The organism is Bacillus sp. sid0103 (assembly GCF_019219025.1).
This window is the reverse complement of record NZ_JAHUWN010000026.1, coordinates 1-57,671: the sequence shown is the minus strand read 5'-3', so window position 1 is coordinate 57,671 and position 57,671 is coordinate 1. Positions and strand designations below refer to the sequence as shown.

The window sequence follows — 57,671 nt, the reverse complement described above, 5'->3', positions numbered from 1 at the left end:
AGGGGTTTATATGCTATTGTAAACATAAAGGGCTGCTTGCCCTTTTTTTGCTTCAAAAATGGCTTTGGTTTTAGAATGAGAGGTGAAATATAATGGATTTCATATCTGTTATCGGATATATAGCTGCTATTCTAACAACCGTTTCTTTTCTTCCACAGGCGATTAAAACCATCAAAGATAAAAACACGGATGGAATTTCCTTAGGCATGTACAGCATGTTCACAAGTGGAGTTTTGTTATGGCTGGTGTATGGGTTTTTTGTGAAAGATATACCTATAATTATTGCAAACTCGATAACCTTTATCTTAGCGGTAACGATATTAGCTTTAACGATAAAATATAGTACAAAAGTTAATCAAAAATGAGAAAAGACGATTCCAAAGCAGAATCGTCTTTTTTATTGCCAGTCGGTTACTGTAAAATAATTACTGGAATCGCTTTCGAAGTCGTAAACACTAGATTGTTAAGTAAATCTTTTTTTGATATTTTAAAGATAATACTTTTTTCTTAGTATAATAGCAAAGAAAAAATGACATAGAAAAAGAGAGAAATCAAATTGAGGACCCATATAACAACCTATGTATATAAATGGATGCTCATCTCTAGTTTGATCGTCCTTACCGAACTAGTAGATTTATTTAAAGCATCTTCCTATTGATAAGATTAAGATTGATAAATCATTTGTCGATGATATCATCTACCATTCGAATCAGGGGATCATGGTGAAAACGATTATTGATATGGGTTTGAATTTAAACTTTGCTGTTATTGCAGAGGGAATCGAAACAGATGAACAACTTCATTTTTTAAAGGAAAATGAATGTAAAATTGGTCAGGGGTATTTATTTAGCAAACCAATTTCTGCTGAACAGATGGATGTATATCTTTTATCTAGAAATGAAAAGAGGAGTGGTATCCCCGTTTGATTAGAGTACCACTTTCGTTTATTCGGGGGATTGTTAGGTGGTCTCGATCTAACATCAATTTCCCCATTTCATGGCTACTTTTAAGGTACAGCAGCCTTCTGGATGTTGAGGGTTGGTTTGGGAGATAAGCTCAAAGTTGACTCCTGAAGGCGTAAAATTTGTGACCACAGGTACTTTTAATCCAATCGTCTTGATTAACTGATCTACATCGGCTTTTTTTCCTTGTTGGGCTGAACTCATCACTTTTTTAGCGAATTCTATATTCCCTAAACGATCAAGCAAAATACGGCCTTGATCCATCAAAAATCGAAACGATTTGACTGAGTCTTCAAATATTTTTACATCTACGGGTGGATAACTCCTTGGATACGACTGAAGCACGAACTGAGGCGGGTAAGCAGGTAATGGAGTATAGATTGGATATTGATATGGGTAGTAATACATGGTTACTCTCCTTCCAAATTTAAAACGCAGGCCAGAATAGGATATGATATTTTTCCGACGATGGTTCCATGAAAGTCTACACAAAAAATGCATGGATTAGAAAATCCATGCGCTTTTTGTTCTTAATGGATATAAATATCCCCACTGGACACATCAAGGTCTATTTTGTATTTACCAGAGCCATGGACCCCTTCGATGCTTTTTTTCTTCATGTTTTTTGAAGTCAATGGAAAATCACACGTTATCTCCCCGCTAGATACATCTCCATCTAGGCTGAAATCAGCATTGTTAGGCAGGTCTAGCCCCACATCTCCTGAACTCACTTCCATATCAATCGAGTCTGTCAATTGATCAACTTGAAAATTTACCTCCCCAGAGGACACCTCTGCTTGAATGGCACCAGTATATTCTGTGACATCCAAACTGCCAGAACTTACATCAAATGAGCCGGTTTCTGTCTTTAAGGAATGAATCTCAACATTCCCTGACGCTACAGTTTGTTTAAAATCGTTTACGATCATGTTTTTGAGGTTCATGTTGCCTGAACCAATATCAAGAGTTAATTTGTTTAGTTTTGCTGGATTATTTTTGGAGGTACCTGAAAAAATTACGTTCCCCGAACCCAAACTGATGCTCATGTTGCGGTGAAAATCTTCCGGAATATAGATTTTCATTTTCTTCTTTTCTGAGAATGGGGACCAGTCAAACCAACCAAACCCCTTACGCTTGATAGAGACCTCGATGGTGTCCCCATGATTCCTAACCGTTAGCTTCTCTTTGCCGTTATAGACTGCTTTAATATTTTTCCGGTCTTCTGGAATAATTGTGGTACTAACACTAGAAACATCCACTTCAATCCGGTCAATATCGTTTGTCATTGTTTCTTGTGCATTTTTACTCCCTGATTTACTAAACCAATCGAAGGGATAAGTCTGATTGTAAATAATATATAATCCAGTGATGACCAATAACAGAATGACAATTCTTTTCATTTTTTTCTCCCCCTATTCTTACATCTTAGTTAAGAATAAGAAAACCTTCCACTTTCCTCAATGAGCCAGAGATTTATTTATCTCTAAGACTTGAGGCGTATTTGGGATCGAGTTTTTTAGGGACAAAAAAAGTGACTCAAACTGCAGTCACTTTAATGGAAGTCTTTTGCCTTCTTCAAATATAATAGTTTCTTTTTTTGCTTGGACCTGAGCAAGGATTCCTCAAACGCACCTGACCCAAATAAAACACCAATGAGTATGAAGATAAAACCAATAATTTGCGATGCCGTAATACGTTCTTCTAGAAAAACAACAGCCCCGATAAGTGAGAAGAGAGGATTTAGGTTGATAAAAATAGCTGATTCTGCTACGCCTATTTTGCCTATTGCATAATTGTAAATCATATGTCCTAAAGCAGTAGCAATAATTGCTGATGCAAGGAAAATTGCCCAAACACCAACAGAGCCGTGGACAATTTCCTTCAATCCACCCGGTTCTTTAAATGGGCTAATAATAAATAAAATGATGGAACCGATTACTAGCATATAACCTGTCATCAGGCGCGGGTCCATTGTATGTGAGACCTTTTTTATTAAAATGAAACTAAATGCTTGTGCAAAAATTGCAAGGAAAACATATAGGTCACCTATAGAGACTGCATTCATCCCGCCATTTCCTTCGACAACAATAAAGGTAACCCCCGTTAACCCCATAATGATACCCAATAAACGAATGAAAGTTACCTTAGTCCCTATAAATAAAAAGGCGACAATCGTCGTTAGCAATGGACCAAGTCCTAAAATAAGGCCTCCATTTGAGGCAGACGTTTTTAATAACCCAAGCGATAAAAAGAAATGGTGACAAACGACATTAAAAAAGCATGCGAAAAAAATATAGCGAAACTCATTTCTAGTTGGAAGCCTTACTTTCTTTAAAAAGCCAAGAATAATAAAAACACAAATGCCCGCTGTGAAAACCCTTAGGGCTGTAATCGTTATCGGCATAAAGTGTGTAACGATGATTTTAGTTGCTATGACATTTAGTCCCCACGTCACCATTACAAACACTAATAGCATGTATATCTGATATTTTTGAACTTTTGCCAACTGCGTCACTTCTTTCTGCTTCATAAAAATAGATTGCCATTATTATACATCTTCAGAGGGCATTTGACATGTATATTTTTCGTTTTTCGAAAGATTTTTAGATTGCATGAATTAAAAATAAAAGAAACTGTGGTATCCTTGGTTATGGAGGTGGATGCAATGACATTAAAAAAAATAACCCCGAAAGAACTTCACGAAAGACTGCAAGCTGAAGAAAAAACAGTCCTTCTAGATGTTCGGGATAAAGAGAAATACAATCAATTTCATATAGAAGAAAGTCTTAACATTCCGAAGACAAATATTTTTGAACTTGAGGGGTTAGCAGAATCGAAACAACTAGCCTTACCGAAAGACCAAGAAATGATTGTAACCTGTACTACAGGGAATTCGGCAACGAAATGTGCACAGATTCTGGATGCGCATCATTATAATGTGAAGGTTCTAGAGGGAGGACTTACTGCTTGGAAGGCATATTTAAGTTCGCTGCGAGACGAATAGGGAGATCCTTAACATGCTGGAAAAGTTAAATAAACAACTTGAAAGAATCATGCCATTAATTACACCGGTTGGGGTATTGACAGGAGTAATTTTCAGTATTTATCTCAAGGAATTTTCTTATTTAGTGCCATGGATTTTTGCATTTATGACCTTCTCAGGGAGTTTAAGTTCCAATTTCCATTCGTTAAAAGAGGCAATCGTACATCCTTTTCCTATTTTTATCGCGATGTTAATCCTCCATATTCTTATGCCGATTTGGGCTTGGAGTGTTGGACATATCGTTTTTTCTGGTGATATTTATACGATTACCGGGCTTGTTTTAGGAATGGTGATACCAACAGGGGTCACAAGCTTCATATGGGTAGCCATATACAAAGGAAATATCCCGTTGGTCTTATCGATTATCTTAATAGATACTTTGCTTTCACCTATTATCGTTCCCTACTCGATATCGTTTTTTATGGGTGAAAGAATTGAAATGGACTTTTTCAATATTATGAAAGGTCTATTGGAAATGGTCGTCCTCCCTTCGCTGATTGGTATGTTTTTAAACCAAGCAACAAAGGGGAAAATTAAAGATCAATTAGGAACACGACTTGCTCCTTTTTCGAAAATTGGTATGGGATTTGTTGTCATGCTAAATGGAGCAGTTGTGGCACCATACTTACAGAATATTAATCTTAAATTAGTAAGTATTACTATGACTGTCTTTATGATTGCATTGACTGGATACTTGTTTTCGTTTTTAATTGGGAAATTATTTAATGGTGGACGCGATAACGTCATTTCACTGACTTTCACGGGTGGAATGAGAAATATCAGTGCAGGAGCAGTGATCGCCATTTCCTACTTTCCTGCTGCAGTCGCGGTGCCAGTGGTTATCGGCATGCTGTTTCAACAAACCCTTGCCTCGTTAAATGGCCATTTTCTTAATAGATATTATAATAAGAAAGTGGAAAATCAAGATTCTGTCGCCTTATAGTGGAAATATAACAAAACATCCTCACGACCGAATTGGCGAGAGGATGTTTTGTTATTAATATGCTTCAAGACTGATATGTTTAAATTTACTAACCTGAAACAACCCTTTATCTGTTAGTTTCAGTTCGGGTATGACCGGAAGAGCAAGGAAAGATAAGGTTAAAAACGGGTTAAAGAGATTATTTGCTCCTAAATTGCTAAGTGCTTGATTGATCTCATTAAGACTTGCATAAACCTCTTGAAACGGCCGCTCCGACATTAACCCTGCAATGGACAGCTCCAAGGAAGCAATCACTTCTCCATGATTGACTACAACTAGACCACCTTGCATCTCCGTCATCGCTTGTGCGGCAGTGACCATATCATCATCCGTAGCACCAGCAATAATAAGGTTATGGGAATCATGGGCAATGGTGGTTGCAATTGCACCTGATTTTAGACCTAAACCTTTCACAATTCCTAAACCAATTTGATTTTTCAGGTGATGGCGTTCAATGACGGCCAACTTTAATTGGTCATTAATAATCGAAGTTTGAAAGAATCCACTTTCATTCGTGTCAACCTTTTCAATTATATGTCGGGTCACCAGACTATTGGGAATAATTTCAATGATATTTGCGTTGTTAGTTTTTAAAGGAATGTGAAAATGATTTTCTGTTAGTTCATGGAAACGAACAGAATTTCTTAATCGCTCGGTTTCAACGAAAGTTTGGTTGGATAACTCCATTGTAAGTTGACCATTTTCGATAACCACCTTTCCATCTTTAAAAACTTTGGTAATAGTCAGTTTTTTAATGTCATCAAACAGGAAAATATCTGCTTTGTATCCGGGTGCAATCGCCCCCTTACCTTCGAGCCCAAAGCATTCTGCTGCATTGATAGTTGCCATTTGAATGGCGGTAATTGTAGAGAGACCTGAGGCAATGGCAAGTCTCACGTTGTGATCAATGCTGCCGTCATGAATCAAGTCATCTAAATGTTTATCGTCGGTAACAAATAAGCATCTTCTGGCATTGCGCTCATTGACGATTGGAATCAATTGTTGTAAATCCTTTGCAACCGTCCCTTCGCGAATCATTACATACATTCCTCTTCTGAGACGCTCTTTTGCCTCTGAAGCTGTTGTGCTTTCATGATCGGTGCGAATCCCAGCCGCCATATAAACATTGATATCATTCGGTGATAACCCTGCAGCATGGCCGTCAATTTTTTTGCCGGCTTGTTGGGCTGTTAAGATTTTTTCAAGCATGTCAGGTTCAGCTTGTAAGACTGCTGGAAAATTCATGACTTCAGCTAGCCCTAACACACGTGGCTGTTGATAAAACGGTTTGAGGTCATCGGCAGTGAGGGTTGCACCAGAATTTTCAAATTCGGTCGCTGGAACACATGAAGGAAGCATAAAGAAAAAGTCAAACGGTAGATTTTCCGAGGAATCAAGCATGTATTGTATTCCATCCGTTCCTAATACGTTGGCAATTTCATGAGGGTCGGCAATAACCGTGGTCACCCCGTGCGGCAGAAGAACCCTTGCAAATTCCTTTGGTGTGACCATCGAGGATTCAATGTGAACATGACCATCGATGAAAGCGGGGGAAATATATTGACCCTTCGCATCAATCGTCTTTTTCCCCTCATATTCTCCGATCCCTGCAATGTATCCATCAACGATTGCAATGTCTCCTGCAACAATTTCGCCAGAAAAGACATCGATAATTTTGCCATTTTTAATAACAGTATCTGCTGGCTTTCGTTTAGAGGCTACAGAGATTCTCCTCTTTAATTGATTTTCCTCCATAGGACAACATCCTCTTCTGTCAGATTAATATTCCACTTTATCCTGTGCAATCTCCCATGTTCTAAACGGCAAGTCACCATCAGTCGGAAAAATTTTTATCATCGGTATTTTTCGATATTCAACAGGTAGGGATAGTTGGTCATATATAAATTGATCATCGAAGCCGATCTTTGCCGCATCTTGTTTAGTGCAGGCATAATAAACAGCCTTGGGGCGAGCCCAGTAAATCGCGCCGATACACATCGGACAAGGTTCACAGCTGGTATAGATTTCACAGTCGATCAGCTGAAAGTCGTTTAAATTCCGGCAGGCATCTCGAATGGCTTGCACTTCCGCGTGTGCAGTAGGATCGTTGGTCCCCGTTACTTGGTTCCGGCCAACACCAATGATTTTTCCATCCTTGACTACGACCGCTCCAAAGGGTCCGCCTTGTTTAGTCAAAACATTATTTAGCGCCAGCTCAATTGCTTTATCCATAAAGTGTGGATCTGACATATAACCCCTCCATTCTATTTTTCAATTAGTCTATTAGGATTGATTACACATGTGATGAATTTCCGGTTGGAGTTAGCCTGGAGGACCAGAAATTGATGACAGAGAAGTAACTTAACATACATTATTCATCATGATGCTTACAAATGCTCCATTATTGTAAGGTTATCTGCCAACATTTTTTTATACTCTGTTTAACTTGCCTGTTGATTTCCGCTCCAGGCGCTTCGCTTTCCGCGGGCGGTCCGGGGAGCCTCCTCGTCGCTGCGCTCCTGCGGGGTCTCCCCTGCCCCGTCCTCCCGCAGGAGTCTTCGCGCCTTCCACTCCAATCAACAGGGTGCCAAAATCAACAATAAGTTTTAAAATTGCCTTTTTTAAAAAAAGGGATGAAGTCCCCTACAGACTAATCTATTTCTGTAAAAAGGAAGAAATCAATCGTTTCATTTTCTATGTAAGATTATATGACACCTGTGTAGATACTAGTTCCTATTTTAGATATTATGGTGAAAAAAGATGACATGGCACATTGTTACACATGTTTGTCTTTCTACATAAATCAACCCAGTCAGAAGAAATTTGAAAAAGAACATGGGTGTATTTTGGGAGGTCTACCATATATATATAGTTATATAACTAGGAAAGAATAGGGGGTCATAGATGGAAGGGATTCATGAAATCTTAAATGCCTTATATTCTGATTCACATCATGAAGGAGATGTCCTCGCTACGATTATTCATGTAGAAGGATCCGCTTATCAAAAAGAGGGTACGACCATGTTGTTTCGGAGTGACGGGACACAGATTGGTATGTTAAGTGCGGGCTGTCTAGAAACAGACTTATCCTATCGAGTTCAGGAAGCCCGGAATGGTGGGACTGTTCAAACCGTTATTTATGATCTGCGTGAGGAGGGAGATTTGTCATGGGGACAGGGGGCAGGTTGTAACGGGGCCATCCACGTGCTGCTCGAACCTGTCGACGCCTTTCTTCATGATCATCTAGGTAAGTTGAAGTGCCATTTGGATAATGGGAAACGAGTCACGATGATAAAAAAAATGACCAATGAGTTTTCTGTTTCTGACTATTTATTTGTGTCAGATGATAAACATCATTTTGGTAAATGGCATGGCAGTGTATCAAGGGAGATAAAATGTCTCTTAAACGATATTCATCAATCCTTCCCAAAAAGCGGGATAAAATATGTTACGGAATTATCCTCTACTGTTTATGTCCATTCATATGAACCAAAACCTAGATTAGTTGTATTTGGCGCTGGTGCTGATGCAGTGCCATTGGTAAAGATTGCCTCGCTGGCAGGCTTTTCAGTGACTGTTTTAGATTGGAGCTCTGCATTTTGCAATGAGGATCACTTTCCTGATGCTGACCGATTGCTGGTCGGTTATCCGAGCGAAACGATTCCATTGCTTCAACTAACCCGTGCTGATTCAGTCTTAATACTTACTCACCAATTTCAAAAGAATCAGGAAATATTGAAATATATAAAAGGGGAGGACCTAAGGTATTTAGGAGTTCTTAGTCCCAGAAGAAGGACACAACGGCTTCTTGAGGGGGAGACTGTAATTTCAGACATTAACAGTCCCGCTGGTCTATCGATTGGAGCTGAAGGACCAGAGGAGATTGCAATCAGTATTGTCGCTGAATTAATACAACAGCAGCGCAATAAAAAGCAGCAAAAGGTGATGACACGTGAAGGATAACCATGGTGTCATCGCAGTCTATCTTGCGGCGGGTAAGAGTCAGCGGATGGGGATTAACAAGTTGGCACTCCCTCTGGGGGAGAAAACCATTGGTAATGCCGTCTTAGAAAAGGCGGTAAGTTCTGAATTAAGCTATACGATTGTGGTGACAAGGGAAGCAGATCGGCTTAACTGGATTGATGACACTCTTTGGCGAATCCCACTCCGGAAAAATTGGGAAGCGGTGATATGTCAAGATGCGGATAAAGGGCAGGCACATTCCTTGAATCGTGGTTTGTCGACAGCTATCGAAATGGAACCAAAAGGGATCATGGTTCTTCTTGCTGATCAACCACTTCTGTCAGTAAGGATCATCAATGATTTGATTTTCCGATACCTAAAGGGTATCCAGCAACATATCGATATTCCGTTTCTGGCTGCAAGTTTTCAGGGGATTCCAAGGCCGCCCATTATTTTTTCACCAAAGATGGTTCCTGAGTTACTAAAACTCAAGGGGGACGAAGGGGCACGACAGTTGTTCAATAAGACCCCAATGACTGGAAAACTAGTGGACTATGAAAGTGAATGGGACTTTTTTGATGTGGATACGAAAGAAGATTATGAATGTCTGAAAGGGTGTGGGCACGAGTGCTGAAAAAGCAGAGGAAATCTCTGTCGCTGTACAGGATATGGCGGGATTATTCGCTCGGTTCAACGATCCGTGTCTAGGATAAAAGAAAGAGAGGGTGAAGTAGCCTGCAGCTTACGATAGAGAAATTAAATCAATTGAACAAAGAAGAGTTTGTGAAGAAAGTAGGATGGGTGTTTGAGCATTCCCCATGGGTGGGCTCGCTGGTATGGGAAAGTCTGCCGTTAAATTCTCGCGAGGAACTTTTACAAACAATGGTTACAGTTGTAAAAAATGCAGAGGAAGCTTTGCAATTGGCACTGCTCCGAGCCCATCCGGATCTTGGAACCAGATTAAAAATATCGGAGGTTTCCGAAAAAGAGCAAGCGGGAGCAGGTCTTGACCGGCTATCAAAGGATGAGCATAAGGAGTTTCTATCACTGAATCAAAAGTATGTCGAGCAATTTGGCTTTCCTTTTATCATGGCGGTTAAGGGTCAAACCAAAGCGACTATCCTGGCTGCGATGCAACAGCGTGTTGGTAATACCTATGAACTAGAATTCCAGACAGCCTTAAATGAGGTCTATAAAATTGCCGGGTTTCGCTTAAATGATGTTATCTAAGAAGTTGTCCCTTTGGCAAGCTAATGAGACAACCTAACTATTTATAAAGGGGGATGATGGTATGCAAAGAACGATGCGCTATGGAAAAGCAGATGTTTGGGTTTATCGCACTTATGCAGTACCGCTTACGGGAGTTCGGTCGATTCCTGAATCAACCTTCAAAGGGCGCAGTAATATTCTTTTTGGAATGAATGTAAAGGTTGCGGTTGAAGGGGATGCCTTCCTATCGTCATTTAAAGATGGAGATAATAGATTAATAGTGGCTACCGATTCGATGAAAAATTTTATTCTAAAACATGCTGGTGATTATAAAGGTTCAACCCAAGAAGGATTCTTAGAATTTGTCGCCCGTCGTTTCCTTGAAACATATTCCCATATGAGTGCTGTTGATATTTCTAGTGAACAAATCCCATTTGATGAACTTCCAGTGCCAACGAACAATGGCTTTGAAGCAAGTCCATTCGTGTTTCGTTATTCATTAAATGAACAATCCATGGCTTCAGTTGAAGTGAAACGCTCTGAGGAAGAGATCCTCACATCTGATCATCTCTGTAGTTTGAAGGGGCTTAAACTGCTAAAGGTGCGAGGAAGTTCCTTTTACGGGTTTGTACGGGATGAATATACCACACTGCCGGAATCCTATGACCGCCCGCTCTTTATCTTTTTAAATATAGGGTGGCGTTATAACGATTTCGAGGATGCTAAGGGCGGTACGAATGATGGGTATGTCGCAGCAGAGCAAATAAGGGATATTGCTTATACCGTTTTTCATGAAGAGAATTCTCCTTCCATCCAAAATCTTATCTATCGTATTGGCCTTCGCATATTAGAGCGATTTCCACAGTTGGTGGAGGTTCGCTTTGAATCCAATAACAGAACCTGGGAAACCGTTTTAGACGAGATTCCTGCCTCGCAAGAAGGAAAGGTATTTACCGAACCGCGCCCTCCATATGGGTTTCAATGTTTCTCGATGACACGTGACGATTTAGAACATACAGGGGAATCACCGAAATGACAGGAAAGTTAACCACTCACGTCTTGGACTTAAGTATTGGTAAGCCTGCAAGTGGAGTGTTAGTGGAGTTATGGCAAGTAGATTCAGATGACCTGTTTCAATTTATACTGACATGCCGCACAAATGAGGATGGACGGGTTAATCAGCCGCTCTTAGATGGGGCATCCATGAAAATAGGAATCTATGAACTTCGTTTTTATGTTGGAGATTATTTCCGAAATTGTGGGAAGCAAATCGGAAATCCTTCATTTTTCGATTGTGTTCCGATTCGATTTGGCATTTCTGAACCCGCATCCCATTATCATGTACCATTGTTGATCTCACCTGGGGGGTACAGTACCTATCGGGGGAGTTAAGGAGGGGCATAAAATGAAAGAACTATGGGTGAAGAATGGGCTAGTTTTTACCGAGGAAGGCTTTCGCGAGGTAAATATTCGCGTGATTGATGGACGGATAGAATCCTTTCAAAAAAATGAACCAGAACCATTGATTGAGAAAACAGATACGACAATCGATGCAAGCGGTTGTCTAGTGGTTCCTGGTTTTATCGATGCCCATGTCCATTTTAATGATCCAGGAAGAACCGAATGGGAAGGAATCGAGACAGGCAGCCGGGCCGCAGCTATCGGTGGAACAACGACGATCTTTGATATGCCGCTGAACTGTGCCCCCTCTGTCACCAATTTTAAGAATTTACAAGATAAGAAGGACTATTTAACTGCAAGGTCATATGTTGATTATGCCTTGTGGGGAGGAATGACTGACACGAACCTCACTAACCGGCAGGAACTCTCTCAAATGGGTGAGGGAATTATTGCTTGGAAAGCATTTATGAGTGAGAGTGGGATTGAAGATTTCCACTTTGTTTCACCAGATGGATTAAAACAAGCCATGCAAGCAGCAAAGGAACATAAGAAGATCCTCGCCCTTCATGCAGAATGGAATGAGGAGATTAATAAATGGACAGCTTTTTATAAACATAGAGCCGGGATTAATGAACGGGAGGCCTTTCTTGCGAGCAGACCCATATCTGCAGAAGAGACAGCAGTCAGCTATGCCTTAGAGCTTGCTGCAAAATATGGAACAGCCCTGCATTTTGTTCATATTAGTTCGGCGAAAGTAATTGGACTAATCGAACAAGCCAAAAAAAGCGGAGTAGACGTCACAGTGGAAACCTGCCCTCATTATTTGATATTTGATGAAGAAGATTTTCTTAAAAGTGGGGCAATCCTTAAATGTGCACCGCCATTAAGACCGCGCGATGAGGTAGAAGGGTTATGGGACTGCCTTCAGAGCGGCTGGATTGACACAATTGGATCGGATCATTCTCCATGCCTATATTCGATGAAAACAACGGATTCTATCTGGGATGCATGGGGAGGAATTCAAGGGGTTCAATTTACATGGCTATCACTACTGGATGAGGCCCTGAAACGAAGAATGAACCTTAAACAAATTTTACCGTTAGGGACATCTAATGTTGCGAAGCGGTTTGGCGTAGCAGACCGAAAAGGGCAGATCCGTCCCGGCTTAGATGCGGACCTCGTCTTGATTCGCCTGGATGAATCAACGTTTGTTAATAAAGAGTCATTGGCTTTCAGGAATGCCTATTCACCTTATGAAGATAAAGAGTTTTTACTTATGGTGAAGAAAACAATTTTACGAGGAAGGGTCATTTATGATGATCAATCCGGGGTGAGCAACGAAAAATTAGGTGTTTGCCTATAAATAAAGCAGTTATTCGCTGTAAGAAAAATACCCACAACTGAACTAGAGATTGTTCTTGATATACTTATCCAATTCTTACCTCACAAAGCGAGCGCGTAGTAAAAAGGAGGAGTTAGATGAATCAAGATAAGGAACGATTAATCCAGTGGATTGACGAGCACCAAGTTGAAATGATTGATTTTTTAAAAAAGATTGTGCAAGTTCCATCGGATAATCCTGCAGGAGACTGTTATCCGATTGCTGCTTTTTTATACCAACAGCTTCTAGATCTTGGGTTTGAGGATGTCTCCCTATTAGAGGTTGATGAAGCGGAAGTGAAAGCCGCTGGAATGATTAGTTTGGCCAATGTCCTTAGTCGTACCGAGTTTGGAAATGGAGAAGGAACGAATATCGCCTTAAATGCACATGGGGATGTTGTGCCGCCGGGGCTGGGCTGGAGTGTCGACCCATATGGGGGAGCGGTTATTAACGGTAAGATGTATGGGCGAGGCGTTGCAGTTTCCAAATCGGACATTGCAGCCTATTCGTATGCTGTTTTAGCTTTGAAGCAGGCCAAAATCAGTCAACCATTGCAGGGGAAAGTCGACCTTGCCTTTACTTTTGATGAAGAGACAGGGGGGGAATTAGGACCGAGAAGGCTGCTTGATCAAGGGGCAATCATTCCAGACCAAGCAATTGCCGCCGGTTTTACCTACTCAGCGGTCAATGCCCATAACGGCTGTCTCCATTTTGAAGTCAAAACGATTGGAAAGTCTGCCCATGCAGCTCTGCCTCACACAGGAATCGATGCGTTAGAGGCGACAACACGAATCCTAAATGCTTTGTATGAATACCGTCAGACTCTTGCAGCTAAAAAATCTGCAGTGCCTGGGATTGATCATCCAACCTTGGTTATCGGTCTCATTTCAGGGGGGATTAACACGAATGTCGTCCCTGATGAATGTACGATCAGGGTCGACCGGAGATTGATCCCTGGTGAAGACGGGGCCGAGGCAGAAGTGGAATTTCGTAATGTAGTGGAAGAAGCAGTTAAGGCAATTGAAGGACTCAAAATAGAAATTCGAAAAATTCTTCATGCGGAAAGCTTCGGACCTGTTCCTGAAGATTCACCATTGATTTCAACTCTTTCTTCGAATTGGAAATCCATTATTAAGGAGAAGGGTGAATTAGCAATTAATGGAGTACCGATCTATGCAGATGCCCGTCATTTTTATGAAAAAGGTATTCCAACAATCATGTTTGGTGTTGGACCTAAAGTGCTCGAAGAGGCCAATGGGCACCGGGCAGATGAACATATCAGAATCGATGATTTGGTTGATGCCACAAAGATTATTGCTTGTACACTTTATGATTTATTGGGGAGAGGTAAGGGATGAAGTTAACCCAGCGGGAGCAGGAAAAATTAATGATTGTTGTTGCAGCAGACCTGGCCAGACGCCGCAAAGAACGGGGCCTAAAATTAAACTATCCAGAGGCGATTGCGCTAATCACTTACGAAATTATCGAGGGGGCTAGAGATGGAAAATCGGTAGCTGAGCTGATGAGTGAAGGGACCAAAATATTATCGAGCGATGATGTGATGGAAGGGATACCGGAGATGATTCACGATATTCAAGTAGAAGCAACCTTTCCAGATGGAACCAAGCTTGTCACTGTACATGAACCGATTCGCTAGCCAAGAGCTGTTTGTTAGAAAAAAGTAATGATTTTACAAAATATTAATCTAATTTTACAAGATAAATAGGAAATTTTACACAATGGCTAGTTAATTTTACGAAAAATGAAGTTATTTTACGAAAAAGAGAATTAATTTTACGATAAATGGAAAACAACTTCCAATTAAGGAGGCTGCTTTAAAAATAGCGGTTCCATCCTACGAAATAAGTGATTCATTTTACCAATAATCATCAGAGCACCAATCAAACAAATCTAATATATATTGGAGTGAAAAAAATGATTCCAGGAGAATATCTCTTACGACAAGAGCTGATTGTCTGCAATAAAGGAAGGAAGACTTCTAGGATCATGGTGCTCAATCAAGGCGACCGGCCAATACAAATTGGGTCACATTTTCATTTTTACGAAGTAAATAGTGCGCTGAAATTTGAACGTGACCCAGCGTTTGGCAAGCATCTAAATATCCCGGCCGGCACTGCTGTCCGGTTTGAACCTGGCGATGCGAAAGAAGTAGAACTCGTCCCCTTCGCTGGTCAGCGTGAAGTCTATGGGTTAAATAATAAAACGGAGGGCCCATTGGACCATGCAGAGGAGGACACGTTATGAGCTTTCGAATGTCAAGAAAGCAATATGCAGACATGTTTGGTCCGACAACAGGAGATGCCATCCGGCTTGCCGATACCGATTTATTTATCGAAATCGAAAAGGATTTTACCGTTTATGGGGATGAAGTGAAGTTTGGCGGCGGAAAGGTAATCCGTGATGGGATGGGACAGCATCCGCTTGCCACACGAGCACAAGGAGCACTCGATACCGTCATAACTAATGCGATTATTCTGGATTATAGCGGGATTTATAAAGCCGATATTGGCATTCGTGATGGACGAATTGCAGGAATCGGAAAAAGTGGGAATCCCCTCTTAATGGAAGGCGTAGACATGATCATTGGTGCCTCAACCGAAATTATTGCCGGCGAAGGCATGATTGTAACAGCTGGCGGCATTGATGCCCATATCCATTTTATAAGTCCACAGCAAATCGAAACAGCTCTATCATCCGGGATTACAACCATGATCGGCGGCGGCACGGGTCCGGCCACCGGAACGAATGCGACAACCTGCACACCGGGTGAATGGAATATTCATCGCATGTTAGAGGCAGCTGAAGAATTCCCTATGAATCTTGGATTCTTAGGAAAGGGAAATTCGTCTGCGGAAGAACCGTTAATTGAACAAATCAATGCCGGTGTGATCGGGCTTAAACTGCATGAAGATTGGGGGACAACCGCATCAGCGATAGACCACTGCCTCAGGGTCGCAGATAAGTATGATGTCCAAGTTGCCATCCACACCGACACCCTTAATGAAGGCGGATTTGTCGAGGATACCCTAGCGGCGATTAATGGCCGGGTTATCCATACGTATCATACGGAAGGGGCTGGCGGGGGGCATGCTCCCGATATTATAAAAGTTGCAAGCTACCCGTATATCTTGCCATCATCCACCAATCCAACACGTCCGTATACCAAGAATACCTTAGATGAGCACTTAGATATGCTGATGGTTTGCCATCATTTAGATCCTGATGTACCCGAAGATATTGCCTTTGCTGACTCACGAATACGGAAAGAGACGATTGCTGCAGAAGACATTCTCCACGATTTGGGCGTGTTCAGCATGATTAGTTCCGATTCGCAGGCGATGGGACGAGTGGGCGAAGTGATTATGCGGACCTGGCAAACGGCTGATAAAATGCGAAAACAACGAGGCAAGCTGCCAGAAGACAAGGGAGAAGCAGATAACTTTCGTGCCAAGCGATATATTGCCAAATACACGATTAATCCAGCGATAACGCACGGGATTGCTGCGGAGGTTGGTTCGGTAGAAGTGGGGAAAATGGCTGACCTTGTTATTTGGGATCCAGCATTTTTTGGTGTTAAACCAGAGATTGTCATTAAAGGTGGAATGATTGCCCATAGTTTGATGGGAGATCCAAATGCATCCATTCCAACTCCACAGCCAGTTCTGTACCGTCCTATGTTTGCTGCTTTCGGAAAAGCCAAGCACACCACATCGGTTACCTTCATGTCTAAAGCAGCCATTGAGCAAGGTGTTCCCGAAAAGTTGGGGCTAAAAAAACAAATCAAACCAGTTCAAGGAATTCGTCAACTTTCAAAAAAGGATATGAAACTCAATGCTGAAATGCCAACCATTGAAGTCGATCCACAAACTTATGAAGTCATCGTGGCTGGCGAACTTATGACCTGTGAACCAGCAGAGGTATTACCGATGGCACAGCGCTATTTCTTATTTTAGGAGTGAGATTATGATTATTGAAGAAATCATTGGGAATATGGAAGAAATCTCGACAAATGGACGTCACATTGAAAGAGTGTATTTAGCGAGTGATGACTTAGTGAAACGAATTCAGCGGGTGACTACAGACCACGGGAAAGAAATTGGCATTCGCTTAAAGACCGCCAAAGACTTAATCGACGGCGATATCTTGTTCATGGATGACAGAAATATGATTGTCATCAGTGTTACAAGTGATGATTTGCTCGTGATTCAACCGACTAGCCTAAAGCAAATGGGGGAAATTGCCCATCAGTTAGGGAACCGCCACCTTCCTGCTCAGTTTGAAGGGGAGGTTATGCTCCTCCAATATGATTATCTCGTTCAAGAACTGCTGGACCAGCTTGCTGTACCCTACTCAAGAGAAGAGAGAAAAGTAAAAAAGGCCTTCCGCCATATCGGTCATTCCCATGGATAATCATCTCTTGGCGTTACTGCAAATCGGAGATTCGAATTTTCCTTCAGGAGCTTTTTCTCATTCATTTGGTTTGGAAACTTATATCCAGGAAGAAAGCGTCTATAGTAAGGAAACCTTTTTTGAATGGATTCGAATATACTTGGAAAAACAAATGGCCTATACGGATGGGCTTGCCTGCCGCTTAACTTTTGAGGCGTTGCTCAATCATGATTTCGAAGAGATATGGGGGCTAGACAAAAAATTGTTCGTGCAGAATATCTCCAAAGAAGCACGAGAGGCAAACCGGAGGATTGGAGAAAGAATGATTCGAATGGGGATCGATTTATATTCTATCCCAGTTTTAGAAACATACCTTAAAAAAATCCGGACCAAGGAGGCGTATGGTCATCCTGGAGTTGCCTTTGCGATGATTTGCCAGTACCTAGGGATCGAGAAAAGACCGTGTATACTAACCTTTCTTTATTCAAGTATGGTGACACTTATTCAGAATGGGGTACGCGGAATCCCGCTTGGCCAGACGGCAGGCCAACGCATTCTCTTAGAATTACAGCCGTATTTGCTGAAGACAACAGAGGAAATGGAGGGCCTGGATACTGATGATTTCGGAGCCGTCGCTCCTGGAATTGAAATGGCACAAATGCGCCACGAAAGATTACATACCAGATTGTTTATGTCCTAAATACCATGAAAGAAGGGGAAAGAATGGAGCCAATACGTATCGGAGTGGGAGGGCCAGTGGGAGCAGGGAAGACACTGCTTGTAGAGCGGTTAACCAGGCACCTCCATGAAGAATATAAAATGGCGGTCGTAACCAATGATATCTACACAAAGGAAGATGCACAGTTTTTAATAAAAAACAGTGTCCTTCCAGAGGATCGAATTATTGGTGTGGAAACCGGAGGATGCCCGCATACGGCGATTCGGGAAGACGCATCCATGAATTTTGCAGCGATTGATGAGTTAAAAGAGATACATCCGGATCTTGCGCTGATTTTTGTCGAGAGCGGCGGTGATAACCTAGCTGCTACCTTTAGTCCGGAACTTGTTGACTTTTCTATTTATATTATCGATGTAGCCCAAGGTGAAAAAATCCCCCGTAAAGGCGGTCAAGGGATGATCAAATCGGACCTGTTTATCATCAACAAGATTGATTTAGCCCCATATGTTGGCGCAAGTCTAGAAGTCATGGAGGCAGATACACAGGCAGCGCGAGGCAAGAAGCCGTATATTTTTACAAACTTAAAAGAGGATGTTGGTATAAACGAAGTAATTGATTGGCTCAAGTCAAATGCGCTATTGGCAGGATTAGGGTAGGTGGAACATTGGACTGGATACTTGCGGCTAACAGGTATGAGGAAAGGGAAGAAGACCATTTTAAAAGAATCCTATTCAGAGGGTGCTTTAAAAATTACTAGACCCGTTTACCTGACAGGGGGTGGCGAAGCCTATTTTTATGTGATGAATCCGGGTGGAGGATACGTGGAAGGTGACTCCTACAAAACTGTCGTCGTTTTGGAAGAGGACGCTGAGGCAGTTGTTACAACCCAATCGTCAACTAAAATTTATAAAACCCGTACCTGTCCGGCTATTCAGGAGATGGAGTTTCATTTAAAAAGCGGAAGTATATTAGAATATTTACCTGACCCAGTAATTGCTTACCAGCATGCCTGTTTTAAGCAGCGGACAGTGATTCGAATGGCAACAGGGTCATCCCTTATTAGCTGGGATATCTATACTCCTGGCTGGGCTCCAGATGGAATGCCTTTTCAATATGACTTACTGCAAGCCAAAATGGAAATTTATATGGACGACAAACTCGTGTTATTTGATCATGTGAAACTTCAACCTGACAACGACCTTAAGGGCCTTGGTATGATGGAGGGTTTTTCTCATTATGGATCGATGATTGTTATTGATCATCGAATTAATCCAGCGTTATTGGCCGACCTGCAAGATGTTTTCGACACTTTGCTAGAGGTTAGAATGGGTATATCGATGCTTGCCGTTTCGGGGTTTGCTCTAAGGGTATTGGCAAATAGCACACAGGACATAGAAAAAGTCTTAACTATCTGTCATGAAATCATCAGGACCAAAGTGTTACAGAAAGAACCTATTTTTTTAAGAAAATATTAACCGGCTGGTGAATGTAACACAGCCGATTTTTTTCTAGTAGAATTATGAATAGGTTTATCAGTGCAGTATAATGGAAATATCAATGAGGTCTATAATGGAGGAGGAATGAAATGAGTAAGCTTTTTGTCGACAAAACAGTTGAAATCAATGCTCCAGCGTCAAAGGTTTGGGAGGTAATAACGGTCCATGAGTACAATAACCATTGGGCGACAGAATTTTCAAGCGGAGGACCACGGTTTCATCTTGACTCTACTTGGGAGTTAGGCAGTCCTGTCCTTTGGAAAGGCGAAGACGAGACGGTTATCGTCGAGGGTAATGTGACGGCTCTTGAGCAAAATAAACTCCTCCGCTTTACCGTATTTGATGTTCGGAGTGAGGAAAAGGCACTTGTTACCGATGAAGACGGGATTACCTTCCAATTGTCTGAGGAAAATGGAAAGACGACTTTACACATTTTGCAAGGAGATTTTTCTGTGATGCCGGAAGGGAAAAAATACCGCGATTTAAGTGCGGATATTTGGGACAAAGTGCTGGCAAGTATTAAAAAGATGGCGGAAGCGAACTAACTAGTTATACATAAATCAGTAAAATTTTTGTTGGGCTAGGTATTTATTAACCTAGCTTATTTTTGTTGTGATAAAATTTTTATAAGGGCTATTTTCGCATAGATTGTTGTTTTTCGTATAAGTACATCAACCCGTATAACTAGATGCTTCTTGGCATCTTTTCGTAAGAACATTTGCGAAATTGCCTAAAAACTTAGGAAATGATTTTTATTAAGCTTCAAAAGCAACAAAGTTTACGAAATGAGCCTTTTATAAAAAGGAGACGACGCTACATGAATATCATTGACTTACATTGTGATGCCCTAATGAAACTCCAAGAAGCGCAAGGTAAACTCCGGTTTGCAGATGCGCCGGAATTACATACAAATAAAACACGGTTACAACGAGGCCAAATCAAAGTCCAGTGCTTTGCAATATTTATTGAACCTGAAATCAAGGGAGATCAGAAATTTCAAGTGGCCCTCGAGCAGATCGATTATTTTTACAAAGAAGTGCTCGCTAAAAATCCAGACATGGTCCATATCAAAGAATGGTCGGATTTTGATCGCTTAAAAATTGGCCAAATCGGTGCCATGTTAACACTTGAAGGCGTGGATGCGATTGGCAACGACTTAGCGAAACTTCATATTCTTTACCAGCTCGGGGTTCGTTCTGTTGGGTTGACATGGAACCCAGCTAATCTCGCTGCAGATGGTGCAGGGGAACCGCGCGGCGCAGGGCTGACTCTGTTCGGAAAAGAGATTGTCAAGTTTAATAACGAACATCAAATTCTGACTGATGTTTCTCATTTGAGCGACAAGGGGATTTGGGAGGTCATTGAATTAGCCAAATATCCGATTGCCAGTCACTCTAATGCTCGGGCACTTTGCAACCATTTACGTAATTTAACGGATGAACAGGCTCAGGCTATGTTTGCAAAGGGCGGCTTGATTCATATCGTTTATCATCCACCTTTTGTGAAAGAATCAGGAGAAGTAACGATTTCAGATTTAGTGAGACATATTGATCACCTGTGCTCATTAGGCGGAGTTAAACAAATTGGTTTTGGATCAGATTTCGATGGGATTTCGACCTTTATCACTAATTTAGAGGATGCCTCCAAAAGTCAAAATCTTATCAATGAACTCTTAAAGTATTACCCTGAAGAGGTTGTCCGCGGATTTGCTTATCAAAACTTTCTGGACCATAGGCCAGGGATTTTCCGATGAAGGTTAGGGATAAGGGTATCGTCGTTGGAAAACTGCCAACTGGAAGGAAAAACTGTATAACGGATGTTGAGGATTTGATGGTAGGACATGTAACACTGGACTACCCGTTAAATGAGTCTGGCGAAGAGTATGCATGTACAGGTGTAACGGCGATACTGCCTCATAAAGGCAATTTGTTTAAAGAAAAAGTAACAGCTGCAAGTTATGTTATTAATGGTTTTGGAAAAACGGCAGGACTTGTGCAAGTAAATGAATTAGGTGTAATTGAATCGCCCATCATGTTAACAAATACCTTCGCGGTACCGGCAGTCACCCAGGGAGTGTTGGAATACATGCTGGGAGAAAATCAGGAAATTGGCGATACCACTGGAACGATTAACATAGTCGTAGGGGAATGCAATGATAGTTACTTAAATTCCATTCGTTTATTTCCAGTAAAACCAGAGCATGCCATTGAGGCAATCAAGAATGCATCGGAACATCAGGCGGTTGAAGGGGCGGTTGGAGCTGGAAAAGGCATGGTTTGCTTTGGTTATAAAGGCGGGATTGGTTCATCCTCCCGAATCGTGGAAGAGAACACGGTCGGCTGCCTTGTTCTCAGCAATTTTGGCAAAACGGAAGAATTTCAAAGGTTTCGTTATTCAGAGGGGGAAGGATTGTCAGAAACATCCGATGGTTCCATTATCATTGTTTTGGCAACCGATGCACCCTTAAGTGACCGGCAATTAAAGCGATTGGCAAAACGGTGCGGCATTGGTCTTGGCCGCACCGGCAGTCATTTTAGTCATGGCAGCGGGGATATTGTGATTGCTTTTTCAACGGCCCACAAAATTGCTCACTTTTCGGATGAGAAGATTGAAACTCGCTCCCAACTACGTGAGGACCATCCAATGATGAATCAGCTTTTTAGAGCGGCAGCGGAAGCAGTAGAGGAAGCCATTCTTAATTCATTATCACAAGCGGATACAACAAAAGGAAGAGCAAGCCGAGTAGTCCCGCAAATCAATTTCTTACCAGAGGAGTAACCAAATTGTATTTAACAATGAAAGAGACAGCAGAGTATTTATCGGTACCCGAGGCAACCATCAAAAGCCTCATCCAACAAAAGAAAATTCGCGCCCTATTTGATGGGGAGGAGTACCTGATCTACAAAGAACAATTCAACACCCACCTAAAACAAATGGAAAAATACAAACAACTAATCGAAGAAATCCTCAACGAACCCATCCCAGAAAGCATCGACGTAAAGGACGAAGACTGATTAGGTTTTGGTGGCAGTTGATGGCGTTAGGTGGCATTGGCTGGAATAGGTGCCAATAGTGCCATTAACACCCATTGGGTGCCTGACACCATTCGTGGACAAACATACGAGTTTGTCCATACGGAGTGGACACTTGAATAATAGGATGCCTGGCATCAATTGGAGGGGAAGTATGGCTAATTTATTTATGAAGAGGGTCTATGAGCCCAATGAGGAAATGGATGGATGTAGAGTTTTAGTTGACCGCCTTTGGCCGAGGGGAATTTCGAAGGATGCAGCGAAGCTTTCGTATTGGTTTAAGGATCTAGCTCCGAGCAATGAACTGCGGAAGTGGTTTTGTCATAAGCCTGAGCTATTTGAAGAATTTCGTAGTAGATACCTTGAAGAGCTGCGCTCGGATGAACAGAAGCGGGAGTATATCCGGCAGATTATTGAAATGGCACTTAGGGGTCCCGTCACACTCCTTTATGGAGCGAAGGACCCGGTCCATAATCACGCTCTGGTTTTGATGGAGGAACTTGGAAGATTAGTTGGGATGGAACGATGAAATTTGGGAGGGACCTCAAGCTTATGGTTCCCGTTAAGGATGGGAAATTGGTTCAGCGGTAACCATAGGACTTGTATGATGCCCGTGAAGGCTAAAAAAATGGTTTAGCGGTAATCATAAGACGCGTATGATGCCCGTGAAGGCTAAAAAAATGGTTTAGCGGTAACCATAGGACTTGTATGATGCCCGTGAAGGCTAAAAAATGGTTTAGCGGTAACCGTAGGAGACGCAATCCCATTCAAACAAAAAATTAAGCAAAACGGGCATATGCCAATTCAATCTTTCCGGAAGCGCCCCATCACTTCCATTGTCTGCATGATATTCACAAACGCCTTCTGGTCCACCTTTCTAATAGTATGTTTTGTTTCATTTAATTCGAATTTGGTAATCACTGTGGTTAATACCTTTTTGGGCTTATGGGTGTAAGCTCCTTCAGCATCCGTTACTGTAACCCCACGAGCATGCAAGTGAATAAGTGCATCTGTAAGCTCTTCATATTTATCGGTCACAATCGTTAACGTTAATTTATTTTGATTCGTGTAAACCATATCAACCGCGCGGCCGGATACATAGATAGCGATAATCGTATAAAGTGTGATACCCCATCCAAAAACCAATCCGGAAATCCCCACTACTAAAAAGTTCATACAAATATTTAAAAAGCCAACCTGCAAATTCTTTTTTTTTGCAAGAGTAAGACTTACAATATCCGTTCCTCCAGTTGAACCCCCAATCCGAATGATAAGGCCCACTGCAATTCCATAAAGTGCACCTCCAATGATGGAAGATAGAAGAATGTCATCGCTAATAGGATGAATCGGAATGAACTTCATACTGAATGATAATACAAAAACAGCATAACCAGTCAGCAAAATAAATTTTTTTCCTAAGTATTTTAATCCTAATAAAAATAAGGGAATATTGATGAGCAGAATAATCGACCCAGTATTGATATCTAAAAAATGGTGAATAAAAAAGGCGATGCCGGTCACACCACCAGAGGTAAGTTGATGGGGAATAAGAAAAGTATTAAAAGCAAATCCGAATAACATCGAACAAAGTCCAATCACGATCAGTTGAAAAATCAATCGAAGCAACAGGAACACCTCTATCTTTTTGTGGTGCTAATTGGTGTTATTTTGTCCCAAGGGTAAAAAGTTTATTTCAGAAACAAAAAACGCCATCAAAGAGGGCGTTTTAATCTTCAACATTAAATGACGTATAGGAACACGGTTAAAAAATGCGCCAAACTTCCCAGCAAAATGAAAATATGAAAGATTTCATGAAAGCCCATGTATTTGGACTGTAAAAACCTAGGCTTTGCACCATAGATGACCCCGCCAATGGTATAAAAAACTCCACCGAGGATTAGCAAAAATAGACCGATTGGATTTAAGCTGCTAGTGAGTGGTGAGAAAACAAACACAATCATCCAGCCCATCGCTAAATACAAGGCAGTAGAAATCCAGCGCGGGCAATTAAACCAGACCATTTTAAAAACAACTCCGCTAATCGCAATTCCCGAAATAATTGAAAATAGAATCGCGCCAATTTTTCCGTTCAAACTTATAAAGCAAAATGGAGTATACGTTCCGGCTATTAAAATGAAGATCATCGAGTGATCAAGCCGCCGTAAAAAGGCAATAACCTTATCGCGAGCAATCACCATATGATAGGTTGCCGATGCAGAATAAAGAAGAATCATACTTACCCCGAAAATAATGACCGCAGTTATAGAAGTGGGTGAATTGGTTGTTGCAGCTGCTTTTATTACCATTGCAAGAAGTCCGACAAAGGCTAAAATAGCTCCAGCTAAATGGGTCAGTCCATTGATTGGTTCCCGAATGTAATTGCTCATTAATAATGCCTCCTAGCACAACACGTAGTTTTAATAACTACTTATAATAATACTAGTACATCAACATCTAGTCAATTGATATATCTTTAGGTATAATAAAAAAATAACGACAAGGAACGGAGAAAAATGAATGGAACGTATCAATCAAATTATTGAACAACTCTGCTTAGAAGCGAATTTTGCGTTAGAGGAAATCCCACAGCTCGATTTATATATGGACCAGGTCATTCAATTATTTGAAAATAAATTCATGGGATCAAAACGGAATGAAGATGATAAGGTCCTCACCAAAACGATGATCAATAATTACGCGAAAGGAAAACTCATTTTTCCAATCCAAAATAAAAAGTATTCAAAGGAGCATCTCATCTTAATGAGTTTGATCTACCAATTAAAAGGGGCACTTTCTATCAATGATATTAAAACTACCCTTGCTGGGATCAATCAAAAAATTATCAATGAGGAGATTGATCTCAATGCTTTTTATACGAGTTATCTACATTTAACCCGCCAAAATGTCGAGGATTTCAAAGTAGATATCGAGGAAAGAGTAACGGACGTTAAAGAAGAAATCAGTGGGGATGAAAAGGGAAATTCGTCGTATCTTGAGCAAGTGTTAATGATCTCCTCACTTGTTCATATGAGTAATTTATATCGGAAAGTAGCGGAAAAATTGGTCGATGAAATAACTGTCCAAAAAGAGGAAAAGCGTCACAAATAGTTGTGTACGCTTTTTTTATTTTCAATTGTAACATCGTTGATACCTGAGCCGACCTCGATTGCTTTTGGAGCAGAATTTACACTCTTCACATCATAGATTTGAATGGAATCGGCCCGATTTTTACCACCGAAGACTTTAATATTGCTCCCAGCTTTTTTAAAACCTCTGAACGAAATATGATTTAACAGGACGTTTCTAGCCCGATACTGAACGGCAACGACTGGATATCCATCGTAGTTATAACCAGGATCTCCAATCAACGTAAAATGGTTAATCACAACATTTTTATAAGCGGAGATCACCATTCCGCGCGGCGTAGAACCTGTATATAATTCTGTATAAATCGGAGCAATTGAAAGTAGATTCGTCGCCATAATATTGTGGGCAGTTTTTGATTCAGACTCTGTACTTTTGTGATGTCCAATATGCCTGAAATTAAACGATCGGTTGTCGTTGACAGAAATATGTCCAATTATATGTACATTTGAAGCGGCTGAAGAATTTTCATGTGCTTTAATCTCCACCCCGCCAAAGCATCGGGCTGAAGAATTATTAACAAGCACCACATTTCTCGAACCATCATCAACTTCAATTCCGTTCGAATTAGAAAAACCCTTTCGATGGGCTCGTCCACTCGGATCACACATATGGCAGCGAGTGATGAAGATACAATTACTGTGATGGGTGGTGATCCCATCATCGCCAAAACCATAACCTGTTAAGTTATCAAGCCAGACATATTTGCTGCCGCCGCGAGCACGGAAGCCGTCACCAGCATAGTTATACAAAGTTGATGAAATGTCAAAGCAGTGCAGTCCTGGATTTATCGCTTCGACATCCATAACCCAGCCATATGTCACATTTGCATAGGTTAAACAGCTTGAATGATTCCCCCAGGTACTGGTTTTCGCCACGTTGCCAAGCCTTTCTATATTCCAGTCCAAACTTAAGCCACTGACAAAAAGATGGTGGTTTCCTTGCCAATGATTCGTGTTAGTAATGAGACGGGTACCTTTTCTGGAAGAATCGTGAAGTTTAATGGTCGTCAAACCTTTTCCTGCCCCAACAAGCATTGTCCAGGAGGGTAGTTGGATTCCCTTTGTGATATATACTCCAGCAGGGATAACTACTTTCACATTGCCATTGCCAATCGCACTTTTAAAGGCATTAGTGTTGTCCGTCTTTCCATCGCCAATTGCCCCAAAATCTTCAACATTGACCTCTTTCACGACATTTTTATGTAAGTTCAAATATTCTTCGTCCAGCATTCTCTTCCAATCTGGAATTACATTTCCTTCTGGATCTATCTTAATCTTTACTAGATCATCAGAATTGGCAGTGGTCGATAAGAGGCGAAAAATAGCTGCTGTCATTTTTTGACCCAATGAACCTGTTAGTCGACGAACTTCCTTTGGCCGAAGAGCGTTATCATATTTTCGTAATCGATTGAAAAGATGTTCGGATTCTTGTAATTCATTTGTGAGGTCAAGTTGATGGTCAGTAAATTGGGCAAGGATTGCCGCGTTCTTTCTTGGATCATGGTTTTTCTCTAAATAAAGCAATCATTTCTCACTCCAAAATTCATTCTTATTAAAAGTATTATGACATTTTTCGGTGATAAATAATATTTACCATTTTAGAGGAAAATCTTCCTGAATTTACTTTAATAAAAGGAGAGCTTAATTTCTAATTAGTGTAATGGTATTTTACACGTTATAAACACTTTTTAAAGGGCCAGTATTGGTCCTTTTTGATTTTTTTAAAAGCCGCGCGGAGTACTGAATATTTTGTGAACAGCCCTTCCGATTTAATGTGCGAAGGGCCATTTTTTTATGAGTAAAACCGCTCCAATTGTCAAAAATACTAACAAACGTTCGGAGGTGGAAGTGATGGTACAAAAAGATTATGAAAAAATTTATGATGAGTACAAGCAAGCCAGCCGGCAGCAAGCTCAACTGGAAGCGGGACAGAGTAATCCTGATGGCAAAGAGGAGTTCGTGTCCGTTAGGAAAAACGATGATGGTGATATTATTGCTTTTAAGACCAGTACTGGCCGCGAGTTGGATTATATTACAGCCTTAAATGAAGCAAAAGATGGAAAGATTGCTCATGTGGATGTCTTCCACAAATATGGGCGCGACATTATCCGTAGTGAACCAGATGGAATTAAAGAAAATAATCTGGATCAATTACCTGGTTTTTAAGGAGTATGTCCATGCATTGGTATGAAAAGTTGAATCAGTATTTTCCTGTTGAAGAAATGAAATCAAGAGCACATATGGAAACCTTACTGAAAGAGCGATCAAACATCTATCATAAGGATGAGGGACCGAATCATGTTTTAATGTATGCTGAACTAGAAAAGTTTGTATTTATTGATTATTTATTTGTTTCAAAAAATGCCCGTGGTGAGGGATTAGGTCATAAACTATTGGAAAAGTTAAAACAAAAAGGAAAGCCAATTATCCTTGAAGTGGAGCCAGTGAATTATGAGGATAGCGATACTGAAAAACGTCTCCATTTTTATAAACGAGAAAAATTCGAGCACGCCGTGTCCATTGGATATGAGAGGAAATCATTGGCGACAAATGAGGTCAATAGGATGGAAATTCTCTATTGGGCACCAAATAATGAATCCGAAGAAATGATTTTTGAAGCAATTAAACAAACATATGATATAATTCACACCTATAAAGATCACCACTTTTATGGTAAATCCTACGAGCCGGTGGATGAGGTTTTAACCTTTAACGAAGAATCTGAGAATAAAAATATATTAAACGAGTTGTGAAATGTGTTCTTTCTCCAATTAAAAAAAATGAGCCTGGGTTCCCAAGCTCATTTTTTATTATCTACTTAGTTCATATGATGCAATTTTATCTTCGTAGGTTAAAGTGACGCCAATCTCATCCCAGCCATTTAGGAGCATAACTTTAGGGTAAGGGGCAATCTCGAAAGTAACCTTGAAGCCCTCATTATCAGAAACCACTTGATTCTCAAGGTCCACGGTTAATTCGTATTCTTCCGATTCTGCTTTTCTAATGATGTACTGAACTTGCTCGTCACTAACCTGAATAGGGAGAATCCCATTTTTCACACAATTGTTTTTAAAAATGTCAGCAAAACTTGGGGCGATGACAATTTTAAAACCAAAATCTTGAACCGCCCATGGAGCATGCTCACGAGAAGAGCCACAACCAAAGTTTTCACCGGCAACCAAAATGGATGCGCCTTTATATTTCGGATTATTTAATGAAAAATCAGGACGAAGATTTCCTTCATCATCAAAACGCCAATGATAAAAAAGGAATTGGCCGAAACCACTGCGTTCAATCCGCTTTAGAAACTGCTTAGGGATAATTTGATCCGTATCAACGTTTGAACGGTTTAATGGAAAAACTAGTCCTTTATGAATCTTTAATGGTTCCATATACTATCTAACCTCCTGTGCAGCAGAGAATTGACGGACATCAACGAATTGACCTGCAATAGCGGCAGCGGCAGCCATTTCTGGACTGACAAGATGGGTTCTCGCCCCGTTCCCTTGGCGCCCTTCAAAATTTCGGTTAGATGTGGAGGCGCAGCGTTCTCCAGGTGGAACAATGTCATCGTTCATCGCCAAGCACATACTACACCCAGCTTCACGCCATTCAAATCCCGCATCCGTAAAGACCTTATCAAGGCCTTCTTTTTCCGCTGCAAGCTTGACACTAAACGAACCAGGAACAACGATGGCAGTAACCGAAGGGTTAACCTTCTTGCCCCGGATCACCTCAGCCGCACTTCGTAAATCACTTAAACGCGAATTTGTGCAAGATCCGATGAAAACATGGTCAATTTTCACACTTGAGATGGGCTGACCTGCTTCAAGGCCCATGTATTCAAGCGCACGCCCAATCTCGTCTTTTTCACTAGGCTTATCGGTCTCGTCTGGATTTGGAACATTAGCCGTAATCGGAATACACATCCCTGGATTTGTTCCCCAGGTTACTTGTGGTTCAACTTCAGCAGCTTCTATTTCAACTACCGAGTCATAGGCTGCCCCCTCATCAGAAGCTAGGGCCTTCCACTCTGCAACGGCTTGCTCAAATGCTTCTCCTTGAGGTACATGGCGTCTGCCCCGTAAGTATTCAAAAGTAGTTTCATCTGGAGTGATGAGTCCGGCTCTAGCACCTGCTTCAATCGACATGTTACAAACTGTCATACGCTCTTCCATGGAGAGGGAACGGATGGCTTCACCTGTGTATTCCATCACATAACCAGTTCCAAATTGGACACCGAATTTACCTATGATGGCAAGGATTAAGTCTTTAGCTGTAACGCCGGTACCAAGTTTTCCATTGATCTTAACATTTAAGGTTTTAGGTGGCGCTTGCCAAAGTGTTTGGGTTGCAAGGACATGCTCGACCTCGCTTGTACCAATACCAAAAGCGAGCGCACCAAATGCTCCGTGTGTAGAGGTATGACTGTCCCCGCACACAATGGTTTTACCAGGCTGAGTAAGACCAAGTTCAGGTCCGATTACATGGACTATCCCATTATCTGGGTGATGAATATCAGCAAGTGGAACTCCGAAATCCTGACAATTTTGTTGTAGAGTATCAATTTGTTTTTTTGAAACAGGGTCATTGATTACAAGTCGTTGGCGGGTTGGAACATTATGGTCCATCGTCGCAAAGGTAAGGTCTGGGCGGCGTACTTTACGACCATTCATTCGTAAGCCCTCAAAAGCCTGAGGAGAGGTTACTTCGTGAACGAGGTGTAGATCAATATATAATAAATCCGGCTTTCCATCTTCTTGATGTACCACATGCTTTTCCCAAATCTTTTGGATAATATTTTTTGGTGTTTGCATAGCGTCCTTCCTCACGTAAATGAATTTAAATAGTTTGGATAAATTTAGGGGTAAACCGCCCAACGAGACGGTTTACCCACCAAATTCATTTAAAAATAACAGCTGGCGATGCACTTCGAAGCATTTTGTGATTTGATATAATCCGCAATCCGTTTCGTCATTTCAGCCGTTCCAACAAGCCGTCCACCTGGAACTTGAAGGTCGCCTGTGTGGAAGCCGGCATCTAATACCGCTTGAACTGCATCTTCAATCACTTTTGCCTCGTCATTCAATTGGAAAGAGTACCTGAGCATCATTGCGGCTGATAAAATCATCGCAACAGGATTAGCCACACCTTTACCAGCGATGTCAGGGGCAGAGCCATGAACAGGTTCATATAGGCCCACTCCATTTTCATTTAAGCTAGCAGAAGGGAGCATACCAAGTGATCCAGTAATAACAGAGGCTTCATCGCTTAAGATGTCGCCGAATAGATTCTCGGTAACGATGACGTCAAACTGGCTTGGGTTCGTGATTAATTTCATAGCGGCAGCATCAACTAATACATGTTCCACAGCTACATCTGGGTACTGAGCTTTTTTCTCTTCAACTATTTCGCGCCATAGTTTGCTAGACTCCAGTACATTTGCTTTATCCACCGAAGTAAGATGACCGCGCCTTTGCTGGGCTGCTTGAAAACCTTTATCGACAATTCTTTCAATCTCTTGACGGGAATAGACAAGCGTGTCTACAACGGAGTTTCCGTTATCACGACGTTCACTTGGTGTTCCGAAATAAAGGCCGCCAGTTAATTCACGTACGATAAGGAGGTCGCTTCCAGAAACTACTTCTTCCTTTAAAGGTGAGGCATGAAGAAGGTTTTTAAATCCTTTAATCGGCCTTAAGTTTGCATATAAATCAAGTGCCTTACGGATTCCTAGCAAGCCTCGTTCAGGGCGTAAGTGGGAGGGATTGTTATCCCATTTTGGTCCGCCAACAGCACCAAGCAATACCGCATCGGCTTGTTTACAAGCATCAACGGTTGTTTCCGGAAGGGGAGTGCCGTAAAGGTCTATGGCTGCTCCTCCGATTTCATGGGTTTCAAAGCTAAAAGTATGATTGTATTCTTCAGCAATTGCATTTAACACATCTTTTGCTGAGTTAATAACTTCCTTGCCAATGCCATCACCGGGAAGTAAGACAATACGTTTTTTCATTAGAAGCAACCTCCTCATTTATTGTTTGTGCTCTATTAGACTACCGTTTCTTTTACAGCTGTATTTTGGTTGAAAAATACACGATTAACAGCGTTTAAGAATGACTTTGCAGAAGCTTCCAGTACGTCTTGTGCGGAACCACGCCCAGTTACAGGGGTACCGTTCACTGTCATTTTGACATGAACCTCAGCAAGTGCATCCCGTCCCTGCCCAATCGAACTTAATCTGAAATCAGTAAGGTGGATCTCTTCTTTAATTAGTGCTTCCAAGGTGTTCATTAAAGCTTCAACACTACCAGAACCAGTACGGGCCGTCTCGACTCGAATACCTTCTGGAGTGGTTAGTGCCACCGTCGCTGTCGGCAAGTTGGCTGAGCCGTAATGGACTTGGAAGGCAACAAGTTCATATTTTCTGATATCAACAGCTGTTGTTTGAATATCAGTTAAAATTGCAAAAAGATCCTCATCTGTTACTTCTTTTTTACGATCGGTTAACTGTTTAAAAGCAGTAAAGGCTTCAATCAATTTTTCATCCGGTAATTCAAAGCCCATCTGCTCAATTTTATCTTTGAAGGCATGGCGGCCGGAATGTTTGCCTAGAACTAAATCATTTGATTTGACCCCAACTAATTCAGGGGTAATAATCTCATAGGTTAATGTATTTTTTAAGACGCCATCCTGATGGATTCCTGATTCATGAGCGAAAGCATTCTTTCCAACCACGGCCTTATTAGGTGGAACCATCATACCTGTAAAGCGGCTAACAAGGTCACTTGTGCGTTTAATTTCTTTTAATACTAAATTCGTAGTATAAGGATACCTATCTTTTCGAATGTTTAAGGCAACTGCAATTTCCTCTAAAGAGGCATTTCCTGCACGTTCTCCAATTCCATTAATCGTACCCTCGACTTGGGTAACTCCGTTTTCGATGGCAGCCAGTGAATTCGCAACTGCCATACCCAAATCATCATGACAATGACAAGAGAGTGCTGCCTTATGAATATTAGGTACGTTTTCTCGGATGTACCGGAACATGCGTCCATATTCTTCAGGTGTGGTGTAGCCGACTGTGTCAGGAAGATTAATGACAGTCGCACCGGCATCGATGACCTTCGTAATAATTTGAACAAGGAAATCAAGGTCAGAGCGAGACGCATCTTCAGCGGACCATTCGATATGCGGGAAGTTCCGTTTAGCATAAGAAACCATGTCTACCGCTATTTGTGTAACTTCCTCAGGTGTTTTCATCAGTTTATATTGCATATGGATAGGGGAGGTGGCAAGGAATACATGCAACCTTGGTTCTGCTGCATCTTTTAACGCATCCCACGCAATGTCAATGTCCGATTTCGTCGCTCTTGCCAGGCCTGTGACCGAGACATTTTTAATATTCCGGGCGATAGCTCTTACAGCTTCAAAATCGCCTTGGGAGGAAGCCGGGAAGCCGGCCTCCATAATGTCAACCCCAAACCGTTCAAGTTGTCTTGCGATTTCCAATTTTTCAAGCTGGTTTAAATTTACACCAGGGGACTGTTCTCCATCGCGTAATGTCGTATCGAAGATGTTAACGTGAACCATTTACCACCACTTCCTTCTTTGCATTTACTGGTTTGTTTTTAATAAACGGCATTAATGCACGAAGCTCACGGCCAACATGCTCAATTTGGTGGTTGTTTTCAGCACGATTAATCGCGTTGAATTGAGGGCGATTTGTTTGATTTTCTAAGATCCAGCCCTGAGCGAATTTACCAGTTTGAATATCTTTTAATACTTCTTTCATGCGTGCTTTTGTATCTTCGTTAACTACGCGTGGTCCGGAAACGAAATCTCCCCATTGAGCAGTGTCGGAGATAGAATAACGCATGTTTTCTAAGCCACCTTCATATAAAAGGTCAACGATTAATTTCAATTCATGTAAACACTCGAAATATGCAACTTCAGGCTGATAACCTGCTTCTACTAGTGTTTCGAAGCCTGCTTTGATTAGGGCAGTAGTACCGCCGCAAAGAACTGCTTGTTCTCCGAATAAATCTGTTTCTGTTTCTTCTTGGAAAGTAGTTTCCAATACTCCGGCACGAGCAGAGCCAATTCCTTTTGCGTAGGCAAGTGCAACATCACGAGCTTGACCAGAGTAGTCTTGGTAAACTGCATATAGAGCAGGAACTCCAGCGCCTTCTGTAAAAGTACGGCGAACTAAATGTCCTGGACCTTTTGGTGCTACTAGGAATACGTCAACATCAGCAGGAGGAACGATTTGGCTGAAATGAATATTGAATCCGTGAGCAAAAACAAGTGAGTTGCCAGCCTCAAGATTTGGTTTAATGCTTTCTTCATAAACTTTTGGCTGCATTTCATCAGGAAGTAGAATCATGACCACCTCTGCTGCAGCAGTTGCTTCAGCAACAGTGCGTACGTCTACGCCATCTTCAACTGCTTTATCCCAAGATTTTCCTTCTCGTAATCCAACCACTACATCAAAGCCGCTCTCTTTTAAATTTAGGGCATGGGCATGACCTTGAGATCCATATCCAATTACTGCGATTTTCTTTCCTTGTAAAACTTCCTCTTGAATATCTCCGTTATATAGAACCTTTACCATTATTAATCATCCTTTCAGGAATATTATTATTTTAATAGAGAATATGTTGCTAGATCATTTACTTGCGGTTGGTGCCCACGCTGGAGGGCAGTCAAACCGGTTCTTGCAATTTCCTTAATGCCATAAGGTCGAAGCATTTCGATCAAGGCATCGATTTTATCAGGACGTCCTGTAATTTGAACGGCGAGACTGTCTTTACTTACATCAATAATTAGGGCACGGAACGGATCTATAATCCCGTGGATTTCACTGCGCAATTGGCTGCTTGATGCTACTTTAATTAGGGCCAGTTCGCGGACGACAATTGCCTTATCAGTAATATCAGAAACTTTTAAAACATCAATTTGCTTGTTTAATTGTTTCGTCACCTGTTCGAGGCGCTGATCGTCTTCAACCTCGACCACCAGGGTCATTTTTGAAATCCCCTCGGTTTCGGATGGACCAACTGAAATACTTTCAATATTGAATTGGCGTCTTTGTAAGAGGCCGGTGACACGATTTAGGACACCGCTTCGGTCTTGAACGGTTGCTGTGATGATCCGTTTCATGGTTTCACCCCAATCATTTCATGAATTCCTTTACCAGGGGCAATCATCGGGAATACTTTTTCTTGTTGAAGTACACGGCAATCAACTAATACCGGACCATTATGAGCAAATACTTCCGGTAAAACAGTAATCAGTTCTTCCTGATTGTTAACCCGATACCCCTTAATCGAATAGCTATCAGCAAGTTTGACAAAATCAGGTTGTGTATGAAGGATCGATTCTGAAATACGATTTCCGTGTAATAGTTCCTGCCATTGGCGAACCATTCCAAGTGCGCCGTTGTTGACAATAATGATTTTTACAGGAAGGTTTCGTTCATAAATAATCGATAATTCCTGAAGTGTCATTTGAAAACCGCCATCTCCAACAATTGCAACGACTGTACTATCCGGCTCAGCAATTTGTGCACCAATCGCAGCAGGGAAGCCAAAGCCCATGGTTCCCAGTCCGCCAGAGGTGATCCAGCGATGCGGCTGTTTAAAGGTGTAATATTGTGCTGCCCACATTTGGTGCTGACCGACATCAGTTGCGACGATGGCGTCACCATTAGTGACTTTATGGACTGCTTCGATCACCCATTGCGGACACATTCCGTTTGGATCATGTTTATACCAAAGCGGATACTCCTGTTTGTTCTGGCTCAGTTTTTCCAGCCATTCACCAGCTTTAGGTGATTCAATTTCCTGATTAAGCAGTTCGCTAAGTGCCTCTTTCGTATCAGAAACGATGGGAAGATGGGTTGGAACATTTTTACCAATTTCGGCTGGATCGATGTCAATATGGGCAACCTTCGCAAATGGGGCGAAGTGTTTAAGATTTCCTGTTAGTCTGTCATCGAATCGGGCACCTAAGTTGATTAGCAGATCACATTCGTAAATCGCCATGTTTGCTGCATATGTTCCGTGCATTCCACCCATTCCTAACGAAAGGGGATTATCTGCAGGAAAGGTACCAAGTCCAAGTAAAGTAGTGACTACTGGGATTTGATGTTTTTCCGCAAAAGCAGTTAATTCAGCTGATGCTCTTCCATGGAGAACACCGGCTCCTGAAAGAATCACAGGCTTGATAGCCTTTGAAATGGAGTCAGCAAGCTTTTTAATTTGTAATGGATTTGGCTTTGTAGTTGGCTGGTATCCAGGTAAATTAATGCTCGCTTCTTCAGGTTCATTTGTTAATACTCCGGCGGAAATATCTTTAGGGACGTCGACTAAGACTGGCCCAGGCCGTCCGGTAGAAGCAATATGAAAAGCTTCCTTGACGATGCGTGGTAAGTCCTCGATAGATTGAACTTGAAAGTTATGTTTGGTAATTGGTGTTGTAATCGCCATAACATCAGCTTCTTGGAAGGCGTCAGTTCCAATGACACTTCGTGCAACCTGACCTGTGAATATAACAAGCGGCAGGGAATCCATCATCGCATCAGTTATTCCTGTCACAAGGTTGGTCGCCCCAGGTCCTGATGTGGCAAGAACGACTCCAGGTTTCCCAGTAACTCGGGCATACCCTTCAGCTGCATGGATCATTCCTTGTTCATGTCGGAAGAGAATATGCTTGATTGTACCCTGGGCGCGGTAAATGGCATCATAGATTGGAAGGACGGCACCCCCGGGATATCCAAATAGCGTTTCCACACCTTCTTTTTTCAGTAAGTCGATGAGAAGGTCTGCACCGGTTCTTGGCTCGGTACTAGTTTGGATCTCAAGCTTTTTTGTTTCTACTTTCACGTCGTAATCCCTCCTTATGAGTAGTTGAATAGAAAAAATTTCAGGGTTTTGGAGAAATCCTATTAATCATTGTGGAGAATCCCAAAAACCATTTAAAAAATAGTAAAAAAGGCCCTATTCTCCCTGAATAGACTGCAGTTAAGAACATCAAAAGCAGAATAATCGGGGAGAAAAGGCCTTCCATTTCTCGGTACCACCCGTTTTTACAGTATCCTTACGAATACTGCCTTATGAAGCGAGATCTATAATAAAGAAACGCTTCTTTTGGTAACAGGTGTTCAAGATTGGACACCCGATTAAGCCTACTTAGGTCATGACTGTTCGGCTTAACACTCAGGGATGATGTCAGAATAAGTTGTATTACTGGGCTTCCAGCAACCCCAGCTCTCTGAAAATACGAAATCTTATTCCTTTATTCCCGTCATCGATTTATGGATATTTTATTGTCAAATGATAATCATTTAACGCTTTAGCACCTTAGCTTCCTTAGGAAGGGGAGGGGTACTATGAGCTCCCTGCGTTCTAAAATATTTATATTTTCATAATGCCGCCAGTATTGGCAGATGTAACGAGTGCTGCATATCTTGCAAGATAACCCGTTTTGATTTTTGGTTCTGGTTTCACCCATGCCTTCTGTCGTTCTGCTAAAACTTCATCATCAACTAGAAGTTCTATGGAGCGTGCTTCCAGGTCGATTAAAATTTTGTCACCATTTTCCACAAGGGCGATTGGTCCGCCTTCTGCTGCTTCTGGTGAAATATGACCGATGGAAATTCCGCGGCTTGCTCCTGAGAAGCGTCCATCCGTAATCAGGGCAACTTCTTTACCTAATCCACGACCCATGATCGCGGAAGTAGGTGCAAGCATTTCAGGCATTCCAGGTCCGCCTTTTGGACCTTCATAGCGGATAACGACCACGTGTCCCGCTTGAACAGTACCATTATTAATATTTTCTTGTGCCTCATCTTGGGATTCAAAAACGATTGCTTCACCCAAGAATGTTTTAATTGAAGGATCAACAGCACCAACCTTGATTACACTGCCATCTGGAGCGATGTTTCCATATAGGATGGATAGTCCACCAACTGGGCTATATGGATTGTCTTTGGTCCGGATGACGGTTTCGTTCGTGATTGTTGCTTCCTTCACATTTTCTGCAAGAGTCTTTCCAGTAATGGTTAGGCAGTTATCGTGTAAGGCGCCTTCTACTTTATAAAGTTCATTAATAATGGCACTAACCCCGCCTGCACGATGAATGTCATCCATTGAATAATCAGATGCTGGCATAATTTTTGCTAGATAAGGAACTCTTTCAGCAATTTTGTTAATTTCACGTAAGTCATAGTCAATCCCAGCTTCATGGGCAATTGCCAATGTATGAAGCACGGTATTTGTTGAACCACCCATGGCCATATCTAGGGCAAAGGCATTATCAATTGCCTCTCTAGTAATAATGTCACGCGGGCGGATATCTTTTTTCACTAGTTCTACTAAATGCCTTGCGGCTTGACGAATTAGTTCATGTCTTTCTTCTGAAGTTGCAACAATTGTTCCGTTTCCAGGAACAGTCATTCCTAATACTTCCATCAGACAGTTCATCGAATTAGCGGTAAACATTCCAGAACATGAGCCGCAAGTAGGGCAGGCATTTGTTTCAATGTCTAGCAGTTGTTGCTGACTGATGGTTCCGTTATGGTAAGCCCCGACACCTTCAAATACGGAAGTGAGGGAAAGATTTTTTCCAGTTGATGGTGAAACGCCTGCTTCCATTGGTCCGCCCGATACAAAGACAGAAGGAACGTTGGTTCTTGCCGCTGCCATTAACATTCCTGGTGTAATCTTGTCGCAGTTTGGAATGTAAAACACACCATCGAACCAATGAGCATTAATAACTGTTTCGGCACTGTCGGCGATCAATTCGCGGCTTGGCAGGGAATAGCGCATCCCAATATGCCCCATTGCAATACCATCATCAACACCAATCGTGTTAAACTCAAAAGGAATACCGCCAGCTTCACGAATAGCCTCTTTTACTATCTCACCGAAATGATTAAGGTGTTTGTGTCCTGGGATAATTTCTATAAACGAGTTACAAACGCCGATAAATGGCTTTTCGAGGTCGCTCGTTTTTACCCCGGTTGCATATAATAGGCTGCGGTGGGGTGCCCGATCAATTCCCTTTTTAATCATATCGCTACGCATGTTTTTTAGCTCCTAACTAACGATTGCCTGGTTGGTACCTGTTGGGTAACAAGCCACACCGTCTGTTGTTACAATTTTTCTGAATTCTTCTAATAAATCTTTCGTAACTTCACCTGGTTTACCATCCTTAATCTTACGGCCATCGACATCAATCACTGCGATAACCTCTACGGCTGTTCCAGTTAAGAACACCTCATCGGCCACATACACATCATGTCTTGTGAAAGGAGATTCTTGAACCACATAGCCCTTGGCCCTTGCAACATCTAGGATAGCGTTCCGGGTAATTCCCTCCAAAGCTCCTAAATAAACAGGAGGGGTATAGATGACACCATTTTTAACAATAAAGATATTGTCAGCGGAGCCTTCGGTAACATAACCTTGATCATTCAACATTAATGCTTCCTCAACCCCAGCTTGATTAGCCTCTAATTTTACTAGAATATTATTTAAATAGTTCAGTGATTTAATCTGTGGACTTAGAACGTCTGGGCGATTTCTTCGACTCGCAACAGATGCGATTTTAATCCCGCGTTCATAATATTCTTTAGGGTACATTCTCAATTCTTCAGCAATAATAATGACACTAGGCTTCGAGCAGGATGAAGGATCTAAGCCGAGATTCCCTTTTCCACGAGAAACAACGACACGAATATAGGCGCTCTCAAGCTGATTTTTTCTGATTGTATCGACGATTAATTGCGTCATTTCCTCCTGTGTATAAGGAATATTCAGCATAATGGATTGTGCTGATTCAAATAGTCTTTTCAGGTGAGCATCGAGCCTAAAGACGTTTCCACTATATACACGTATGCCTTCAAATACTCCATCACCATATAAAAAACCATGATCAAAAACTGAAACTACAGCATCTTCTTTCTTGACGAACTCGCCGTCAAGGAAAATCCATTGACTCCCCAACCTAACCACTCCTCTTTTGTGATAGACCGCTTTAAATGACTAAATTAATTTTTAAAAAGAATTGCCATATCCCTTTCTCCAAATGATGAGGAGCTATGGCAGTTATTGAATTGATGATTATTTTCGATAATCATACAACCAATCGAAAACATGGTCAACATAAAAATCTGACAATTCAAATAAGTCAAAATAATTGATAGCGTTTACATTATTGCTGTAATAAGGAATACAGCGAATAAAAGTTTTTTAAAATTTTTTTATTTTTAGGTTATTTTTTTCGGGTGAGGTATTGGATTGGGGGGAATATTCAGAGGTAAGTAAGATCGATGTGTAGAAAAGTCAATTGGATTTCGTTTTGAAAATTCTTAATTCTTTACAAAAAAACACTAGTTTGAAATAGTGTTTTTAGGATCAAAGTTTTGCAAGATGTTCATATACTTCCCGTAAATTACTATATCCGTTTTTCTGAGCTCTTTGTAAATAGTTGCCCCAAATCTGCGCTGTCATCAGGGCATCGCCAAGTGCATGGTGGCGATTTTTTATAGCAATCCCACATTCATGGCATAGTTCTTCAAGTGGTAATGATTTCACGGATGTGTCTGATAGTCGAATTAAGAAGGATGTGTCGATGATCCGGTGTTCAAATCTTGTTTTTAAGAGGTCCCATGTCATTTTCTGCATAAAGGACTTTTCGTGTTTAGAGTGGTGTGCGACAAGAATATGACTTTGTGCAAAGTTAAAAAATTGAAGCAACACATCCCTGGCATGAGGAGCATCCCGTAGTTGATTCTCATCTATCCTAGTTAGAGCTGCGATTTCTTCGGTTAGAGGAAGGTCTGATTTAATAAGAGAATAAAAAGTATCATTTGCTTCAATTTGTTGTCCAACCATCTTCACTGCTCCAATTGATAGGACATAATCGCCCTTTTCTGGATAGAACCCTGTTGTTTCTAAATCAAATACGACCACTTCTAATTCATTAAGTGGGGTCTCTAAGTTGTTTTTTCCTTTCATTTCTTTCTGCAGCTGTCTTATGAAGGAAAGATGTTGTGGATTGACTTGCCCTTGGATTCCTGCATATATATTAGAACCAACCTTGCCGGAAATCTGCCTGAAGTATTGAGCTAAATCATTTATTTTCATTTTATCCCTCCTTGTCGATAAGTTTTGCAGCGTATTGGTGCAGGGCCACTCCATTTCGAATAATTTCTTTCACCTCATTCTTTTGTTCTTTTGTCAGTTTGTCTGCCGGTAAATAGTGACCTGATTCATAATCTGTATGGCTGGCAAATTGAAGACGATAGTTTAACAGTTTTAAAAACATTGTTTTATAGAGGTCCTTGTCATGAATTTGTAGTTTATCGAGTCTTGCGAGGGTAGAGGTTTCCAGGATATTTTCTTTCATTGCCAAAAGCCGGGTCGCATTGATGTAAGGGAATAGGGCGGTCTCTTTTAAATTTAGAGATCCGGTATGGATCCCGTGTGTTTCGACTAATATTTGACCTAACACACCAACTCCCTTTTTAAGATGAAGTGTATTTTTATATATTCTGGGAAGAATTTGTTCTTTTTGAACCGTTTGATAGGCAAATGTTTTTAGTTGTTCCATGAGCGGATCCTGACCATAAAAAGAGCGTCCGTCGATAAAAATTAATAGGTAGCGTAATGATTCCCACGATGCTTCGGCTGTCCAGTTCAATATTTGTCTCTCCCATTCGGATTGTGCTTTACACCAGAAGGGATTGCCCGACATCACACCGCCATCGCAATAAGGATATCCAGCCTGAAAGAGACCTTTTGAAACTTCCCTTCCTAATGCTAAAAAGTAGGCCTTTGCTTCATGAGTGGGATCGACATAAATGATGCCATGATCTTGATCGCTCCAAATCGACTGTTCGAAGCGGCCTGCACTACCCATTACAAAGAAAGAAAAGGGAGAGGGAGGAGGGCCATTCAGTTCAATGGTTGCGTCCAGTGAGAGTTCAAAAACCTGTTTGATAATGTTGTCATGAAGTTGGTTTAATTGAAAGTGATCGTTGGATGCATTTGTCATGTGGATTTTTCTGTATTCAGCAATTGCTGAGTAGGTATCGTGTTTCATGGATTAACACCTCCCGCTTAAAAAAATACATAAAGCGTGCAAGCCTTTAAAGGCTTTGCACACTTCATAAACTTTATAGTGCTTTTGTTTGTTCGGCCTTCAATAATTCTGGATAACCGTAGCTTCCGTGTTCGCTCATATCTAAACCAATAATCTCTTCTTCCTCCGTAACGCGCAAGCCATTCATGAATTTTTTCATAATTGCTAGTAGAATGAAGGAGACAATGAAGGCGAAAGCGGCACAGGTCACAACGCCCAATGCTTGAACACCAAGTTGGTGTAAACCGCCGCCGTAAAACAATCCTGGCTTTCCGACTGTTGCTAATTCTTTTGTGGCAAAGAAACCAGTTGATAGCGTTCCCCAGACACCAGCTGTACCATGTACGGATAGAGCTGCGATTGGATCGTCAATTCCTCTGTTTTCAAAGAAGCGGATGCTATAGAAAACAAGAATTCCTGCGATAAAGCCGATTAAGACTGCTGCCCATGTATCTACAAAGGCACAAGAAGCTGTAATAGCGACTAAACCTGCTAAAGCACCGTTTAACATCATTGGAACATCAGCTTTACCAAGAACCATCCAAGAAACAATCATTGCAGCAATGGTTCCAGCCGCTGCAGCTAAATTAGTATTAACAGCAACAAATCCAAAGAACGCTTTGTCAACCGTTAAAGTACTACCAGCGTTAAAACCGAACCAGCCAACCCATAAAAGCAATACACTTAAAGCAGTAAATACTTGGTTATGACCTGCAAGATTATTTGCTGAGCCATCTTTGTTAAATTTTCCGATACGTGGTTTTAATAGAATCGTAGCAGCTAGAGCTGCCATTGCACCAGTTAAGTGAACTACGGTAGATCCAGCGAAATCTTGTTTACCATGTTCTGCTAACCAGCCGCCACCCCAAATCCAGTGTGCAATTGGAGGATAGACAATGACTGAGAAAAGTAAAGCAAATACGAGGTAAGCACCTAATTTAGCTCTTTCTGCAAAGCCGCCAAACGCAATGGTTAATGAAATACCGGCAAATGCTAATTGGAATAAAAAGAAAACGGCGCCAGACAGTGGCAATCCATCAATATCATAGCCTGAATAAAAGAAATTAGAGAAACCGATCAGTGGATTTCCTTTACCGAAAATTAATCCATATCCAACTGCCCAAAATACGATTGATCCGATTCCAAAAGTAAGGATTGTTTTACCTGCGATATGTCCAGCATTTTTCATTCTAGTTGAGCCTGTTTCCAGGAGGATAAAACCTCCAATCATTAAGATGACAAGTACAGCTGCCACCATCACCCATAGACTGTTCATTAAGAATGTCGTATCCATTTTTTCTCCCCCTTTAAAATGATGTTAATATTCTTAACATATTGTATGTTAGTATTCTTACATGATTCTAGAATGGTTTCTATAAGTTTGGAAGATTATCTAACATGGATTTTGAGATTTTTCTAGACAGTGTAATAAAAGCGGAGGCGCCCTTAAAATAAGGGTAGAAAGGTTGAAAAAAACCCATCCCTTATATAAGGAATGGGTTTGATGTCTACATGGGTCCTTACTTTTTCCGTAAACCAAATTGGGCATTTAATTGTCCTTGGATCATCTGTCTGCGAATCTCTTCTTGGTTGTGTTTCTTTTGTTCACGAAGCATTTCCTTCCTAATATCATGTGTTTGGATGCCATCTTCAATTTTATTGGCAATTTCCATCAGCAATTCAACATCTGAAAAGGAAAATTTACGGCTTCCACCAGCAGACCTTTCGGGAAAAATAAGCTTTCGTTCTTCGTAGTAACGTATTTGTCGTTCGGAAAGGCCTGTTAGGTCCCTGACAATTCCGATTGTAATTACCTTTTTATCTTTATATGAGATGTCTTTTCCCATTTTTGTCGCTCACCACACCCTATTGTTTACAATAATTAATATTTTCATATTTTATGTTATTATATGTTACATTTTCTTACATGGGACTAGATTAGCAAACTATTTTGCATGTTTGTAAGATTACGTTCGATGGAGAAATGTATTATGATTTTGCCGGGGAGAATATTTTATTATATAAACTTTCCAGTTCAGAGAAGGTAAGGGAGTGAAGTTCGTGATGAGAAGAATCAGTGGCGCCTGATTCTAACAACTTTTTTATATAAAACTTCCTAAGGCGTTCAAGCCCTTTACGTAAATGAGTTGCCAACTTTCTTCACCCCTTTCAAACTGAAATTAATAATTTTGTAGTCTTCTTAAAAGTTCATTGGCCTGTGACCCCATTGTTTTCATGAGTTCTTCATAGAGCTCATCCCTTAATTTATCTAATTGAAGGATTCTTTCAGCTAGTTTAATATCATTTCTTCGATACATTTGAAATCTTCCTTTCCTTCGTAGTTTATATTGAAAAGTTAACTGAATTTTCGCTCCCTGTCAGTGGTTTTGTTAGATAAACTGACAGTATTTTTACAATCATTATATTAGAGTGGGTAAAAGAATCTGACTATGGATGTTTAGGAAGCAAAAAGAACCGGGCGTGTGCCCGGTTCTTAAATTTCTCTTAATATTCTCCATCAAATGGAGTGAATGGGAAGTTGAATCTTCTTTCCACTGCACGCAAGCGCTGATTCACTCGTTGGAGTCTGCGATCGAGTTGGGCTACCTGACGTTGCAGTTGGTTGATCTCTCTTTCTTGCCGCTCATTGGCTCGCTCAAGTTGATTGAGTCTGCGCTCAACTTGTAGTGGCTGTCTTGCGGGATCAAATTGTTCAGGGATATAAGGATTAATTTGCTCTGGCTGGACATAGGGATTAAATGGTTCAATTTGCTCATAGTAATTAACTTGTTCTGGCTGACTATAGTAATTCATTTGTTCAGGCTGAACATAGGAATTATACTCCATTGGAACTTGTGGAATTTGATAATATCCATACGGATTCATTTAGGCATCTCTCCTTATGTGGTAAATACCCTATAGATTATGTATGCAGTTTGGAGGGGTAACGGCGAATGCCTATGGACAGTTCTTGTCTTATTTGATATTTAGTCCTAGATGAGAATAAAAATGAGATAGTAATAGATATATGTGAAAAGTATTATTCTATAATGCTCAAGACTTCAGTTAGTTACAGTACTAATATAGTAAAATATTTAAAATATTGAATATACAATTAAAACGGGTTATAATCATCTATATTCAAAATATTATTAATTTTTTAAAAAATACTTTATAGAAAAAACATTGGAGGTCTGAAAAAATGAAGAAGTTAAAATTAGTTTCAACAGTTTTAATGGTAGCCTTACTCTTAGTTCTTTCAGCTTGTGGAACGAGTAAAACAAGTGGCGAGGGTGGAAGGAAGACATTGAAGGTTGTCACAGATGCAGCCTACGCGCCATTTGAATACCAAGATAAAGGGGAAGTTGTTGGATTTGATATTGATTTTATTAACGCTGTTGCCAAGGAAGCTGGGTATAAAATCAACGTCAAGCATGTTGGCTGGGATCCATTATTTGTAGAAATTAAAGGTAAAACGGCTGATGCTGCTATCTCGGCCATTACGATTAACGATAAACGGAAACAAACCTATGATTTCTCCGTTCCATACTTTTTATCTACCAATAAAATTATGGTTCCAAAAGGGAGCAGTATAAAGAGTGCAGCGGACTTAAAGGACAAAAGGGTTGCTGTGCAAAATGGAACAACTGGTCAGGAAGCTGTTGAGAAACTACTAGGTGCAGAAACTAAAAATCTTAAAAAATTTAAAGATAATAACCTTGCAATCATGGAACTAAAAGGCGGCGGTGCAGATGCCGTTGTTGCTGACAATACGGTTATTGAGGAGTATGTAAAAAATAACCCAAATGAGAACTTTGTTATTATTGAAGATGCAGCTGCGTTTGAAAAAGAATTTTATGGGCTTTTGTTTCCAAAAGGCAGCAAGCTAAAGGCTGACTTTGATAAAGGAATTAAAGGAATTATCGAAAATGGTGAATATGCAAAAATTTATAAAAAGTGGTTTAAGGTGGATCCTGATTTAACAGATATCAAAGCACAACAATAAGGTTAGACAAAATTGCGTAACGCTTCGTAAAAAGCAGTTGCGCAATTTTTGTTAAAATTAGCGCACATTTCTTATGTAGGATTTTTTAGGAGGACTCATGATGGATATTCGTTGGGACATACTTGCTGAATATGCACCATTTTTTGTAAAAGGAACGCTGCTAACCATCGGCCTTTCGATTGCAAGCATCATAATTGGTTGTTTACTCGGTTTGTTCATTGGATTGGGTAAATTGACAAAAAATAAATGGATCGCCTTCCCGTTCAACTGCTATATCACTTTTTTCCGTGGGACGCCATTATTAGTACAAATATTATTAGTTCACTTCGGTCTTGTACCGCTTTTTGTAGGGGAAACAAATGGGATCATTGCCGCTATAACTGCCCTTTCATTAAATTCTGCGGCATATGTAGCGGAAATCTTCAGGGGCGGAATTCAATCGATTGATAAAGGACAGATGGAAGCAGCCCGTTCACTTGGGATGAACCATGTACAGGCAATGCGATTTGTCATTCTCCCGCAAGCCTTTAAAAGAATGATTCCTCCTCTAGGTAATGAGTTTATCGTCTTAATAAAAGATTCATCCCTAGCGGCGATTATTGCTGTAAAAGAGCTCATGTATTGGGGACAAGCAATGCAGGGACAATATTATCGCGCATGGGAGCCGTATATTACCGCGGCCCTTATTTATCTTGTTTTAACTTTTTCTTTAAGTTTACTGTTATCCCGACTTGAAAGAAGGTTGGCCACAGAATGATTAAGGTGAAAAATTTAAAAAAGTCATTTGGAAAAAATGAGGTTCTCAAAGATATAAATATAACGGTTAAGCCAAAAGAGGTAGTTGTGGTCATTGGCCCATCTGGTTCAGGAAAATCTACCTTTCTCCGATGCATTAATTTACTAGAAACGATTACAGATGGACATGTTTTAATAGAGGGAATTGATATTACCGATAAAAAAACGGATATCAATAAAATCAGGACGGATGTGGGCATGGTTTTTCAGCAATTTAACTTATTTCCGCATAAAACAGTGATTCAAAATATTGTGCTCGCCCCTATGAAAGTAAAGAACGTTCCAACAGAGAGAGCGAGAGTAAAAGCAATCGAGCTTTTACGAAAAGTGGGCTTAGAGGATAAAGCCGATGCTTATCCAGACTCTTTATCCGGCGGGCAAAAGCAGCGGGTTGCAATTGCAAGGGCACTGGCAATGGAGCCAAAAATCATGCTTTTTGATGAACCGACGTCAGCGCTCGACCCTGAAATGGTTGGCGAGGTCCTTGAGGTTATGAAGGACCTAGCAAAAGAAGGGATGACCATGGTGGTCGTGACACATGAAATGGGATTTGCCAAAGAAGTGGGCGATCGCGTAATTTTTATGGATGGCGGGTTGGTTGTAGAAGAAAATATTCCAAGCGACTTATTTGATAATCCACAAGAAGAGCGGACGAAGGCGTTTTTAAGTAAAGTTTTATAACAAGGCTCTTTTCGTAAACTTTGTTGCTTTTGTATCATCATAAGGGGTATTTACAATGATTAATAAGCGATTCTTGCCAATGTTTTTACGAAAAGATGCCACGAAGCAACTAGGAATACGACTTGGTGAACTTATACGAAAAACAACAATTAATGCGAAAACAGCTATAACTTAGAGGGAGGCTAGAAGCCTCCCTTTCCTATAGTTTATTTTCCTTCATTCCATCTCTCGAGTTTAGGAATGTTCCTTGTGAACATGCCAGCAATGAACTTGGGCATCCCGAATTCAACGATTTTTTCTATCACTCTTTCTTTCATTTCCTCTGCAGTAATAGTAGGTAATGTGAATTCACCGTTCATATAGCAATGGCTACAGTATTTGATGCTCTTCGTACCGTCCTTTTCCGTCCCGCCGCCAAGTTCATCTTTTGCTAGCGGCATTCCACAGCTTTGACAGTTTTTATATGTAATCACCTTTTTGTCTCCATTCTTATTCAAAATCAAACACTTCCACAATCCTGTCTGCTTTTATCCGGTTTTGACATAGTTTAAATAATTGTTTCAAAAATACATCCACCTCAAGAGGCGAGGAGGGCAGTTTGATTTGAACATTTGTTGAACCAAACATTTGCTTAAAATAAGCTTTTCTTTGATCATTTTTTCCGTCTCGTTTAAATGGCTTGTATGTCCAGACAATATGTGGAGATCCGTCTATTTCCTGAATTTGCCGTATCTCGGCACAGGTCGTGGAACGATCATGTGCATAAATGACTAAATAATAGTTGTCATTTCGGTGCCAGTCAATGAATACAAAGTAATAGCCACTATCATTATCTGGCCTAGTTACTTCAAATGCAGCGATCGTAGGTTTTCCATTTGCCCATTGATGAAATTTAACTAAACTGCCGCCCAAAATTTCAAGTGTTTTTATCTCAAAGGCCGCTGAAGTTGAGTTATCGATAAAGTTAGCTAAAATTAGTGCTTGTTCCTTTTCCAACGAAGATTTCCCCTTTAAGTCTTTGAACTAATTATACTTTTAAGGAGGGTAAAAAAGATAGCTTGCCTAAAATTAACCAAACTTTATTTTTAACAAGGTAGGAAAGTGGTATACTTAATTTATTGATTATTCTGAAAAAAAGAGGAGGTTTTTCATGTTGAATTTTTATAAAGAAGATTTGCCGTTTCAATCCTTACTTAAGGAACTAATGGATCCAGCCTTTTTCGAGTTTGCTGACAAAGAGCTGACAGCCTTTGGTGAGAAATGCGCCACCGACATTGATTCACGGGCTAGGTTTACAGACAGGGAAGGACAGCCGCGCTTAATCAAATATGATGCGTACGGTGAAGACGTTTCAGAAGTATGGGTGAACGAAGGCTACCTGCGAACGGTGGAAGAAACGTATCAAACCGGAATTGTCGGCTATGTTTATAAAGAAATTCCGGGGCTGGGGGAGAAGGGGAATTACATTTACTCCTTTGCTCAAGGATATTTGCTATCGCAAACCGAACCAGGATTCTACTGTCCGGTAACATTGTCTATGGCTACTGCATATTTACTTAATCAATATGCTTCCGACGATATAAAGGAGCGTTTTTTGCCGCATGTCCTTTCCACAGGAGATGTTGCACTGTATGAGGGGGCAACATTCTTAACCGAGCGCCAGGGAGGCTCAGACGTAGGGGCAAATGAAACGAAAGCAGTGAAAGCTGGAGATCATTTCAAACTTTATGGAGAAAAGTACTTTGCCTCCAATGCCGGCATGTGCGGGGTGGCCATGGTTTTAGCCCGGAAAGAAGGCGCACCTCCGGGGACGAAGGGGCTGACGTTATTTGCCGTACCATGGCGGAACCACGACGGCTCACTAAATGGAATCCGGATTCGCCGCTTAAAGGATAAGCTCGGAGTCAGGGCCGTCCTATCAGCAGAGGTGGAATTTGATGGTGCCGATGCTTTTGTGGTGGGAGATCCTGCCAAAGGATTCTACTATATGATGGAGGCTCTTAATCTATCCAGAGTATGCAATGCTGTTGCCTCCTTAGGAATTATGAGAAGGGCCTATTGTGAAGCAAAGGAATATGCCTTTAGAAGGGATGCGTTCGGAAGTAAACTGGCTGACTATCCTATGGTTAAGGATACCCTGACCCGTCTCGCTGTTAAGTTGGAAATTGAAACCCGCACCGTTTTTACGTATCTTCCCTTGTTCGAACGGGTCATGAACAATCAAGCAAGTCAAACGGAGACCATTCTTAATCGTCTCTACATTGCCCTTTTGAAAAAAGAAACAGCAGAACAGGCAATTCACTTCTCTCATGAAGCGATCGAATTGCATGGTGGAAATGGGTATATCGAAGATTTTGTGACGCCAAGATTATTACGAGATGCCCAAGTCCTGACCGTCTGGGAAGGAACGGCTAATATTCTCGGGTTGGAAGTCCTGCGCTTAATTGAAAAGTTTAAAGCAGATGAATTATTTGTAGATGAAATGAGTCAACGCCTGCGGAGTGTAGCCCACTTGCCTTCTGAATGGACCTATTTAGTAGAAAATAGGTTGATACAGTTACAGAATCTATCGAGATCATTACGGACAGCATCAGCAGACCAAAAGACCTTTCACTCCAAAAAGGCGGCCGAACTTATGGTGAAAATTTTTGAAAGCATTGTCGCCCTTGAACAGGCATCAAGTGGAGAGCTCCGTGCCATCAAGGTAATGGAGATCTATCTAGAAGAAACATGGAAATCTTCTTACTTATTTAATGAAGAAATGAGAACAGTTCATTACTTTTCCGAGATTGTTTTGAATTCAAAGAGTGAAAAGACAGTATCTGTTGGATAAGAATGAATCTCAGTAAGCTTGCTGTTTTCAGGCAGGCTTACTTTTTCGCCTAATTAATCTTCTGATTTCCAGATAATATCCAGTGGAAGTCATAAGATTCGTAAAATAAGTAGTAAGTGTCCGGAAATATGTAATAAGTTCCGAAGAATATGTAATAAGTTCCGAAGAATATGTAATAAGTTCCAAAGAATATGTAATAAGTTCCGAAGAATATGTAATAAGTGTCATGGAAATTGTAATAATTGAATGCAATTATGTTTCTTTGTCTCCAAAATGAAATACTACTGACATCTTTTTTATAAATTGCTCTGGTAGAATCGTAATAATTGGGACTTATATTCAGATAATCCGTCGAATAGTATATAGAATAATTAGGGCTCTTTTCCATATGAATGACAGAGAGTGTTGTAATTGGAGGGAAAGATATGACAATAGATACACAATTAAAACAGAAAACGTATTATAAAATGTTCATTAATGAACATGAAAATATTCATCCGATTCAGGTGCTTGGCGACCTGTTTCAGGAGGAAGCAAGCAAGGACCTGCCTGATTTATCGTCGATTCGTTTTGCGCAGGGGGAAGTTTATTTTCATCATAAAGATTATGAAGCAGCTATTTTTAAATGGGAAAATATTATCAATGAACTGGAACCGTGGGCAAAGAAAAACACAGCTGATGCTTATTATCAGTTAGGTTTGTTATCGACAGCTGAAGACCTTTATTGTGCGATTGAAAGTGAACATCTCACATTAAACACTGAAGTAGCTCTGCAGTTATTTTCGTTGTATATAGAGCGTGGAAAGCTTGGCCAGGCATTATCAGTGATTAAAAAAACCATTGATTTAAATCCAGATTATCCAAACGTCACGGAAATAGCCCGTACTTTTTTTGAAGAGCAGCAAGATTGGAATAATGCAATTGAACTAGCTGTTAACGAGGCCTTACGGACGGGTGCCTTGGAGTGGTTTGATAGGATTATTGCCTATATCGAAAAGGGACTGACAAAAAGTCATTTGCCGAACTATTTTTCGCAGTCTGTCCATTTTTTGTATGGCTTAGATCAACAAAAATTCGAGGAAATTATTGCCGCTCTCTGGAACAGCTATAACAATAAAGAATCCTATTTTACTTGGATAAGAGAAATGAACCATTTGCTATTAAGCATTGATATCAATCGGGATGACAATTTGTCTGTGCTTTCAAGCCTTCATAAGGAAGCATTTTTTAGCTTTATTGATGGAAGATACTTCATTAAACAACTGCAGGAGTTTATTCCGGACTTTTTAACAAATTGGTTACGACTGGCTGACAGGAAAAATGTTGTCCTTGCAGCTGCTGCTGTTCTCTCGTGGAATGAGCTGTTTCCAGCGAGTTTAAGTATGTCAATCGTTAGTGAGGCTGAGAAACTAATTAGTAAAACGGAAACAGACATGGATGAACTTGAGGAGTGCCTAACACTCTTTGAAGCAATCATTAATTGGGCCCAAGCAAATGAGATGGGAGAGAATAATCGAGTAAAATGGGTTGTTCAGCAATTAGTGGATTTTGACACACACCATTTACTTATTACCGGGTTAGACGGTAGTGGAAAATCGACGTTTGTTAATATGATTATTGGTGAAGATCTGCAGAATAGTCCTACCTCTTCACTGGTCATGTTTAAAGACTCTGAGGAAGAAGAAATCACGGATATTTCTGATCGTGAGATTAATAATTTAGAAGGAATTTCTGAATTTCAAGAACGAATGGACCGCCGTCGCAACGCATTGGAATCGATCATTGAATTTAAGCGTCCCAATGCTTTCCTGCAGGAAACTAAGGTCGCACTGATTGATACTCCAGGATTAAAAGGAAACTATAATGATTCTTATGAAGTCTTAAAGAATCTACAATTGGCTGATACTGTCCTCTTTGTACTTGATGCAAATGCACCGTTTACAGAAAAGGAAAGGTCTGTTCTTGCGAAAATTCAAGAGTTAGCACCTGACATTCCAGTGCATTTTCTTCTCAGTAAGATGGACACGATTGTCAATGAGCAGGAAGCGATCAGTGTCTTTGATGAAACAAGGGCGAGGATTCAGTCGTATTTCCCGGATGCAGCCGTGTTCGCCTTTTCTTCGCAATATGAGAACCGCCAGCAGCTAAATGACTTAAAAGAGTTTATCGACTCTATTAAAAATACAAGAAATATCGAAGATAAACGATTGGCTAAACTATTGTTCTATATCCGCACGACGATTGCCAGTCTGATGCAAAAAAGAGTGGATGTTGAAAATCAATTGATAGAATCCGTCCGTTGGAATGAAGAAATGCTCCAGAAGTTAACAGGTGCAATCAATCAACTGAAGGATACAGAGATCCAAAAAGCAAAGGCTGTTGTGCAGTCATACCGTGCCATTAAAAATACAATTGTAAAAGAGATTTCGGAGTCCGTTCCAAACATGCTTCAAGAGTGCTCCTCCTTGATAAAAGAGGACAGTAATTTTAGCAAGATTCACCTAGAACTTAATGATGTGATGAACAAAAAGCTAGAGGAGTATTTAGAGCAGACGATTCTCCCTAAATATTACCGCTTGTTGCAAGAATGGATTGATGGCTGCAAAGAGGAGCTTGTGCAAAGTCAGGAATTTCTTAATGAAATAGGGGAAAGCTTTAATCGCATGTATGGAGAAGAACGCCTGGAGCTTGATTGTGATTTTAAGGTAATTGATGACTGGCACCGTGATACCGACAGGATGACAAGCCGCTTCCAGTTGGAAACTGTTAATATCCTGCTGCGCAGAACCCCGTCTCAATTTTTATTAAAAAGCGCCGGGAAGTTGTTTGGAGCCCTATCACAAAATAAAGCCTTGCTATTTAATAAGTACAAAGCATTTGTGGAAAATGAGGATTATGCTGAAACCATCACTGTGGTGAATCAACAGTTTTTCCAGCAATTTGAACTGTTTGAAAAATCACTGGAGCGTGATGTAACCCTGTTTTTCAAGAGTCCATTACAGCTGTTAAATCGTTCTGCGGAAGAGGCACGGTCTGGAATAGAGACGAACCAAGAAATGCTAACGAATATGAATACCAATCCAGAGATGTTCCGCGATCCATTAACACTGTTTGAAGTAAGATTACGTCAGTTTGAATGGATGACCGTGGCAGGAAAAGGAATGCAAACTATTTATTCATAACTTCGAAAAAAGGAGGATGTCCACGTGCATCCTCCTTTTATTTATGTAGATAAAAAAATGTCGCAGAAAATGCGTTGCCCAAATGTCCTCAAAATGGTAGCCTTTTGGTAATCTGCTTTGAAGGAGGGAAAACCAGTGATTAAAGTAACGGGTACACAAACAGAGGCAAAAGTCTTTTCAAACTATCCTCAAGAAACAGCCCTTGAGCAAATAAAAGAACTTTGTAATCAAGCGTTTTTAAAGGATACAAAGATTAGTATAATGCCAGACTATCATGCGGGCAAAGGCTGTGTGATTGGAACGACCATTCAACTAAAGGATAAAGTTGTTCCAAATCTGGTTGGTGTGGACGTCGGCTGCGGGGTGTTAACCGTCAAGCTACAGGATAAAAAGGTTGATTTTAATAAATTGGATCAAGTGATTCGTATGTATGTCCCAAGTGGGCAGGAAGTGCATAGTGATGAGACAGTCCAATTTATTAAAACGAGTTTTCCCACCATTCAAGACTTTCAAGCGGAGCACATCTTGAGTGAAAATCGAAGCCGTTATAGCTTAGGGACACTAGGAGGCGGCAATCATTTTATTGAAGTCTCTATTGATACCAATGGTTATCACTATTTAACCATTCATACAGGGAGCCGCTATGTGGGAGCGAAGATTGCCACCTACTACCAAAAAGTTGCGATCTCAAAACTTCGTCAGAACGATTTATCTGATCTCATCGACCAATTGAAGGCGGAGGGACGCCAAAAAGAAATCCAAGCGATGATCCAAAGCTATAAAGAAAAGAATCCTGTTATTCCAAATGATCTAGCCTACTTGGAAGGTGAGGATTTTCATCACTATATGCATGACATGAAGTTAGCGCAAGCATTTGCAAAAGCAAACCGTGAAGAAATAGCCAGGGCTATTACGGCAAATATGGGATTTGAGGAGCAGGACCGCTTTGATACCGTACACAATTATATTGACACCGAGAACCAGATTTTACGAAAAGGAGCAGTTTCTGCTCAAAAAGGGGAACGTCTCATTATTCCCATTAACATGAGAGACGGGTCAGTTTTAGCAGTCGGTAAAGGGAATGGGGAGTGGAATTATTCTGCCCCGCATGGAGCGGGCCGCGTTTTGAGCCGGACAAAAGCGATGAAAACACTTAACATGGACGATTTTCATAAAACAATGGAAGGTGTCTGGACAACGTCTGTTTCAGAAGAAACCCTTGATGAAGCACCAATGGCCTATAAGTCTCTAAATGAAATATTAGAAAAGGTTGAAGAAACTGTGGAGATTGCCGGGTTCATTAAACCAGTATATAACTTTAAAGCCAGTGAAAAGTACACACCTGGAAAATTTAAAAAATGATAGCGTTAAAAAAGGGAGACTTTAACGGTCTCTCTTTCTTTGTGAAACTTAGAGGTAATTTTGGAGGAAAATGAGTAGTGTTTCTTGCAAAGTGGCAGAAAAATACTGAAAAGCGGCCGATAAATTTAATAAGCGGCCGATAAATCGCAAAAGTGGCAGATAAATTCAAAAAGTGGCCGATAAATCATAAAAAGTGGCAGATAAAAAAATTCTATCAAAAAAAAAACCTAGCCGACTCCTATTTTCACTTTGTTCCTGAGGCATTAACGTTTCAGGTATTAGTGGATGGATTCATAAGCATGATATTGGGGGCGATTGCCTCAGCGGGTATCGCCTTAATTCCATTATTTTTCGGGATGCTGAAAAAGTCTGTTCCAGCAACCATCATATCTTCAATTATCGTGGTGTCACTTACAAACTCCTCTAATAATAATGTGTCGGTATTCTCGTATATTGTGATTCCGCTTGCGCTTGCAGCAGTTGGTTGTGCATTTGCCTATTTTACGATTAGGAACATCGAAAAAGTTGATATTAACTAGCCTAACAAAAGGGCTGTCCAGTAAATTGGGGCAGCCTTGTTTTGTTTATTTTTGGGCTGTGTTAAGCTTGCGTGTTGAATTGCGCTCCAGGTGCTTCGCCATATCCAAAATAACCTTTAACACAGCCTATTTTTTAAGTAAATTTAATAATAAATCCGGTCGATTCGTTAAGATTCCATCTGCACCAGCATCGAGGAGTTTCTTCATCACCTTTGGGTCATCGATAGTCCAGTAATGCATCTGCATCCCGCGACGATGGGCTCCGTTAATCAATTTCTTGTCCGTTAAATCAAAGCCGCTGTCTTCGGTTGGAATCTGAAAGGCATCAACGTGAGGGGTGTATAGATTACGTAAAAAGAACTTATGAAAGATAACAAAACTTTTAACTTCCTGCTTGCCCGCTGAGGTTGCCACCCGACCCTTTGCGTATTTCTGAAAAGTATTAAGGATGTCTTGGTCAAACGAAGCGACCAAGATTTTATCCTCCATCTGATATTTTTCGATTAGTGCCCAGAGTTTTACAGCCATTTCATCGATTCGTTCGGGAGGATTATCATCTTTGATTTCCATCTCAATTCGGATGTTCCCAAAAGATTGAAACATTTCTTCAGCGGTGGGGATATAGACGCCTTTACCGCGGAAACTGAAATTTCCTTGTAAGTCTTTAAACTGGTATCCTGCATCGAGTTATTGGATTTCCGCTAAGGTCATATCAGCGACCTTTCCATGCCCGTTCGTTGTCCGGTTCACGGTAGGGTCATGGATGGCCACTAATTGTCCATCTTTGGTGATATGAAGGTCTGTTTCTAGTACATCCACGCCCATGTTTACGGCATTCGTAAATGCTGCCATCGTATTCGAAGGTGCAAGTAGTTCACCGCCCTGATGGGCAATCACTAATGGACGGTTGTTCTTGAAAAAGTCCTTTTCCTTCATTTGTTTCACCGGCACAAAATTAATTGTTACGAGGAACATAACCAATAAAGGAATCAGATACTTGAAAATTTGTAAACTTCGTTTCTTCTTCTTGTGAATCTTTTCGATTATTACTGGCTCCATAAAATACTTAATAACCTTTCGAAAAATTAACTAGATTAATCGGTGGAACCTTTTCAGAAAGATAGGCTCTTAAGTTAGGGATCAAAATATTTTCAATCACCCGCTGATTATAATGTTCTGTTGAACCAGATGTGTGTGGGGTGACGATCACATTTTCCATTTCCCAAAACGGGCTATCTGTCCTTAACGGTTCTGTTTCAAACACATCAAGTCCAGCGCCGGCAATTGTTCCTTCCATTAAAGCTTGGATAAGATCAGCTTCGACCACAATCTCACCCCGTCCGATATTTATAAAAAAGGCAGAAGACTTCATTTGCATAAATTGTTCGGCACCAAATAAATGATTAGTTTCTTTTGTGAGCGGTAAAGTAACAACCACATAATCACATTTTGGCAGCATCTGATCTAATTGGTCCGGGGTATACATTTCATCCACAAAGTCAACGGGTTTACCAGAGTGCCTGACACCAAGCACGTTCATCCCAAAAGCTTTCGCGATTTTCGCCGTTTCTTTCCCAATTGTTCCTACACCAATGATACCGATAGTTTTTTCATGGATTTCTTGGCCCATATTGGCATGATGCCAGGTTTTTTTCTGTTGATTTTTGACGTATGTATGAATTTTTCGTGTTAAACTCAGCATCAATCCAAAAATCGTCTCGGAGATCGGATAGGCGTGAACGCCATTGGCACTCGTCAGGTAGATGTTTCTAGCCTTCAATTCCTCAAGCGGCATGTAATCAACACCTGCACTCCATGATTGCAGCCATTTTAGTTTGGAATGGGGGGCGAGGCAATATTCTTTTAGCCCCTTACTCCAGCCCGCGATGATTTCTGCATCCATTACATGCTCTTGCCAAATATGTTTATCTTTGCCTACTATCAATTCCCAATCAGGAATAATATCCTTTATTTGTGTAATGTAATGTTGATCAATATTACGGGTGATAACCATTTTTTTTATCATTGAGGATTCCTCCAATTAGACAATGTTTACTTTAGTTAATGATAACGGAAATCAAAAAAAATGATAAGATTTTTATTTAATCACGGACGCAGCATTGTTTCTTTAGAACGTCATATTCAAATAAATGCTCATCTCCTCACTATCGCCATATATAAAATCAATTGGAGCTTCAGGATTATAGTAGCTATCGCCTTAGTTGTCATCATGAAAAGAAAGAAGCGAGCTGCGTTACAAAAAGACGTATTATCAAAGAAAAAGGTCAGGACCTCATTAAACTGTACCCGATAGAGTAGACACTTAAAAAAGGTCTGCCCTATCGGGTACTTTTATGTATAAAGAATAAAAAATGTAAGAATCGGAGAATAATCCTATGTCAAAAAAACTCTTCACTGATAAA

The 57,671-nt window shown here is 40.8% G+C and carries 61 protein-coding genes and 1 pseudogene; 33 read left to right on the top strand and 29 right to left on the bottom strand.

Annotated features, from left to right (window positions below; genetic code table 11):
- Positions 1–92: 92 nt before the first annotated feature.
- Positions 93–365, top strand: coding sequence for a SemiSWEET transporter (locus KW850_RS24400; protein WP_218350356.1), 273 nt, complete (start codon positions 93–95; stop codon positions 363–365).
- 267 nt (positions 366–632) lie between these two features.
- Entirely contained in the window at positions 633–926 is a 294-nt protein-coding gene (locus KW850_RS24395) for an EAL domain-containing protein (RefSeq protein ID WP_308128846.1), read from the top strand.
- A gap of 54 nt (positions 927–980) precedes the next feature.
- Here KW850_RS24395 and KW850_RS24390 read toward each other — a convergent pair whose 3' ends face one another.
- The 3 genes from KW850_RS24390 to KW850_RS24380 all read right to left on the bottom strand — a co-directional run bounded on the left by KW850_RS24390 (position 981) and on the right by KW850_RS24380 (position 3,492).
- Positions 981–1,370: a YuzC family spore coat inner layer protein gene (locus KW850_RS24390; protein WP_218350355.1), complete on the bottom strand. Its 390-nt coding sequence runs from the start codon at positions 1,368–1,370 to the stop codon at positions 981–983.
- Positions 1,371–1,492: 122 nt separating this feature from the next.
- Positions 1,493–2,362 carry a LiaG family protein gene (liaG, locus tag KW850_RS24385; RefSeq protein ID WP_218350354.1) on the bottom strand — a complete coding sequence of 290 codons (870 nt, stop codon included), beginning with the start codon at positions 2,360–2,362 and terminating at the stop codon, positions 1,493–1,495.
- Positions 2,363–2,514: 152 nt separating this feature from the next.
- Positions 2,515–3,492, bottom strand: coding sequence for a DMT family transporter (locus tag KW850_RS24380; protein WP_218350353.1), 978 nt, complete (start codon positions 3,490–3,492; stop codon positions 2,515–2,517).
- Between the two features lie 135 nt (positions 3,493–3,627).
- Between KW850_RS24380 and KW850_RS24375 the strand changes: the two genes are divergently transcribed.
- Both KW850_RS24375 and KW850_RS24370 read left to right on the top strand, forming a co-directional pair.
- Positions 3,628–3,966 carry a rhodanese-like domain-containing protein gene (locus tag KW850_RS24375; RefSeq protein WP_218350352.1) on the top strand — a complete coding sequence of 113 codons (339 nt, stop codon included), beginning with the start codon at positions 3,628–3,630 and terminating at the stop codon, positions 3,964–3,966.
- 13 nt (positions 3,967–3,979) lie between these two features.
- A complete protein-coding gene (locus tag KW850_RS24370; protein WP_218350351.1) occupies positions 3,980–4,948 on the top strand; it encodes a bile acid:sodium symporter family protein in 969 nt (322 codons plus the stop codon).
- Positions 4,949–5,002: 54 nt separating this feature from the next.
- Here the strand turns inward: KW850_RS24370 and ade are convergent, their stop codons facing one another.
- From ade to KW850_RS24355, 3 genes are all read right to left on the bottom strand, one after another.
- A complete protein-coding gene (gene ade, locus KW850_RS24365; protein ID WP_218350350.1) occupies positions 5,003–6,742 on the bottom strand; it encodes an adenine deaminase in 1,740 nt (579 codons plus the stop codon).
- 24 nt (positions 6,743–6,766) lie between these two features.
- Positions 6,767–7,237: a nucleoside deaminase gene (locus tag KW850_RS24360; protein ID WP_218350349.1), complete on the bottom strand. Its 471-nt coding sequence runs from the start codon at positions 7,235–7,237 to the stop codon at positions 6,767–6,769.
- Positions 7,238–7,417: 180 nt separating this feature from the next.
- Entirely contained in the window at positions 7,418–7,558 is a 141-nt protein-coding gene (locus KW850_RS24355; RefSeq protein WP_256358424.1) for a hypothetical protein, read from the bottom strand.
- A gap of 333 nt (positions 7,559–7,891) precedes the next feature.
- On the opposite strand from KW850_RS24355, the gene KW850_RS24350 reads away from it, so the two are divergent.
- From KW850_RS24350 to KW850_RS24260, 19 genes are all read left to right on the top strand, one after another.
- A complete protein-coding gene (locus KW850_RS24350) occupies positions 7,892–8,950 on the top strand; it encodes an XdhC family protein (RefSeq protein ID WP_218350348.1) in 1,059 nt (352 codons plus the stop codon).
- Positions 8,940–9,584 carry an NTP transferase domain-containing protein gene (locus KW850_RS24345; RefSeq protein WP_218350347.1) on the top strand — a complete coding sequence of 215 codons (645 nt, stop codon included), beginning with the start codon at positions 8,940–8,942 and terminating at the stop codon, positions 9,582–9,584. Before KW850_RS24350 ends, KW850_RS24345 begins: the two co-directional genes overlap by 11 nt.
- 131 nt (positions 9,585–9,715) lie before the next feature.
- Positions 9,716–10,180 (top strand): 2-oxo-4-hydroxy-4-carboxy-5-ureidoimidazoline decarboxylase, encoded by a 465-nt coding sequence (gene uraD, locus KW850_RS24340; RefSeq protein WP_256358423.1) that lies wholly within the window; start codon positions 9,716–9,718, stop codon positions 10,178–10,180.
- A gap of 61 nt (positions 10,181–10,241) precedes the next feature.
- The gene (gene pucL, locus KW850_RS24335; protein ID WP_218350346.1) at positions 10,242–11,195 is read left to right on the top strand and encodes a factor-independent urate hydroxylase; all 954 of its coding nucleotides are present in this window, start codon (positions 10,242–10,244) and stop codon (positions 11,193–11,195) included.
- Entirely contained in the window at positions 11,192–11,551 is a 360-nt protein-coding gene (uraH, locus tag KW850_RS24330) for a hydroxyisourate hydrolase (protein ID WP_218350345.1), read from the top strand. Before pucL ends, uraH begins: the two co-directional genes overlap by 4 nt.
- 13 nt (positions 11,552–11,564) lie before the next feature.
- Positions 11,565–12,923: an allantoinase AllB gene (gene allB, locus KW850_RS24325; RefSeq protein ID WP_218350344.1), complete on the top strand. Its 1,359-nt coding sequence runs from the start codon at positions 11,565–11,567 to the stop codon at positions 12,921–12,923.
- A 116-nt stretch (positions 12,924–13,039) separates the two neighbouring features.
- Entirely contained in the window at positions 13,040–14,299 is a 1,260-nt protein-coding gene (locus KW850_RS24320; protein ID WP_218350343.1) for an ArgE/DapE family deacylase, read from the top strand.
- On the top strand, positions 14,296–14,598 hold the full coding sequence (locus KW850_RS24315) for an urease subunit gamma (protein ID WP_218350342.1): 303 nt from the start codon (positions 14,296–14,298) through the stop codon (positions 14,596–14,598). Before KW850_RS24320 ends, KW850_RS24315 begins: the two co-directional genes overlap by 4 nt.
- Before the next feature lie 278 nt (positions 14,599–14,876).
- Entirely contained in the window at positions 14,877–15,206 is a 330-nt protein-coding gene (locus KW850_RS24310; protein ID WP_218350341.1) for an urease subunit beta, read from the top strand.
- A complete protein-coding gene (gene ureC / locus KW850_RS24305) occupies positions 15,203–16,915 on the top strand; it encodes an urease subunit alpha (protein ID WP_218350340.1) in 1,713 nt (570 codons plus the stop codon). The genes KW850_RS24310 and ureC overlap by 4 nt, the downstream gene beginning before the upstream one ends.
- Before the next feature lie 10 nt (positions 16,916–16,925).
- On the top strand, positions 16,926–17,372 hold the full coding sequence (gene ureE / locus KW850_RS24300) for an urease accessory protein UreE (RefSeq protein ID WP_218350339.1): 447 nt from the start codon (positions 16,926–16,928) through the stop codon (positions 17,370–17,372).
- A 7-nt stretch (positions 17,373–17,379) separates the two neighbouring features.
- Entirely contained in the window at positions 17,380–18,051 is a 672-nt protein-coding gene (locus KW850_RS24295; RefSeq protein ID WP_308128845.1) for an urease accessory protein UreF, read from the top strand.
- A 23-nt stretch (positions 18,052–18,074) separates the two neighbouring features.
- Positions 18,075–18,686, top strand: a complete 612-nt coding sequence (gene ureG, locus KW850_RS24290) for an urease accessory protein UreG (protein ID WP_218350337.1) — start codon at positions 18,075–18,077, stop codon at positions 18,684–18,686.
- Positions 18,687–19,505: an urease accessory protein UreD gene (locus KW850_RS24285; RefSeq protein ID WP_308128844.1), complete on the top strand. Its 819-nt coding sequence runs from the start codon at positions 18,687–18,689 to the stop codon at positions 19,503–19,505.
- Between the two features lie 110 nt (positions 19,506–19,615).
- Positions 19,616–20,071, top strand: a complete 456-nt coding sequence (locus tag KW850_RS24280; protein WP_218350336.1) for an SRPBCC family protein — start codon at positions 19,616–19,618, stop codon at positions 20,069–20,071.
- Positions 20,072–20,343: 272 nt separating this feature from the next.
- Positions 20,344–21,279, top strand: a complete 936-nt coding sequence (locus tag KW850_RS24275) for a dipeptidase (RefSeq protein WP_218350335.1) — start codon at positions 20,344–20,346, stop codon at positions 21,277–21,279.
- Complete coding sequence (locus KW850_RS24270) at positions 21,276–22,304, top strand: DmpA family aminopeptidase (RefSeq protein ID WP_218350334.1); 1,029 nt, start codon at positions 21,276–21,278, stop codon at positions 22,302–22,304. Before KW850_RS24275 ends, KW850_RS24270 begins: the two co-directional genes overlap by 4 nt.
- A 5-nt stretch (positions 22,305–22,309) precedes the next feature.
- Positions 22,310–22,540, top strand: a complete 231-nt coding sequence (locus tag KW850_RS24265; protein ID WP_218350333.1) for an excisionase family DNA-binding protein — start codon at positions 22,310–22,312, stop codon at positions 22,538–22,540.
- A gap of 172 nt (positions 22,541–22,712) precedes the next feature.
- Positions 22,713–23,087, top strand: coding sequence for a DUF488 domain-containing protein (locus KW850_RS24260; protein ID WP_218350332.1), 375 nt, complete (start codon positions 22,713–22,715; stop codon positions 23,085–23,087).
- A gap of 275 nt (positions 23,088–23,362) precedes the next feature.
- Here KW850_RS24260 and KW850_RS24255 read toward each other — a convergent pair whose 3' ends face one another.
- On the bottom strand, positions 23,363–24,184 hold the full coding sequence (locus tag KW850_RS24255; RefSeq protein WP_218350331.1) for a YitT family protein: 822 nt from the start codon (positions 24,182–24,184) through the stop codon (positions 23,363–23,365).
- A 113-nt stretch (positions 24,185–24,297) separates the two neighbouring features.
- Positions 24,298–24,945, bottom strand: a complete 648-nt coding sequence (gene trhA / locus KW850_RS24250) for a PAQR family membrane homeostasis protein TrhA (protein ID WP_218350330.1) — start codon at positions 24,943–24,945, stop codon at positions 24,298–24,300.
- A 130-nt stretch (positions 24,946–25,075) separates the two neighbouring features.
- Here trhA and KW850_RS24245 point away from each other — a divergent pair, with 130 nt between their 5' ends.
- Positions 25,076–25,666: a DUF1836 domain-containing protein gene (locus KW850_RS24245; RefSeq protein WP_218350329.1), complete on the top strand. Its 591-nt coding sequence runs from the start codon at positions 25,076–25,078 to the stop codon at positions 25,664–25,666.
- Here the strand turns inward: KW850_RS24245 and KW850_RS24240 are convergent.
- Positions 25,657–27,228 (bottom strand): glycoside hydrolase family 55 protein, encoded by a 1,572-nt coding sequence (locus KW850_RS24240; protein ID WP_218350328.1) that lies wholly within the window; start codon positions 27,226–27,228, stop codon positions 25,657–25,659. The genes KW850_RS24245 and KW850_RS24240 overlap by 10 nt on opposite strands.
- Before the next feature lie 327 nt (positions 27,229–27,555).
- On the opposite strand from KW850_RS24240, the gene KW850_RS24235 reads away from it, so the two are divergent.
- On the top strand, positions 27,556–27,870 hold the full coding sequence (locus KW850_RS24235; protein WP_218350396.1) for a DUF3892 domain-containing protein: 315 nt from the start codon (positions 27,556–27,558) through the stop codon (positions 27,868–27,870).
- 11 nt (positions 27,871–27,881) lie between these two features.
- Positions 27,882–28,457, top strand: a complete 576-nt coding sequence (locus KW850_RS24230) for a GNAT family N-acetyltransferase (protein WP_218350327.1) — start codon at positions 27,882–27,884, stop codon at positions 28,455–28,457.
- 57 nt (positions 28,458–28,514) lie between these two features.
- Here KW850_RS24230 and leuD read toward each other — a convergent pair whose 3' ends face one another.
- From leuD to KW850_RS24150, 16 genes are all read right to left on the bottom strand, one after another.
- Positions 28,515–29,096: a 3-isopropylmalate dehydratase small subunit gene (gene leuD, locus KW850_RS24225; RefSeq protein ID WP_218350326.1), complete on the bottom strand. Its 582-nt coding sequence runs from the start codon at positions 29,094–29,096 to the stop codon at positions 28,515–28,517.
- Positions 29,097–29,099: 3 nt separating this feature from the next.
- The gene (leuC, locus tag KW850_RS24220; RefSeq protein WP_218350325.1) at positions 29,100–30,521 is read right to left on the bottom strand and encodes a 3-isopropylmalate dehydratase large subunit; all 1,422 of its coding nucleotides are present in this window, start codon (positions 30,519–30,521) and stop codon (positions 29,100–29,102) included.
- A gap of 89 nt (positions 30,522–30,610) precedes the next feature.
- Positions 30,611–31,717: a 3-isopropylmalate dehydrogenase gene (leuB, locus tag KW850_RS24215; RefSeq protein WP_218350324.1), complete on the bottom strand. Its 1,107-nt coding sequence runs from the start codon at positions 31,715–31,717 to the stop codon at positions 30,611–30,613.
- Between the two features lie 35 nt (positions 31,718–31,752).
- Positions 31,753–33,294 carry a 2-isopropylmalate synthase gene (locus KW850_RS24210; RefSeq protein WP_218350323.1) on the bottom strand — a complete coding sequence of 514 codons (1,542 nt, stop codon included), beginning with the start codon at positions 33,292–33,294 and terminating at the stop codon, positions 31,753–31,755.
- On the bottom strand, positions 33,281–34,315 hold the full coding sequence (gene ilvC / locus KW850_RS24205) for a ketol-acid reductoisomerase (RefSeq protein ID WP_218350322.1): 1,035 nt from the start codon (positions 34,313–34,315) through the stop codon (positions 33,281–33,283). The genes KW850_RS24210 and ilvC overlap by 14 nt, the downstream gene beginning before the upstream one ends.
- A gap of 26 nt (positions 34,316–34,341) precedes the next feature.
- Positions 34,342–34,863: an acetolactate synthase small subunit gene (gene ilvN / locus KW850_RS24200; protein ID WP_218350321.1), complete on the bottom strand. Its 522-nt coding sequence runs from the start codon at positions 34,861–34,863 to the stop codon at positions 34,342–34,344.
- Positions 34,860–36,587: a biosynthetic-type acetolactate synthase large subunit gene (gene ilvB, locus KW850_RS24195; RefSeq protein ID WP_218350320.1), complete on the bottom strand. Its 1,728-nt coding sequence runs from the start codon at positions 36,585–36,587 to the stop codon at positions 34,860–34,862. The genes ilvN and ilvB overlap by 4 nt, the downstream gene beginning before the upstream one ends.
- 531 nt (positions 36,588–37,118) lie before the next feature.
- Positions 37,119–38,789 (bottom strand): dihydroxy-acid dehydratase, encoded by a 1,671-nt coding sequence (gene ilvD, locus KW850_RS24190; protein ID WP_218350319.1) that lies wholly within the window; start codon positions 38,787–38,789, stop codon positions 37,119–37,121.
- Between the two features lie 12 nt (positions 38,790–38,801).
- Positions 38,802–39,710, bottom strand: coding sequence for a branched-chain-amino-acid transaminase (gene ilvE, locus KW850_RS24185; RefSeq protein WP_218350318.1), 909 nt, complete (start codon positions 39,708–39,710; stop codon positions 38,802–38,804).
- Positions 39,711–40,121: 411 nt separating this feature from the next.
- Positions 40,122–40,853, bottom strand: a complete 732-nt coding sequence (locus KW850_RS24180) for an exonuclease domain-containing protein (protein WP_218350317.1) — start codon at positions 40,851–40,853, stop codon at positions 40,122–40,124.
- Position 40,854: 1 nt separating this feature from the next.
- Positions 40,855–41,811, bottom strand: coding sequence for a DUF294 nucleotidyltransferase-like domain-containing protein (locus KW850_RS24175; RefSeq protein ID WP_218350316.1), 957 nt, complete (start codon positions 41,809–41,811; stop codon positions 40,855–40,857).
- A 73-nt stretch (positions 41,812–41,884) separates the two neighbouring features.
- Complete coding sequence (locus KW850_RS24170) at positions 41,885–43,144, bottom strand: ammonium transporter (RefSeq protein WP_218350315.1); 1,260 nt, start codon at positions 43,142–43,144, stop codon at positions 41,885–41,887.
- A 226-nt stretch (positions 43,145–43,370) separates the two neighbouring features.
- On the bottom strand, positions 43,371–43,697 hold the full coding sequence (locus KW850_RS24165) for a MerR family transcriptional regulator (protein ID WP_218350314.1): 327 nt from the start codon (positions 43,695–43,697) through the stop codon (positions 43,371–43,373).
- Positions 43,698–43,839: 142 nt separating this feature from the next.
- Positions 43,840–44,004, bottom strand: coding sequence for a Fur-regulated basic protein FbpA (gene fbpA, locus KW850_RS34340; RefSeq protein WP_218350313.1), 165 nt, complete (start codon positions 44,002–44,004; stop codon positions 43,840–43,842).
- Between the two features lie 26 nt (positions 44,005–44,030).
- Complete coding sequence (locus KW850_RS24155) at positions 44,031–44,168, bottom strand: hypothetical protein (RefSeq protein ID WP_166256179.1); 138 nt, start codon at positions 44,166–44,168, stop codon at positions 44,031–44,033.
- A gap of 187 nt (positions 44,169–44,355) precedes the next feature.
- Positions 44,356–44,736 carry a hypothetical protein gene (locus KW850_RS24150; protein WP_218350312.1) on the bottom strand — a complete coding sequence of 127 codons (381 nt, stop codon included), beginning with the start codon at positions 44,734–44,736 and terminating at the stop codon, positions 44,356–44,358.
- A 316-nt stretch (positions 44,737–45,052) separates the two neighbouring features.
- On the opposite strand from KW850_RS24150, the gene KW850_RS24145 reads away from it, so the two are divergent.
- The 3 genes from KW850_RS24145 (at position 45,053) to KW850_RS24135 (ending at position 47,332) form a co-directional block, all read left to right on the top strand.
- The gene (locus KW850_RS24145; RefSeq protein ID WP_218350311.1) at positions 45,053–45,856 is read left to right on the top strand and encodes a basic amino acid ABC transporter substrate-binding protein; all 804 of its coding nucleotides are present in this window, start codon (positions 45,053–45,055) and stop codon (positions 45,854–45,856) included.
- A 100-nt stretch (positions 45,857–45,956) separates the two neighbouring features.
- Entirely contained in the window at positions 45,957–46,613 is a 657-nt protein-coding gene (locus KW850_RS24140; protein WP_218350310.1) for an amino acid ABC transporter permease, read from the top strand.
- Entirely contained in the window at positions 46,610–47,332 is a 723-nt protein-coding gene (locus KW850_RS24135; protein ID WP_218350309.1) for an amino acid ABC transporter ATP-binding protein, read from the top strand. The genes KW850_RS24140 and KW850_RS24135 overlap by 4 nt, the downstream gene beginning before the upstream one ends.
- A 206-nt stretch (positions 47,333–47,538) precedes the next feature.
- On the opposite strand, the gene KW850_RS24130 is transcribed toward KW850_RS24135, so the two are convergent.
- Complete coding sequence (locus KW850_RS24130) at positions 47,539–47,829, bottom strand: zinc ribbon domain-containing protein (protein ID WP_256358422.1); 291 nt, start codon at positions 47,827–47,829, stop codon at positions 47,539–47,541.
- Positions 47,822–48,328 (bottom strand): hypothetical protein, encoded by a 507-nt coding sequence (locus KW850_RS24125; protein WP_218350308.1) that lies wholly within the window; start codon positions 48,326–48,328, stop codon positions 47,822–47,824. The genes KW850_RS24130 and KW850_RS24125 overlap by 8 nt, the downstream gene beginning before the upstream one ends.
- A 154-nt stretch (positions 48,329–48,482) precedes the next feature.
- On the opposite strand from KW850_RS24125, the gene KW850_RS24120 reads away from it, so the two are divergent.
- The 4 genes from KW850_RS24120 (at position 48,483) to KW850_RS24105 (ending at position 55,248) form a co-directional block, all read left to right on the top strand.
- A complete protein-coding gene (locus tag KW850_RS24120; protein ID WP_218350307.1) occupies positions 48,483–50,165 on the top strand; it encodes an acyl-CoA dehydrogenase family protein in 1,683 nt (560 codons plus the stop codon).
- Positions 50,166–50,590: 425 nt separating this feature from the next.
- Positions 50,591–53,347, top strand: a complete 2,757-nt coding sequence (locus KW850_RS24115) for a dynamin family protein (protein ID WP_218350306.1) — start codon at positions 50,591–50,593, stop codon at positions 53,345–53,347.
- A gap of 135 nt (positions 53,348–53,482) precedes the next feature.
- Complete coding sequence (locus KW850_RS24110) at positions 53,483–54,709, top strand: RtcB family protein (RefSeq protein ID WP_218350305.1); 1,227 nt, start codon at positions 53,483–53,485, stop codon at positions 54,707–54,709.
- A 152-nt stretch (positions 54,710–54,861) separates the two neighbouring features.
- Positions 54,862–55,248 carry a hypothetical protein gene (locus tag KW850_RS24105; protein ID WP_218350304.1) on the top strand — a complete coding sequence of 129 codons (387 nt, stop codon included), beginning with the start codon at positions 54,862–54,864 and terminating at the stop codon, positions 55,246–55,248.
- Between the two features lie 126 nt (positions 55,249–55,374).
- Here the strand turns inward: KW850_RS24105 and KW850_RS33510 are convergent.
- Together KW850_RS33510 and KW850_RS24090 are read right to left on the bottom strand one after the other, a co-directional pair.
- A pseudogene (locus tag KW850_RS33510) lies at positions 55,375–56,184 on the bottom strand (glycerophosphodiester phosphodiesterase family protein).
- Positions 56,185–56,314: 130 nt separating this feature from the next.
- Positions 56,315–57,274 carry a D-2-hydroxyacid dehydrogenase gene (locus KW850_RS24090; protein WP_218350302.1) on the bottom strand — a complete coding sequence of 320 codons (960 nt, stop codon included), beginning with the start codon at positions 57,272–57,274 and terminating at the stop codon, positions 56,315–56,317.
- Positions 57,275–57,671: the final 397 nt, after the last annotated feature.

Excerpts from the sequence above, each read along its gene's own strand:
- KW850_RS24155 (WP_166256179.1), bottom strand. The coding sequence starts at position 44,168 with ATGTATCGAAGAAATGATATTAAACTAGCTGAAAGAATCCTTCAATTA.
- KW850_RS24140 (WP_218350310.1), top strand. The coding sequence starts at position 45,957 with ATGGATATTCGTTGGGACATACTTGCTGAATATGCACCATTTTTTGTA.
- KW850_RS24350 (WP_218350348.1), top strand. The coding sequence starts at position 7,892 with ATGGAAGGGATTCATGAAATCTTAAATGCCTTATATTCTGATTCACAT.
- ilvD (WP_218350319.1), bottom strand. The coding sequence starts at position 38,789 with ATGCGTAGCGATATGATTAAAAAGGGAATTGATCGGGCACCCCACCGC.
- ureG (WP_218350337.1), top strand. The coding sequence starts at position 18,075 with ATGGAGCCAATACGTATCGGAGTGGGAGGGCCAGTGGGAGCAGGGAAG.
- leuD (WP_218350326.1), bottom strand. The coding sequence starts at position 29,096 with ATGGAACCATTAAAGATTCATAAAGGACTAGTTTTTCCATTAAACCGT.
- KW850_RS24315 (WP_218350342.1), top strand. The coding sequence starts at position 14,296 with ATGAAGTTAACCCAGCGGGAGCAGGAAAAATTAATGATTGTTGTTGCA.
- KW850_RS24115 (WP_218350306.1), top strand. The coding sequence starts at position 50,591 with ATGACAATAGATACACAATTAAAACAGAAAACGTATTATAAAATGTTC.
- KW850_RS24370 (WP_218350351.1), top strand. The coding sequence starts at position 3,980 with ATGCTGGAAAAGTTAAATAAACAACTTGAAAGAATCATGCCATTAATT.
- KW850_RS24135 (WP_218350309.1), top strand. The coding sequence starts at position 46,610 with ATGATTAAGGTGAAAAATTTAAAAAAGTCATTTGGAAAAAATGAGGTT.
- trhA (WP_218350330.1), bottom strand. The coding sequence starts at position 24,945 with ATGAGCAATTACATTCGGGAACCAATCAATGGACTGACCCATTTAGCT.
- KW850_RS24090 (WP_218350302.1), bottom strand. The coding sequence starts at position 57,274 with ATGATAAAAAAAATGGTTATCACCCGTAATATTGATCAACATTACATT.
- KW850_RS24230 (WP_218350327.1), top strand. The coding sequence starts at position 27,882 with ATGCATTGGTATGAAAAGTTGAATCAGTATTTTCCTGTTGAAGAAATG.
- KW850_RS24360 (WP_218350349.1), bottom strand. The coding sequence starts at position 7,237 with ATGTCAGATCCACACTTTATGGATAAAGCAATTGAGCTGGCGCTAAAT.
- KW850_RS24245 (WP_218350329.1), top strand. The coding sequence starts at position 25,076 with ATGGAACGTATCAATCAAATTATTGAACAACTCTGCTTAGAAGCGAAT.
- KW850_RS24165 (WP_218350314.1), bottom strand. The coding sequence starts at position 43,697 with ATGGGAAAAGACATCTCATATAAAGATAAAAAGGTAATTACAATCGGA.
- ilvN (WP_218350321.1), bottom strand. The coding sequence starts at position 34,863 with ATGAAACGGATCATCACAGCAACCGTTCAAGACCGAAGCGGTGTCCTA.
- KW850_RS24210 (WP_218350323.1), bottom strand. The coding sequence starts at position 33,294 with ATGGTTCACGTTAACATCTTCGATACGACATTACGCGATGGAGAACAG.
- KW850_RS24400 (WP_218350356.1), top strand. The coding sequence starts at position 93 with ATGGATTTCATATCTGTTATCGGATATATAGCTGCTATTCTAACAACC.
- KW850_RS24380 (WP_218350353.1), bottom strand. The coding sequence starts at position 3,492 with ATGAAGCAGAAAGAAGTGACGCAGTTGGCAAAAGTTCAAAAATATCAG.
- pucL (WP_218350346.1), top strand. The coding sequence starts at position 10,242 with ATGCAAAGAACGATGCGCTATGGAAAAGCAGATGTTTGGGTTTATCGC.
- KW850_RS24310 (WP_218350341.1), top strand. The coding sequence starts at position 14,877 with ATGATTCCAGGAGAATATCTCTTACGACAAGAGCTGATTGTCTGCAAT.
- KW850_RS24150 (WP_218350312.1), bottom strand. The coding sequence starts at position 44,736 with ATGAATCCGTATGGATATTATCAAATTCCACAAGTTCCAATGGAGTAT.
- KW850_RS24260 (WP_218350332.1), top strand. The coding sequence starts at position 22,713 with ATGGCTAATTTATTTATGAAGAGGGTCTATGAGCCCAATGAGGAAATG.
- KW850_RS24270 (WP_218350334.1), top strand. The coding sequence starts at position 21,276 with ATGAAGGTTAGGGATAAGGGTATCGTCGTTGGAAAACTGCCAACTGGA.
- ilvC (WP_218350322.1), bottom strand. The coding sequence starts at position 34,315 with ATGGTAAAGGTTCTATATAACGGAGATATTCAAGAGGAAGTTTTACAA.
- KW850_RS24320 (WP_218350343.1), top strand. The coding sequence starts at position 13,040 with ATGAATCAAGATAAGGAACGATTAATCCAGTGGATTGACGAGCACCAA.
- KW850_RS24180 (WP_218350317.1), bottom strand. The coding sequence starts at position 40,853 with ATGAAAATAAATGATTTAGCTCAATACTTCAGGCAGATTTCCGGCAAG.
- leuC (WP_218350325.1), bottom strand. The coding sequence starts at position 30,521 with ATGCAAACACCAAAAAATATTATCCAAAAGATTTGGGAAAAGCATGTG.
- leuB (WP_218350324.1), bottom strand. The coding sequence starts at position 31,717 with ATGAAAAAACGTATTGTCTTACTTCCCGGTGATGGCATTGGCAAGGAA.
- KW850_RS24375 (WP_218350352.1), top strand. The coding sequence starts at position 3,628 with ATGACATTAAAAAAAATAACCCCGAAAGAACTTCACGAAAGACTGCAA.
- liaG (WP_218350354.1), bottom strand. The coding sequence starts at position 2,362 with ATGAAAAGAATTGTCATTCTGTTATTGGTCATCACTGGATTATATATT.
- KW850_RS24280 (WP_218350336.1), top strand. The coding sequence starts at position 19,616 with ATGAGTAAGCTTTTTGTCGACAAAACAGTTGAAATCAATGCTCCAGCG.
- ureE (WP_218350339.1), top strand. The coding sequence starts at position 16,926 with ATGATTATTGAAGAAATCATTGGGAATATGGAAGAAATCTCGACAAAT.
- ureC (WP_218350340.1), top strand. The coding sequence starts at position 15,203 with ATGAGCTTTCGAATGTCAAGAAAGCAATATGCAGACATGTTTGGTCCG.
- KW850_RS24145 (WP_218350311.1), top strand. The coding sequence starts at position 45,053 with ATGAAGAAGTTAAAATTAGTTTCAACAGTTTTAATGGTAGCCTTACTC.
- KW850_RS24275 (WP_218350335.1), top strand. The coding sequence starts at position 20,344 with ATGAATATCATTGACTTACATTGTGATGCCCTAATGAAACTCCAAGAA.
- KW850_RS24120 (WP_218350307.1), top strand. The coding sequence starts at position 48,483 with ATGTTGAATTTTTATAAAGAAGATTTGCCGTTTCAATCCTTACTTAAG.
- ade (WP_218350350.1), bottom strand. The coding sequence starts at position 6,742 with ATGGAGGAAAATCAATTAAAGAGGAGAATCTCTGTAGCCTCTAAACGA.
- KW850_RS24390 (WP_218350355.1), bottom strand. The coding sequence starts at position 1,370 with ATGTATTACTACCCATATCAATATCCAATCTATACTCCATTACCTGCT.
- KW850_RS24170 (WP_218350315.1), bottom strand. The coding sequence starts at position 43,144 with ATGGATACGACATTCTTAATGAACAGTCTATGGGTGATGGTGGCAGCT.
- KW850_RS24175 (WP_218350316.1), bottom strand. The coding sequence starts at position 41,811 with ATGAAACACGATACCTACTCAGCAATTGCTGAATACAGAAAAATCCAC.
- allB (WP_218350344.1), top strand. The coding sequence starts at position 11,565 with ATGAAAGAACTATGGGTGAAGAATGGGCTAGTTTTTACCGAGGAAGGC.
- KW850_RS24235 (WP_218350396.1), top strand. The coding sequence starts at position 27,556 with ATGGTACAAAAAGATTATGAAAAAATTTATGATGAGTACAAGCAAGCC.
- uraH (WP_218350345.1), top strand. The coding sequence starts at position 11,192 with ATGACAGGAAAGTTAACCACTCACGTCTTGGACTTAAGTATTGGTAAG.